The sequence below is a fragment of the Thermodesulfomicrobium thermophilum DSM 16697 genome (assembly GCF_059568695.1).
Genome location: NZ_JCANTW010000014.1, coordinates 110,872 through 165,966 on the forward strand (window position 1 = coordinate 110,872; position 55,095 = coordinate 165,966).

The following is a 55,095-nucleotide window of genomic DNA, read 5'->3' on the forward strand; positions in this document are numbered from 1 at the left end:
GGTATGGCGGACATTGCCTGGTGCCAACGTGATGGGGTTTCCAGCACCAAGACTGCGGGGACTGGTTTGGGGGCTATTTGGCGTTTGTCCCATGTGGCGGATGTGGTTTCCTGGCCTGACCGGGGCACGGCGATCATGGCCCGGCTGTGGGCCAAGTCCTGCCCTGCGTGTCCGGATCAGCGTCCGTACACCGTGGGGGCGGTATGTCGGGCGCTCCACGCCGAAGAGCCTTGTGGCGACGCCTGGGCCGTGGAGCAGGACGGGGACCGGGCCGTGGTTTTGGTGGTGGACGGGCTAGGGCATGGCCTGGATGCCGCTATTGCTGCCCAGCGGGCGCTGGAGGTGTTTGCTGTCCATTGGGCGCTTTCGCCCCAGGAACTCATGGAGCGCCTCCACGCCGCCTTGCGTGGGACCCGTGGCGCGGCGGCGCTGGCGGTGACGCTTGATCGCGTCCGTGGGGAGGCCCGGGTCTGCGGGGTCGGCAACGTGATGGGGCGTGTGGTGCGCGGGGATGCGGACCTTTCGATGGTGTCCTGGCCGGGTATTGTCGGGTATCAGGCGTCCCGGGTGCGGGAAGAGATCCTTCCTTTGGGGCCTGAGGATTGGGTGATCCTGGCCACCGATGGACTGCGCACCGAGTGGGATTGGCGGCGGTATCCGGGCATTATGGGCCATCATCCGAGTTTGATGGCAGGGGTGCTCTTTCGGGATTTCTTCCGGCAGCGGGACGATGCCACGGTGGTCGTGCTTCGCCCTGTGCTCGGGTCAGGTTGGGTGCTATGACGGTATTGCTGCGCATTGTCCTTCAGCATGAGCACGACGTGGTGCAGGCGCGCCAGCGGGCGCGGGGCCTGGCTGCGGCCCTAGGTTTGGATGGCGGCGACCAGACTCGCTTGGGTACTGCCGTGTCGGAGATTGCGCGCAATGCCATCGTCTACGCCGGCCATGGGAGCGTGGAGCTTTTCTTGGAAGAGAGCGCAGGGGTCCAATATCTCATGGTGTGCGTTCGCGACCAAGGGCCTGGGATCCAGGAACTTCCCACTATTCTGGAAGGCCGGTACCGGTCTTCCACGGGCATGGGTCTTGGGCTTTTGGGGGTGTCGCGCATCATGGAGCGCTTTGCCGTACGTACCGCCCCTGGTCAGGGGACGGAGGTCTGTTTCGGCAAGCGTCTTCCCCGGGTATTTTCTCCGCAGGAAGCCAGCCAGTGCCTCCAGGACTTGGCGCGTCAGGCATCGCCGTCTCCCCTGGATGAAATCCAGCGCCAAAACCAGGAGCTACTCCTGGCATTGGAAGAGCTGGAGCAACAGCAGCACGCCTTGGAGGCCGCAAACCGCGAACTTGAAGAAACCAACCGCGGAGTGATGGCGCTGTATGCCGAGATCGAGGAAAAAGCGCGCCGCCTTGAGCAAACCAGCACAGTGTTGCGGCGATTTCTTTCCCATTTGAGCCATGAGTTCCGTACCCCACTCAACTCCATCATCGGGCTTGCGGGGTTGCTGGAGCGCCGAGAAGACGGCCCCCTCACCCCAGAGCAGGAAAAACAGGTGGGCTTCATCATGGCTTCGGCCCGGAGTCTCCTCGAGATGGTCAATGAGCTCCTGGATTTTGCTCGTTTGGAGGCCGGCAAGGAGGCCGTGCGGGTGGCGCCGTTCTCCGTGGGCGAGTTTTTGAGCACATTGCGTGGCATGTTTCGGCCGCTGGTGGATGCTTCCCAAGTGGAATTGGTGGTAGAGCCGCCAGAGCCCGACATCGTCATGGAGAGTGACGAGGCCAAGGTGGCCCAGATCGTGCGCAACTTTCTCTCCAACGCCGTCAAGTTCACCAAGCACGGAAGTATTCGGGTGGGTGTGCGGCCAATGGGCGGCCGGGTGCGTTTCTTCGTGGCCGACACCGGCATCGGCATCCCACCCGAAGAACAGGACCGCATCTTCGAAGAATATGCCCAGATATCCGGAGAACACCAACGCTACCACAAGGGTACAGGTTTGGGCCTGCCAGTGGCCAAGCGTCTGGCGGGCCTCTTGGGTGGCCGGGTATGGGTGGAAAGCACGGTGGGAGAAGGGTCTACCTTTTGGGTGGAACTCCCGGTAGTGCCCGAGGGGCATGGCACGGAGCCGCTCCCGGTGATCTTGGTGGTGGAAGATGAAGATTCGGTGTTTTATCTCTATGCCAAGCAGAACCCAGACCTTTCCGTGCGCTGGCAGCGCGCCCGCGGGGTGCGTGATGCTCGGCGTTTTCTGGAGCAGCAGGCCCCCCGTGCCATGGTTGTAGACCTGCTGCTGGAAGACGGCCATGGCCTGGAGCTCATCCGCTGGTGTCGCGAGCAGCCGCACCTGCAGGATGTCCCCATCTTTGTGGCCACAATTCTTTCCCAGGAGTTGGACCGCGCCAAGGAGGCCGGCGCCACGGATGCTGTGGCGAAGCCTGTGCCTCCTGGGTGGATCGGGCAGCGTCTTGAAGGCCAAGGAAAGGTGCGGGGATGCACCGACCGGCCTGTGGTGGTCTCCATCGACGACGAGCCTTCGGCCCGGTACTTGGTGCGCCGCCTGCTTCAGGATACGGGGTACGCTCTCCTCGAAGCCTCTAGCGGTGAGGAAGGGCTGCTGCTGGTGCGTCAGGTGCACCCGCAATTTGTGTTTTTGGATCTCAATATGCCCGGCATGTCCGGTCGTGATGTGCTTGCCCAAATCAAGGCCGATCCATCGACGGCCACGGCAGTGGTCATCATCCTGACCAGCCAGGCCCTCAGCGCGGAGGAGTTAGCCTCCCTGCAGCAGGCGGCGGCGGTGCTTTCCAAAGATGTGGTCTTTCGCGCCCAGGATGCGGCGCAAGGCATAGCAGGCTTTCTTCGAAATTTGATTCCAGGAGCGAAGTGATGCGTCCCCAACATACCTCCTCGGTCATCGCTGTTGTCGACGACAATGAGATAGGACGGTACACTACGGTCCGCGTGCTCACGCAGGCTGGCTACCTGGTATGGGAAGGGGCCTCTGGGGCCGAGGCCTTGGAGCTGGCCCGCCGCCGCCCGGACTTGATGGTCCTCGATGTGCGCCTTCCGGATATCGACGGCTTCGAGGTGTGCCGGCGTATCAAGGCCGATCCCGAAACGCGTTCGGTGCCTGTGCTGCACCTCTCCGCCCTCATGCGCGATACGCGGGACAAGATCGCCGGGTTGGTGAGCGGAGCCGACGCCTATCTCACTCAGCCGGTGGAGCCGGAGGAGTTGCTCGCCACCATCCGTGCTCTGCTGCGCCTGGCTCAGGCCGAGAGCGAGCGGGAGTTGGAGGTGCGGCAATGGCATGCCACCTTCAACAGTCTGCGCAATCCCATTTGTCTGATGGACGAGAATGGTCGGGTGCTGCGGGCCAACCAGGCCCTGCTGGAGATGTGTGGCCGTCCCCTGGACGCGGTTTTGGGGTGGCAATGTTACGAGATCATTCATGGGGAGGCGGATTTTGTCGCCAATTGCCCTTTGCGCCGGCTGCGGGAAGGGCAGCAGAACGGGGTTGCGGAAATCACCGCGTGGGGACGGGTGTTTCAGGTCACGGTGAGCGTGGTGCCTGGGCTCAATGGAGACGGGACACGCTACGTGCACGTCATGGCCGATATCACTGACCAGAAGCGGCACATGGAGGAGATGGACCGTGCCCGCCGTGCGGCTGAGGCCGCAAGCCAAGCAAAGAATCAGTTTCTTGCCAATATGAGCCATGAGATCCGCACCCCCCTCAATGGCATCATGGGGCTGCTCCAGCTCTTGGAAACCTCTTCTTTGGATGGCGAACAGCAGGAGTGGGTTCGCCTGGCCCTAGAATCAGCGGGCCGGCTTGCCCGGCTGCTCTCGGATATCCTCGATTTGGCGCGCATCAAGGCCGGCCACCTGGCGCTGCAGGAGGCACCGCTTCCGCTGGATGCCGTGGAGCGGGATTTGCGGGCCCTGTACCATGCGTCTCTTGCGGCCAAGGGCATGACACTGGTGTGGTCGCAAGCCCCTGAGCTGGGAGGCGTTGTTAGAACCGACCCCCTGCGGGTGCGCCAGATCGTGTTCAATCTCGTGGGCAATGCCATCAAGTATTCCGATTCAGGTACGGTACGGGTGCGTTGGGACGTGATTTCGCGCCGCCCGGACGGTCGTTCCAACGTGCTGCTTCAGGTGGCCGACTCGGGCATAGGCATTGCCGAGGAGCATATTGCGGAAATTTTCCTTCCCTTTTCTCAGGTGGATGGATCCTATACCCGCAAGCAGCAAGGGGCGGGCCTGGGGCTCGCTGTGGTCCAGCGTCTGGTGGCGGCCATGGGAGGAACCATCGCTGTGGACAGTGTCTTGGGACAGGGATCGGTGTTCGAGGTGGTCCTTCCCATGGGGCTCGGCGGGGACGTTGCTCTGGGGGCCGAACCTGCGAAGCGGGGTGCTGCTTGTGCACTCCCACACACAGTGCTTGTGGTCGAGGACGACCCAGTGAGCCAGATGGCGTTGCGGGCCTTGCTTGAGCGGGCGGGGCATCGGGTGCTGGTGGCGGGTGATGGTGCGCAGGCCCTGGATGTTGTAGCGCGCACCCCGGTGGATGTGGTGTTGCTGGACGTACAGATGCCCGGTATGGACGGCATGGAGGTCGCTCGACGTATCCGCGCCTGGGAGACGGCGCGGCGCCTGGGAGAAAGCGTCCCCCTGCACGCGGACCAACCCTCTCCGCTGCCGCTCGTGGCGCTTACCGCCCATGCCATGGCGGGCGATGCGGAGCGCATCCTCCAAGCGGGTATGGACGCGTACCTTGCCAAGCCGGTTGCGTGGGACGCCGTGGTTGAGGTCGTGGCGTGCTTTGGCTGCCGGCACAGGAAAACCGAACCTCAATAGGGCCATATGGAAAATATCTGTTCTGCGCCGCAGCAGGGTGCCGATGAGGCGGCCTCCGGGGCCTATACGCTGGAGCAGCTCTCCCAGTACTGCACTGCCTCGGACCTGGGGTTGGAGTGCGCCTGCTCCAAACGCCAGGAAATCAAGATTGGCACGGGCACGACGACCCGCAAAGAAGAAAGCACCGTGTACTACTATGCCCGGCAGGTGGATGACGACCTGTTGGCGCTGCAGACCCTCAACGAGCACTGGCTGCCAGTGGGCGAGGCGCGGGAGATCACCCTCGCCGAATTGGTGACGCAGTACCAGCCAGAAGTGGATGTCTTCTTGAAGAAGATCCGGCCAGCCATGGTGGAGCTGCGCAAGACCATCGCCCGTGGCGATCGGCACCGCAGAAACGGCCAGCCGTATTCTGCGGAGTTGGAATATAACCGCGCCCTGGCCATGGACGAGGACAACGTGCGCGCCCTCTTTGGCTTGGGTCTTACCTATCTGCAGTACGGGCAGCCCGAAAAGGCCCAGACCGTGTTCGAGCACCTGGTGACCTTGGATGGGTTCATGGACCCGGCCCACAAGCATCTGTTCAACGAGTTTGGCATCGCGCTGCGCAAGCAAAAGCTCTACGAGGAAGCGGAGCGCTACTATACGCGGGCCTTAGAGATTTGCCCTGACGACGAAAACCTGTACTTCAACCTGGGCCGGGCCTTGTACGAAGCAGGAAAGCTGGAGCACGCGGCCAACGCCGCCCGCATCTGTCTCTCCCTCAATCCCGCGCACGGGGAGGCCGCCAAGCTGGCCCGCGCTGTGGCCCGGGCGCAGAGGGCACACGGCACGGAAACGTCCGAAGGATAAACGGTGGAGAAAAAGGATGATGACGGAGGGGGCGGTGGAAGAACGAAGGGGCGTACGCATTGTGCAGACCGTTTGCGTCGCGTTGCTTTTCGGTGTCCTTGTTGCCGCCTGTGATTCCCCTCCGGTGCGCATTGGCTTCGTGGGGGAACTGACGGGCCCGTATGCGGAGCTCGGGGAAGACGGCCGGGACGCGGTGCTCCTGGCCGTGGCCGAGGCCAACGCCAAGGGGGGAATCCAGGGCCGTCCCGTGGAGGTGGTGGTGCGCGATGCCGGCGCCACCGAAGCGGCGTGTGCCGCGGCTGTGGACGATGTCGTCTCCCAAGGGGCGGTGGCGGTGGTGGGCCCCATGCTGAGCCGTCACGCCCAGGTGGTGCTGGCGGCCATGGAGCGCCACCCGGAGGTGCTCTTCTTTTCCCCCACCATGTCCACGAGCCTGCTTTCCGGCCGTGACGATATGCTTGTGCGCTCCATCGCCAAGGCCGAGGACGAAGGGGCGCTCATGGCCTCCTATGCCGCCCGGCAGGGATGGCTGCGGCTCGTGGCCATTCAGGACACGGACAATGCGGCCTATACTGGAGACGTGCTGCTGGGCTTGCGCTCTGCCGGGGGGCGTTTTGGTGTCCGGGTGGTGCAAACCCTCCGCTATGCAGGCGCGGATGGATGCCCGGCGGAGACCTTGGCCGCGAAGGCCCTGGCTGCAAGCCCCCGGGCCGTGGTGATCGCGGCACGGGCTCCCCACACCATGGCCTTGGTGCGCGCCCTTCGTGCCCGCAAGCCGGATGTCCCGGTGCTGTCTTCCAAATGGGCCCAGACCCCGGACGTGGCCGCAGCGCCGGACATGCGCGGCCTTGTCGTGGTGGGCAACACCTGGCACGCGGCTCCCCACCTTGCGCCCTTCAAGGAAAGTTTTCAGCGGCGCTATGGCCGGCAGCCCTCATACGGGGCGGTGTGGACCTATGACTGTATCTCCATTTTGCTCGATGCCATGGCCCGCGCCAAGAGCCTGGAAGGAGCTGCCATCAAGGAGGCCATTTTGGCCGTACCGGTGTATCAGGGGCTGGAGCGGGAGATCCGCTTCGATGCCTTTGGCGATACCCTCTATGATTATCAGCTTCTGCAGGTGGTGGACGGGTTCTTTCGTCCTGTGGAGGGCCTATGAGACGCGCGGCATGGTGGTTGCTCGTGATGCTGCTCATGGCGTCCTGCGACGCCCCTCCGGTGCGCATTGGCTTCGTGGCCGGGCTCACCGGGCCGTATGCGGAACTCGGGGTGGAGGGCCGGGACGCGGTGCTCTTGGCTGCGGCGGAGGTGGCGGCCAAGGGCGGCATCCACGGCCGGCCGGTGGAGGTGGTGGTCCGCGACGCCGGCACCGATGAGGTGGATTGCGCCGCAGCCCTGGAAGAGGTCGCTTCCCAAGGGGTGGTGGCGATCCTCGGGCCCATGGTGAGCCGGCACGCCCGGGTGACCTTGGCGGCCATGGAGCGCCACCCGGAGATCCTCTTCTTTTCGCCCACCATGTCCACGGAACTGCTTTCCGGCCGTGACGATATGTTGGTGCGCTCCATCTCCAAGGCCGCAGACCAGGGGGTGGTGCTGGCGCGCCATCTCCACGCCCAGGGGGCCGCCCAGGTCGTCCTGGTGCAGGATGCGGACAACGCCGAGTACACCAACGACGTGGCGGCGGCCTTTTGGCACACCGCTCGGCCGCTGGGGATTTCCGGCCAGACGTTGACCTACGGACAAGGAGACCCCTTCGAGGCCCCAAGTCTGGCAGCGCGTATCCGTGCCTTGGCCCCGGAGGCGGTCGTTCTGGTCTCCAATTCCCTGCACGCTGCGGCCATGGCCCAGGAGTTGCGGAAGGCCGGGGTGGAGGCACGGCTGGTGGCTGCCAAATGGGCCCAGACCACGGACCTGATTCCCCTGGGCGGCAGGGCCGTGGAGGGCATGGTGCTCGTGGGCAATGATATGCGGCCTTCCGCGGAGATGTCCCGGTTCTATGAGGCTTTTCGGCAGCGCTATGGTCGGCAGCCTTCCTTCGTCGCTGTCTGGAGTTATGACGCGGCCCGGATCCTGCTGGACGCCATGGGCCGCGCTCATGGATTGACCGGCGCGGCCATCAAGGAGGCCGTCTTGGCAGTGCCCGTGTACCAAGGGCTGGAGCGGGAGATCCGCTTTGATGCCACCGGCGATGTGATCCACGACTATCGCTTGGTGGTGGTGCGCGATGGTCGCTACGAGCCCCTTGAGGAGACGCCGTGAAGCAGAGCTTCTTCCAGTTTGTGCTGCGGCGGGTGGTCGCGCTTCTTACTGTCGGCGCCGTGGTGCTCGTCCTGATGGGCTCTGCCTTGTGGTGGCTGCATGTGCGCGCCATGGCCGAAGACCATTGCCAAGACATCGTCCGGGTGGCGGTGCAGGCCAGCCAGGATGCGTTGCATCTCGCTCAGGCGACGCTGCATACCTGCCTGCAGGACTTGGAGCGGATCCCTGCGGTGCGTCTGCAGGAAGAAGTCGTGCGTTTGGAGCACCTCTATCCCCAGTTCTCCCGCCTGCTGGTGGTCGGCCGGGATGGGATCGTGCGGGCGAGTTCGGATCCCGGGCTTGTGGGCTGGGACTTTTCCCGATCCCCTGGGGTGATGGGGACGTGGCAGCACGGGGCCTATATTTCCGACGTCCTTGTGGACCCCCGCACGGCGGCCCCCAGCGTGGAGTTGGGGGTGCGCGGCCACGACGTCATGCTGCTGGCCCCTTTGGATTTGAAGGACCTCCAGCGCTTGGTGGCCAGCTTTTCCTCGCCGCAGGTGGAGGTGAGCATCGCGGATCACCGCGGTCGCCTCATTGCCCATCCCGACATGCGCCGCGTGCAGGAACGCCAGGTGGACACATGGATTTCTTCGCATGCCGACCTTGAAGATTGGGGTATCCGCGAGGTGGATGACGCACGGTTTCTTGGGGCCGCGGGGCGCATTCAGCCGGTGGGCTGGGTGGCGGTGGTTCGCCTTTCCAAAGGAAGTTTGCGCCGTCCGGTGGTGTGGGGGGCGCTCTTCTTTGTGGTATTGGGGTCGGTCGGCGTGATGGTGGGACTGTTGGTGGCTCGGCGTCTTGCCCGCCGGGTGACGCAGTCTCTTGATGGCATGGCGCGGCAGGCTTCGGCCGTGGCCGCTGGTGAGTACGACGCCCGGGTGATCCCTCCCGGCATGCTGGAATTGGACGCCCTTGCCGAGAGCCTGAACCATATGGCGCAGGAGGTGCGCCAGCGGGAATCGGACAACGTTCAACTCAATCTGGACTTGGAAGATCAACTGGCCCACGTCCAGGCATTGGCCTCCCTCAACCGTTCGCTTCTGGAGAGCGTGGCCGAGGGGATCCTGGGGCTGGACGTCTTGGGGCGGCCGGTCTTGGTCAACGAGGCCGCGCGGGTGCTCTTGGATGACGGGTGCGGGAAGCCGTTGTGGCAGGACGCATCCTGGACTTGGCCTTTTGGAGCGGCGGTGCTGGCCGGCCGCTCCCAGCGCGGGATCATGGAGCTTCCTTCGGGCCGGATCCTGGAATACGCCTTTGTGCCCTTGCGGCAGCAGGGGCGCCTCTACGGCGTGGTGTCGCTGGTGGACATCACCGAACGGGAAAATCTCCTGCGCGCCCAGGAGGAGGCCCGCCGCCAGGCCGAAGAGGCCAGCCGCATGAAGGATGAGTTTCTTGCCAACATGAGCCATGAGCTGCGCACTCCCTTGAACGGCATCATGGGGGTGCTCCAGCTCTTGCGTCTGGAAACCCTCCCCCCGCAGCAGGCGGAGCAGGTGGCCGTGGCCCTGGATTCTGCCCGCAATCTCCTGCGGGTGCTCACGGATATCTTGGAGCTCAGTCGCGCTGCCGCCGGATTTGCTGTGCACACGGCGCCTGTGGACGTGGTGGACGTGGCAAACCACGCCCTGTCCCTGGTGCGCACCCAGGCGCAGCGAAGCGGCGTCGCCCTCCGTCTGGAGGCGGAAGCGCAGTTGTGGGTGGAGAGCGATGCGGCGCGGCTGCGGCAGATCCTCATGAACCTGGTGGGCAATGCCGCCAAGTTCACCCATCATGGCGAGATCGTGGTGCGTGTGGACGCGCTCACCAGCGCCGATGGCCGGGAGCGCCTGCTGTTGCAGGTGGAAGACACGGGCATCGGCATGATTGCCGCCCATGTGCCCCATGCCTTCGAGCGGTTTCGCCAGGAAGACGCCTCCCTGACCCGCAAGTATCAAGGCGCGGGGCTGGGGCTTGCCGTGGTCAAGCGCCTGGTGGAGCTCATGGGCGGGACCATCGTCGTGGATACGGCCCCGGGGGAGGGGTTTTGGATCGCGGTGTGTGTGCCTGCCCGTCGGGCCCCGGAGCCTGCCGAAGAGGCTGCCGTTTCGACGCGTGAAGGACTGCCCCAATACGGGCTCAAGGTGCTCGTGGTGGAAGACGACGACGTCAACCGCTTCATGGCCCGGGCATTGCTGCAAAAATTGGGCTGCCACGTGGACGAGGCGGTCAATGGCTTGGAGGCATTGGCGCGGCTGCGCGCAGACCATTACGATGTGGCCTTCTTGGACATCCAGATGCCGGAAATGGACGGTTTGCAGACCGCCCGCGCCATCCGCAGTTATCCAGAGTTTGCCGGGACGGCCGCCATGCCTTTGGTGGCGCTCACCGCCCACGCCCTTCCTGAAGATGAGACTCGGGCCCGGGAGGCGGGTATGGAATACTTTTTGACCAAGCCCCTGGATATGCGCCAGCTCCTGGTCGTTTTGGACCGCGTTGTGATGGCCCTTGCCTTGTAGTCGTGGTGAGAACTGGCCGTATCCGACAGGTTGCGAAGTGGACGGCAGGCTGGGCGTCGAAAATCATGCAGAAAACTGCTTGACGAGCAGGGGCGTCTTCGGCCAAAGAGAGCGCCTCGACGGCGGACGCCGCGAGAATGTGGTGGATGTAGCTCAGTTGGTGGAGCTCCTGGTTGTGGCCCAGGCGGTCGCGCGTTCAAGTCGCGTCATCCACCCCAAAACAAGACGCACGGCAGAACCTGGGGTTCTGCCTTTTTTTGTCCTCCAAGGAGGTTGGGATGCGCTACACCGGCATCAACCACCTGGCCCTGGTGACAGCGGATATGGATGCGACCATCCGCTTCTGGCGGGATCTTTTGGGGATGCCCATGGTGGTGAGCCTTGGGCACCCGGGATATCGTCACTATTTTTTCCAGATTTCCGAGTACGACATGATCGCCTTTTTCGAGTGGCCCGGGGTGGAGCCGGTGCCGGAAAAGGACCATGGCGTGCCGGTGCGTGGGCCGGTGGCCTTTGACCACGTCTCCATCGGCGTGGCCGAGAAGGATGATCTGTGGACCCTCAAGGCTCGGTTGGAGGCCGCGGGCTTTTGGGCCTCGGAAGTCATCGACCACGGGTTCATCCTTTCGGTGTACGCCTTCGACCCCAACAACATCCCCATCGAGTTCAGCTGGCCGGTGCCGGAATGCGATGTGCGCCGCCATCCTGCCTTGACTGATACCCATCCCCCGGCAGCGGCCCAGGAAGGCAGCGCTCCGAGGCCAGAGGCATGGCCCCGCGGGGAAGCTGATGCCGACCGTACCGTGTACCCTGGAGAAGGGGAGATGATTCGCCGTTGGCGTGCAACCAAGTGAGTGTGTTATGGATCGATTTGTCATCGAAGGCGGCCGTCCGCTGTATGGCCGCATTGCAGTAAGCGGCTCCAAGAACGCCGCCCTGCCTATCCTTTTGGCCGCTACCTTAGCGGATGGTCCGGTACGGCTCGGCAATGTGCCGTGCCTGCGCGATATCGACACCACTCTCCAGCTCCTCGGCCTTTTGGGGTGCCGGGCGGAGCGTGAGGCGGGCGGGGAGGTCGTGATCCACGCCTGTGATCTGCGGCCCGAGGCCCCGTATGATCTGGTGCGCACCATGCGCGCCTCGGTCTTGTGTTTGGGCCCCCTGCTGGCCCGTTTGGGCACGGCGCGGGTGGCCCTGCCCGGGGGGTGCGCCATCGGCGCCCGGCCGGTGGATATGCATCTCAAGGGGCTGGAAAAGATGGGTGCCCGGTTCTCCCTGGAGCACGGCGATATCGTCGGCACCTGCGCGGATGGCTTGCACGGCGCCCATATCATTTTGGATTTTCCCACCGTGGGCGGTACCGAAAACCTCATCATGGCCGCGGTCTTGGCCGACGGAGAGACCATCATCGAAAACGCCGCCCGGGAGCCGGAGATCGTGGACCTGGCGGAATTCTTGCGCGCCTGTGGGGCGCGCATCAGCGGCCATGGCACCAGCGTGGTGCGCATCGAAGGAGTGCCCCGCCTGGCGGGGTGCTGCTACCAGGTCATGCCGGACCGCATCGAGGCCGGCACCTACTTGGTGGCCGCCGGCATCACCCAGGGACGCCTGGAGTTGGAGCGTTGCCCGCTGGCGGCCTTGGACGCCGTTACCGCCAAGCTGCGGGAAATGGGGATGAGCATCGAGACGCGCGGAGACGTGGTGGTGGCGGAAGCCACCGGACCGCTGGTGTGCCAGGATGTCACCACCCAGCCCTATCCGGGGTTCCCCACGGACATGCAGGCCCAGATCATGGCGCTCATGACCGTCTCCCAGGGCGCAGGCACCATTACGGAAGGGATTTTTGAAAACCGGTTCATGCACGTGCCGGAGCTCTGCCGCCTGGGAGCGCACATCATCTTGTCGGGCCAGACTGCCGTGGTGCGCGGGGTGCAGGGCCTCACCGGCGCGCTGGTCATGGCATCGGATCTTCGGGCGAGCGCCTGTTTGGTGCTTGCCGGACTTGCTGCTCAGGGCACCACGGTGGTGCGGCGTATTTACCATTTGGACCGCGGCTATGAGGCCATGGAACGCAAGCTCGCTGCCGTAGGTGCCCGCATCCGCCGGGAGAAGGAATAAGGAGCGGTTTTTGCGTGTCCCCCTTGCCTGAGGGGTGGTTGGAGCGCTACGGAGGGTCTACAGCCCTCGCATCCAGGAGGTGGGGTATGTTGCAAGTGGACGCGCAGCGGCAGGAGGTGACCGGGCTGGACCGCCAGACCGTAGGGGCCATGGTGGTGACCAATACCTTGAACACTATGAATCAATGGCAGCGGCAGCATCAGGGGGCAGGCTCGCTCTTCGATTTGCAGCAGGACGTGCTGTTGCCTGCGTACACGGGGCGAGGCACGATTGTGGATTCGTGGGGCTAGCGGCGTCTTGAGGGCTGCGTCATCATCAAAACCCGGGGCTCCCCGGGTTTTTGGCGGAGTGTGTGCTCGCGTTATGCCAGCGGCGAGCGGTCGGAGAGGTTTCGACTTCCGCCTGGAGCTGGACGAAAGTCCCGAGCGCGATGGCGGCGTGCACGCCCCATGACTTCAGAAAATAGGCTGGGTTTGCGAGGGGAGGGCATTTGCCTTTGCGGGGACGCTCCGAGCGCGTGGTGTTTGACGCCCCTATGCTGATTCATTATGTGGTGTTCAAAGTCGGTACAGCAGCGGCGAATGTTGCTGCGAAAAAATCCCCAAGGAGCATGGCCCATGACCGAAGAACGGCCCAATTCCGCGCCCCCTCACGAGTTGACGCTCGACCCTAAAACCATTGATGTCTTGATTGCGAATATCATCCCCACCTCGAAATATTTCGAGAGCCGGTTCGACAATCTGCAATACCAGGTCAATGAGATCAAAGAAGATATCAAAAACCTGGAAACCCGCATAGACAAGCGCTTCGAGCAGGTGGATGCGCAGTTTGTCGCCGTGCGCGCGGAAATCAAGGATCTTGAAGACCGCATGAACAAGCGCTTCGAGCAGGTGGATAAGCGCTTCGAGCAGGTGGATGCGCAGTTTGTCGCCGTGCGTGCGGAAATCAAGGATCTTGAAGACCGCATGAACAAGCGCTTCGAGCAGGTGGATAAGCGCTTCGAACAGGTGGACAAGCGTTTCGAGCAGGTGGATGCGCAGTTTGACGCTGTACGGGAGGAGATCAAACGTCTTGAAGACCGCATGGGCAAACGCTTCGAACAGATGGACAGTAAATTGGATAAGCTCATCGAACGCATTGACCGTCGTATCGACGAAGGGTTGCGGGAGAACCGGAGTCAAATGATGCGCATGTTCACTTTTGCCATGACCTTTTCTGCCATCTCCATGATTGGGCTCATCGGTAAAATGCTTCAACTTTTCTAGTAAATAAAGATTATAGCTTCCCCACGCCACTCCATCGGCAAAAGGATTTTCGCCTGATGCTGTTGGCAATCGCGCAACGCTGCAGGCAAAGAGCCTGGCAGCGCAGCACGCTGTGATTAGCGGTCGTAGAGGGCTTCGATTTCCGCTTGGAGCTGGGCGAAGGTCCCGGTTTCGATGGCGGTGCGCACCCGTTCCATGAGTCCCAGAAAATAGGCCAGGTTGTGGATGGTGTTGAGCCGGTAGGCGAGCAACTCCTGGGTGACGTAGAGGTGCCGCAGGTAGGCCCGGCTGAAGGTGCGGCAGGTGAAGCACGAGCAGGCGGGGTCCAGGGGCGAGTCGTCCTCGGCGTACTCGGCGCGCTTGATGGTGATGCGGCCAAGGCTCGTAAAGAGGGTGCCGTTGCGGGCGTTGCGGGTGGGGAGCACGCAGTCGAACATGTCGATGCCCGACGCCACGCCGCGCACCAAGTCCAGGGGCGTGCCCACGCCCATGAGGTAGCGTGGTTTGTCTGCGGGAAGCTCCGGGCCTATGGCCTCGAGGATTTCGAGCATCTCTTCTTTGGACTCCCCGACGCTGAGCCCCCCCAGGGCGTAGCCGTCGAAGGGGATGTCTGTGATCTGCATGAGGCTTTCTCGGCGCAGATCGAGAAAGAACCCGCCTTGCACGATGCCAAAGAGGAGCTGGGGGCTCTCTGCGGGGTGTGCTTCCCGGCAGCGCTTGGCCCAGCGGGTGGTGAGGGCCAGGGAGCGTTGGGTGTATTCGCGGTCCGCGCCGTAGGGCACACACTCGTCGAGGACCATCATGATGTCCGAGCCCAGGTTGGTCTGAATTTCGATGACCTTTTCCGGGGTGAAGAGGTGGCGTGAGCCATCGATGTGCGAGGCAAAAAGCACCCCTTCTTCGCTGATGCGCCTAAGCCCCGCCAGGCTGAAGACCTGGAACCCACCGGAATCGGTGAGGATGGGGCGCTCCCAGCTCATGAAGCGGTGCAGCCCGCCACGGCGGGCGATCAGGGCGTCGCCAGGGCGCAGGTAGAGGTGGTAGGTGTTGCCGAGAATGATCTGCGCGCCCACGTCACGCAGGTCTTGGGGGCAGACGGCCTTGACCGTGCCGCGGGTCCCCACGGGCATGAAGATGGGCGTTTGGATTTGGCCGTGGGCCGTGGTCAGTGTTCCTCGGCGGGCCTGGCCGTCGGTGGTGATGAGGGAAAAACAGGTCACTGGGCAACTCCGTTGCGCGGGCAGATGTCGGCAAGCGGGCAGGAGGTGCAGCGGGGCGAGCGCGCCGAGCAGACCTCGCGGCCGAAAAGCACGAGATAGTGGTTGAGATCGCCCCATGCGTGGCGGGGAAAGAGCTCCATGAGGTCGCGTTCGATGCGGTTCGGTTGGGTGGCCGTGGTGAGGCCTAGGCGGAAGCTCACGCGCTTGACATGGGTGTCCACGGCGATACCCTCGTGAATTCCGAAGGCGTTGGAGAGAACGATATTGGCGGTCTTGCGGGCCACTCCTGGTAGAGTGAGCAGCTCGGCCATGGTTTTGGGGACCTCGCCGCCAAAGCGTTCCTGGAGGACGCGCGCCGTGGCCTGCAGGTGTTTGGCCTTGGCGCGGAAAAATCCGGTGGAATGGATGACCTCTTCGATGTCCGCGAGCTCGGCCTGGGCAAGGTGCTCGGGTGAGGGCCAGCGGGCGAAGAGTTTTGGGGTAACCTGGTTCACTTGGGCATCGGTGGTCTGGGCAGAAAGCATGGTGGCCACCAGGAGTTCCCAAGGGGTGGACCAGGTGAGTTGGGTGCGCGGCGCCGGGTAGCGGGCGCACAAACGTTCGAGCACAGGGGAGGCGTAGTGGCTGCGCATGTGATGCTCTATGTCACGGTTCCGGATGAGAATACGGCCAAGGCCGTGGGCCAGGTACTCTTGGAAAACAGGGAGGCGGCGTGTGTCAATATCCTGCCGGGTATGCGCTCCATGTACTGGTGGGAGGGAGCCATTGAAGAGGCTCAGGAGGTGGTCCTGCTGGTCAAGACCTGCCGCCACGTGGTGGAAGCTGCCCGCCAGCGCATCGCGGCCATGCACCCGTATGCCGTGCCGTGCATCGTGGGCTGGGATATGCACTATGGCCATCCCCCGTTTTGGGACTGGCTGGAAGACCAGTGCGCTTCAGCACATCAGAGGTAAAGGGTGCGTTTCCATATCATCGTTATGGGTTGCCAGATGAACGAGGCCGACGCCTCGTGGCTTTCCCACGCCTTGACCGCCCGCGGGTGGGAGGAGGCGCCGGAGGACGATGCCCAGGTGTTCGTGGTATTGACCTGCAGTGTGCGGGAAAAGCCGGAGCACAAGGTCTTCTCCGTGCTGGGACGCCTTGCCCCGCGCCTGGGAGAAGACGGGTTTGTGGCCGTGGGCGGGTGCGTGGCCCAGCAATTGGGCGAGGGGCTGTGGCAGCGTTTTCCTGGCGTGCGCCTCGTGTTTGGTACCGACGGCACGAGCATGGTGCCGGACGCCATGCTTCGGGTGGCCCGGAATCCAGGGCAGCGCCTGAGCTTGCTCGATTTCGCCGATACCTACCCGGAGCGGGAACACAATCTGCCGGACACCGTTCCTGCTCAGGCGTATGTCTCCATCATGCAGGGGTGCGACAATTTTTGCGCGTACTGCATCGTCCCCTATACCCGCGGACGGCAGAAGTCGCGCCGGGCCGCCGCAGTGGTGGCCGAGTGTCAGGACCTGGTGGCCCGAGGGGCGCGGGAGATCACCTTGCTTGGCCAGAACGTCAATAGCTTCGGCCAGGACCCCAGCGGCGACGGCACGAGCTTTGCGGAGCTCCTCCGGCAGGTGGCGGCCATCCCTGGCCTTATGCGCCTGCGTTTCACCACCTCGCATCCCAAGGACCTCGCCCCAGAAGTGGTGGCTGCCTTTGCGGATCTGCCGAGTCTGTGTCCGCACGTGCATCTGCCGGTGCAGTCCGGGTCCAATGCGGTGCTGGCGGCCATGGGACGGCGCTATACTCGGGAGAAATACCTGGAAATCGTGGCCGCATTGCGGGCAGCGCGACCGGAGATCGCCTTGACTACGGACCTCATCGTGGGCTTTCCAGGGGAAAGCGCTGCGGACTTCGCCGACACCATGCGCTTGGTGGAGGAGGTGGGCTTTGCCTCGGGGTTTTCCTTCAAGTATTCGGACCGGCCAGGCACCCGGGCGGAAAAGCTTCCTTTCAAGGTCCCGGAAGAGGAAAAGGCCCGCCGTCTTGCCCTGCTGCAGGATGTCTTGGCCCAGGGCACGGCGCGTGACCTCGCGGCCCAAGTGGGTCGGGAGGTGGAAGTGCTGGTGGAAGGCCCGAGCCGCTCCCAGAGCGGACCGGTGCCGTGGTGGATGGGCCGGGAGGGAGGAAATCGTATCGTGCATTTTCCTTCGGCGGTTGCGGATTTGGTGGGCCGCTTGGTACGGGTGCGGGTACAGGAGTCCACGAAACATGCCCTGCGCGGGGAGGTGGTGGGGGAGCCATGGTAGCCATGCAGGTGTTTGGGTTGGCCTTGGATGAAGATTCCCAGGTGCCCATCTTGATTCTCAAAAGTGAAGAGGACGCGATCTTCCCCATTTGGATCGGGGCCATGGAGGCCATGGCCATTTCCATGGCCTTGAACAACCTGACGCCGCCTAGGCCCATGACCCACGATCTGCTGCTCTCCGTGGTGGAGAAACTGGGGTGTTCCTTGGTGGCGGTGGAGATCGTCTCTGTGGTGGAAGGGACGTACTACGCAGAGCTGGTGCTTGCCCGCGGCGAGGAGCGGATGCGTATCGACTGCCGGCCTTCGGACGGCGTCGCCTTGGCCCTGCGTGCCAAGGCCAAGATATTCGTCGCGCCTGAAGTGCTTGCCGCGGGTGCGGCTCGCGCCTCCCAGGATTTTCAGGAGGTCCTGACCGACGAGTCCAGCGAAAAGTGGACTGAGATCCTGGCCAAATATTCCCTCGACGACATCAAGTACAAGATGTGATTGCCGACCTCTGTGTGCATTCGTCCCTTTCCGATGGGAGCGCTTCCCCTGCGGCGATGCTTGCCCGCGCCCGCATGCTTGGGCTTCGGGCCGTTGCATTGGCAGAGCATGCCGATTGTGCCACCATGGCGCGGGTTCTGGAACACCTGCGTATGCTCAACGCCGCATATTCCGCCCTGTGGGACCTCGTGGTGGTGCCTGCAGTGGAGCTAACGGGCATTCCGCCTGCGGCCCTGGCCGAGGAGGTGGCCATGGCCCGAAGCATGGGCGCCCTGGTCGTGGTCCATGGGGAAGGGATGGGCGGGGCTGCCATGCCGGGCACCAATCTCGCGGCCATCGAGGCTGGAGCCGATGTGCTTGCGCATCCAGGATTGATCTCTGAGACCGAGGCCGCCCGGGCGGCGCAGACCGGTACTACGCTGATGATTACCGCCTGCCCGGGGCATTGCTTGGCCAATGGACATGTGTGGCGCCTCGCCAAGCAGTTTGGTGCGCCGGTGGTGGTGACCAGCGGCGCGCACCGGGAGGGAGAGCTTTTGGGGGCTCTCGGTCTTCGGGCCGTGGCTTTGGGGGCAGGCATGGAAGAAAAGGAGTGGCGGATATGCCAAACCCATGCCTGGACTCTTGCTTGTCGGGTGGGGCAGGTATAAGAGCGCGCAGCGTTGCCTGGGAGCTCCTTTCGAGGCAAAAAATCAGCAAAACGAGGCACGATGATGCAAGGTGCAGTGCAGGTGCAAACAGGAGTAGGTCCTGTGGTCAATGGTACTGGTGTGGCGGGGCAATCCCTGGACATGGCCCAAAACTTGGGAGGGCTTCCCGTCTCCACCGCGGTTCCGGAATTTGATTTCTGGCACATGGTAGCCAACGCCACGTGGGTGGTACAAGGCGTACTCCTGCTCTTGGTGCTCATGTCTCTGATAAGCTGGTCCATCATCTTTTTCAAAGTGATCCAGCTCAATCTCTACCGTCTGCGCACCATGCGGGAGCGGGAACTTTTCTTGGGCGCGGCCAATCTGGCCGATGGGGTGCAGCTTCTTCGCGAGCAGTCGGGGTCATGTCTCTATCCCTTGGCCAAGCTGGGGGTTGCCGAGCTCAAACGCCTGGAGAAATCCACCATCCATCCCAACCTCAAGTTCCGGGTGTCAGGTGAGAACCTGGAACGTGCCCTCCAGCAAGGGGTGCACGGGGTGATCACCGAGCTCTCGCGCACCATGACGTTTTTGGCCACCTGCGCCAACGCCTCTCCGTTTATCGGGCTTTTTGGCACCGTATGGGGGATCCTCAACTCTTTCCATGCCATCGGACAAATGAAGACAGCAGCCTTGGCCGCCGTGGCGCCGGGCATCTCCGAGGCTTTGGTGGCCACGGCCATCGGCCTGGGCGTGGCGATCCCGGCCTCTTTGGCCTACAACACTTTTACCGGTATGTTGGGCACCATTCAGTCGCACATGGAGCACTTCAGTGTGGACTTCTTGAACCGTGCCCAGCTCGAGCTCCCCTGGCTCGGGAAACGGGAGTAGGGTATGCACACCCATCGTGGCGGCCTTATCGCCGAGATCAACGTGACCCCGTTTGTGGATGTCATGTTGGTCCTTTTGATCATCTTTATGGTGACGGCCCCCATGCTCACCCAGGGGGTGGAGGTCGATCTTCCTGAGACCAAGACCGTAGAAACCTTGCCCGAGGACAGTGAGGCCGTGGTGCTTCATGTCCATAAAGATGGGACGGTGAAGCTGGACAAGTATGCCGTGGAGCTCTCCAATTTAGCTGGTCAGCTCAAGCGCATGGGGATTGCCAAGGATCGGATGCTGTATCTGCAGGCGGACAAAGAAGTGGCCTACGGTGTGGTGGTCAAGGTCATGGCAGAGATCCGTTCCGCCGGCATTCAGAAGCTCGGTGTCGTGGCAGAGCCGGAAGAGACCCCATAGGCGTATGGTGCCGAAACGATGTTGCGTCCCATCAGCGCCCTTCTGTCCGTAGGGCTCCATCTTGCGGTGCTTCTGCTCGCCTTGTGGGCGCCTTCGGAGCGGCATATCCGCATTGATTTGGACCAGCCGGTCTACGAAGTGAGCTTGCTTGGGGCTCCAGCCAAGGCGGGTGCGGGAAGTAAACCGAAGCCGTCTCCTGCCCCGGCCCCTGCCTCTGATGTTGCGGCCAAACCTGCACCGAAGCCGACCACAGTGGAAGAACCGCCGGCGCCGCCCAAGGCGGTGAAAAAGGAGTTGCCCAAAGAGGCAGCCCCCATTCCTGCGGAAAATGCCACCAAGACCGCGCAGAAAGAGGAAAAGCCCAAGGAAGCACCGAAGACTGAGCCGCCGAAGGAAGAGCCCAAAAAGGAAACGGCCAAAAAAGAAGAAGCGAAGAAAGAAGAGGCCAAGAAAAAAGACGAGCTTGCGAAGAACGCCACGGCCAAGACGGAAGTCAAGAACGCTACCGCCGCCAGCGCCAATGCCACCAAGAGCGCCAAGGATGTTGTCGCCGAGGCCTTGCAAAGTGTTCGTAAGGAAGCAGGCGGGAAAGGGAGCACGGGAGGCGGCGCTGCTTCTGACGCCCTGCAGGCGGCTTTGGCTGAGGTGCGAGGTGCTGTGGGCTCGGGTGCAGGAATGGGAACGGGCTCGGGCACCGGCGATGGCCGCGGCGAGGCGGAAGTCGGCGGTGGATTGGGAGGCGGCTATGCCCAGCAGGCCGTGGCGTTGATTCGTCCCAATTGGCGTTTTCCCCGCATCGGCTCCATCGATATGGTGGCTACTGTGGAGTTGACGGTCGCTCCCAATGGGCAGATTCTGGCAGCGCGTTTGTTGCAGAGCTCTGGCCGGGCGGACTATGATGCCTCGGTGCTCCGGGCCATTCAGGATACCGAGGCGTTGCCGCCCTTGCCCTCCGGTATTGGCCCGAAGATCGTGATCACCTTTCATAGCCTCGAGTAGAGGAGATATGTCTGTGCGCTTTGCCCTTTTTTTTGTACTGATTCAGGTTTTGTTGCTGCCCATGCCGGCGCGCGCGGGTGACGTCCTTACCGTGGACATCTACGGCCCGGGACAGACCAAGATCAACGTCCTGATCGCCGATCCCCTGCCTCGCGAAGCGGGCGCCTCGCTTGCGGCCGTGCCGGAAAATGCTCCGGCCACCTTGCAGCAATACATTCAGAGCAATTGTGCGTTCTTGCCGTTTTTCTCCATGGTGTCGGGTCGGGACGTGGTGGGCGGACCCCTGCCCGGCGGGTATGCGGCACCCAACATCGATTTCCAGCGCTTCAAGCTTTCCCGGGTAGACGTCCTGGTGACCGCAGCGTGGCAGCCCCGCTCGGGAGGGCTGGGGGATGTCGAGTTGCGCGCCTATGAAGTGTTCAGCGGCAGATTGATCGTGGGGCGCGGCTATACGGTACAAAATCGTCAGCAATTGCCGGAGGTGGCGGCGCGTTTTTGTGCGGACCTCATGGAGGCGCTCACCGGCCGCGGAGATTTTTTCCGCTCCAATTTGGCGTTCGTGAAGCGGGATGGGCAGCGCAAGCAGATTTTCATGTCCACGGCCCAGGGGGTTGGGGTGCAGCAGCTCACCAATCTCAATGGGGTGTGCATGAGCCCATCCTGGTCCCATGATGGACAGAAGTTGGTCTTTGCCTTCCTGGACCAGAAGGGGCACTCCATCTGCGAATGGAACCGCCAGACTCGTGAGTTGCGGCGCCTCAAGATGCCGGGAGCCACGGTGATTTCACCGACCTTTACCGCCCGGGGCACCATTGCCGTTACCTTGGACATGGGTGGGAGTCCGGACATCTATGAGCTGAATCCGGATTTTTCCATTGCCCGGGTGCTGGAGCAGAACTGGGGTATTGATGTGTCGCCTGATTTCGATCAGACTGGGACGAAGATGGTGTTCGTCTCCAATCGCCTCGGGAATCCGCAGGTTTTCGTGAAGGATCTTGTCTCGGGCGCGGTGTCCCGAGTGTCCTTTGATGGCAAATACAACACTGCTCCTTCCATCAGTCCGGACGGCAAACTCGTGGTGTATTCGCATCTCATCAATGGGTATCACAAATTGTTTTTGGCGGATTTGACTTCAGGGGTGGAGCGGCAATTGACTTTTGGGCCAGGGAGTGATGAAGATCCTTCGTGGTCCCCGGATGGGTACTTTATCGCCTTTGCCTCGAGCCGTGCTGGCGGGTATCAGATCTATGTGACCACCAAGCACGGCGATGAACCCATTTTGATCCCAACCGGACCTGGAGAGAGCTTCTCTCCGGCCTGGGGGAAGTTATAAGGCGTATTTTGTTCATTCTTAAATTGTCTTAGGAGGAAGTTGCTATGAAACGTTTTGGACTGTTGGGTGTGGCGTTGTTGGCCATGGGTTTGATGGTGGCTGGCGGTTGTGCCAAGAAAGTGAGCTCCACCCCCGCGGGTGCCTCGGCCTCGGTTTCCACCGACGCCGGCAATCAGGGTGGTCTGACGGAAGCGGAGCGTCAGAAGATGATGGCCATTGAGAAAATCCAGGCCAATCGGATTTACTTTGCCTTCGACTCCAACGAGCTGTCGCAGGAATCCCGGCAGATTCTTACGGAGAAGGCCGAGCTGATGAAGGCTAATCCTTCTCTGATTTTGGTCATCGAGGGGCATTGTGACGAGCGCGGCACCAACGAGTACAATATGGCCCTGGGTGAGCGTCGTGCCCGCGCTGCCAAGGATTTTCTGGCCCTCTCCGGTGTGGACGCAAGCCGCATCCAGACCATCAGCTACGGCGAAGAGCGGCCCATGTGCACCGAGCACAACGAGGCCTGCTGGTCCAAGAACCGTCGTGACGAGTTTCGCGCGCAGTAGCCTTGCAGTAGAATGACGTGTCTGAGGGCCAGCGGGGAAAAGACCTGCTGGCCCTCGGTATTTTTGTGCTGTTTTTTGGACGCTGGACTTTCCCGGGAGCCTCGTCTAACGGCCCTTTGCCTTCTGGGCGTGTTTTGAGACATTTAGCTCGCAAGGATTGCCTTATGCTCCGTATTGAAAACCTCCACGTGCGTGTGGGCGGCAAGGAAGTCCTCAAGGGGATCAATCTTGTCATCGAAGAAGGAGAGACGTTTATCCTCTTTGGCCCCAACGGCTCGGGAAAGACCACGCTGCTCATGACCCTGATGGGCTTTTCCGGCTATGAGGTCACCGAGGGGCGTATCCTGTTCAAGGGAGAGGACATCACCCATCTGCCCGTCTACGAGCGGGCGCGTCGGGGAATCGGGATGTCCTTCCAGCGTCCGCCCACCATCCATGGCCTCAAGACCCGGGATTTGGTGCGGCTTTGTGCCCGGGGCCGGGAGGTGGACGTAGAGACTTTGGCGCGCCGGGTGCATTTCGAGACCTTCTTGGACCGCGATATCAACGCCGGTTTTTCCGGAGGCGAGATCAAACGTTCGGAGCTCTTGCAGCTCATGGCCCAGGACCCGAGTCTGGTGCTCTTCGACGAACCGGAGTCGGGGGTGGATTTGGAAAATATGGCGCTCATCGGGCGCACCGTACGCGCTCTGCTCGACAAGACCGCGGATCCCTCCCCGGAGGTGAGCATGCGGGATCTGCGGCGCCGCAATACGACGTCGGGCCTCATCATCACGCACACCGGATATATCTTGGACTATGTCAACGCCGATCGCGGTCAGGTGATGTATCAGGGCGTCCTGTGCTGTGACACCCGTCCCACGCGGCCGCGGGATATTTTGGACCACATCTCCAAGTACGGCTACAAGGAGTGCATCCGATGCCTGAACTAAAGAGCCCTCAGGTGGATTTGAACGCCTTTCTTTTTCAGGGGAAAAATCCATCAACGGTGGATGATCCAAAGAACCTCGACGCCACGGAAAAGCATGAGCTGCGCATGGTTGGGGTGGATGTGGACTCCCCGCGGGCTGGGACGTTCTTGCAGTTTGACCATGCCCCGGTGCATTGTTCCTCTGCCCGTCCTGGAGTGGAGGTCTTGCCCATCCAAAAAGCCCTGGATCGCTACAACGGTTTGCCGGAATATTTCTGGCGCGCCGTGGACCCGGACAAGGATGATTTTACCCGTGCTGCGCGCCAGGAGCCACTGCATGGTGGATATTTCATCCGCGTGCAGCCTGGCGTCCATGTGGAAGAACCAGTGCAGACGTGTCTTTTCATCAAGGGCGATGCGGTTGGGCAGAACGTCCACAATATCGTGGTGGTGGAAGAAGGCGCCGAGGTGCACATCATCACCGGGTGCGCCACTTCGCATGGGGTGTCTTCCGCGCTGCACCTCGGTATTTCGGAATTTTACATCAAGCGCGGCGGCAAACTCACCTTCACCATGGTGCACAATTGGGGCAAAGAAGTCGCAGTGCGGCCGCGTACCGTGGGGATTGTGGAAGAAGACGGCGTCTTTTTGAGCAACTACGTGCTGCTCAAGGAGGTGCGTTCCGTGCAGTCGTATCCCACCATTCATCTCAATGGCCCAGGAGCGGTGGCGCGGTTCAATTCGGTGATCGTGGCGCCTTCGGGATCCCATGTGGATACAGGCAACCGCATCGTCCTCAATGCCCCAGGCACTCGGGGCGAGATCGTCTCCCGCACCATCACCACCGGCGGCACCATCATCGCCCGGGGCGAGATCATCGGCAATGCCGTGCCCGCACGGGGGCATCTCGAATGCAAGGGGCTCATCTTGGGGGACGGTGGCATCATCCACGCCATCCCGGAGCTGCGAGGCACCCGCGCGGGCGTGGAGCTTTCGCACGAAGCTGCGGTGGGGAAGATCGCCCAGGAAGAGATCGAATATCTCATGGCGCGTGGATTGGATGAAGACGAGGCCACCGCCACCATCGTGCGCGGTTTTCTCAACGTGGAGATCATGGGGCTGCCGCAGGAGCTGCGGGATTCCATCGACGCCACCATCGCCGAACTGGACGCCCACGACGCCATGTAATGCCGGGTACCCGCACGCATCTGGTTTGCGGTATAAGTCTTGGAGCGGCGGCGTGGTACGCGTTGCGTGCCGCGCACCGCTTCGATCCCTCGCCGACATCGTTGGCGGCCCTTGCCGCCTGTGTGGCCTTGGGGTCGGTGTTTCCGGATGTGGATACCGATTCCAAGGCCCGGCGTTTTTTTTACGCCGCCTTGTTTGTGCTGGACGCCGCCTTGCTGCTCTCCGGACAGGTGCGTTGGGCGGCGGTCTTGGGGCTGGTGGCTATGCTGCCCGCCATGGGCGCGCATCGGGGATGGACGCATCGTTGGTGGGCGGCGCTGGTGGTGCCGCTTGCGGTGCTGGGGGTGGCCGCCTGGCTTTTTTCCTGGCCACCTCCATCCTTGGGTCCGTACTACGCCGCCACGGTGCTTGGATATGCGAGCCACCTGGTGGTGGACCGCTTGTTCTAACGGACCTCTAGGGCCGGAGCTTGGCATAGAGCCGTAAGTACAGGTCTCCCTGCCACGGTCCAAGCCGACGGCCCAGACCTTTGAGGCGAATGGGCTTTCCCAGGCGAAAATCCCAGGGAAGGGTGAGCTCGACGGTGCGCGTCTGCCACGAGAGCGGCAGGCGCAGCGACAGGCGTAGCCGGGACCCAGGGGTGAGGTTGCGGGCCGGGACCTCCATGCTGTGGTGCACATCCAGTTGCGAGCGCGCCCAGTTTTGGAGGCGCGCCTTGAGCGAGGTCGGGGCAGGACTTTGGGGCCGTGCGCCCATCTCGGCGTTGCCCTCTTCCACCACGCTGGCGCCGGTACGCAGTTTCCGGAAGATATCTTCAAAGACCTGTTTGGCGAAGGGGTCATTCAAGATATCGCGCAGGATCTCTTCGTGGCGGGCGGAGAAGAACTCCGGGCTGGCGGCGCCTTTCGTGGACTGTGCCTTGGCGGCCTCTTCTTCGAAGATGGTTTCTGCGGAGTATTGCCGCTGGCCTTGCGTGGACGAGGGCCGCTCCAGATGGCGCTTGAGGGTGACGTAGGCCTCGTTGATGCGGGTGAAGCGTTCTGCGGCGACGCGGTCTCCTGGGTGAAGATCCGGGTGGTAGCGGAAGGCCAGGCGCCGGTACGCGGCCTTGACCGCGTCGAGATCCGCGTTGGGAGGCACTTCGAGCAGCCGGTAGCACTGGGAAAGGGTGGGGCGGCTCATGCCTCGTCCTCCGGAGGCAGTACCAGGGCGGCGGCTTCATCGGCGCGTCCGCTTTTGAGCAGTCCATGTTTCCGGAGGTAGCTGCGGCCTTCTTCGGCAAAGCGGGCGTGGCCGGCAGCCGGATTGATTCCCGGACAGGCGTCTTGGGCCAGTTCCCAACTGACGGCATCGAGGATATTGCCCCGGAAAAACGGCCAGGCGCGGCAGATGTCCGGCTTGGCGACGTGGACCCCACAGCCCACTCCGTTGACGAAAAAGACACAAAATCCATCCTCCCGGCAGCGTAGTACCCACTTGCGGCCTTGGGGTTGGGCGTATTGGGCGGTGAAGGCGCTTTCCTCCATGCCGAGATGGGCTGCCAGGCGCTGGCGTTCCGGGGCGGAGACGACGATGCCGCCTTGCCCTTGGCAGCACTGCCCACAGCGCTGGCACGTAAAAACGTCCATGCATCCTCCTTGTGTCTGCTGGCGGTGCCTTGGGCTTCAAGCACAGGCCATGGGCTTTGGCAAGCTGGGCTTGACCGTCCCCGACGCCCCCCGGTAGCGATACCTTCACGAGGTGCTTATGGAACGACTGACGCCTGCGCGTGCTTTGTATCTTTGGGATATGCACGATGTGTTCAGCCTGGGGCGCTTGGCGCACCAGCGCCGCATGGAGCTGCATCCAGACCCTGTGGTGACGTACATCGTGGATCGCAACATCAATTACACGAATGTCTGCTCCTGTGGATGTCGTTTTTGTGCCTTTTATCGTCCACCAGGAGACCCGGAAGGCTACGTGCTTTCCACAGAGGATTTGCTCGCCAAAATTCAGGAAACCGTGGATCTCGGCGGGTATCAGATTCTGCTGCAAGGCGGGATGCACCCCGACCTTCCCCTGTCGTGGTACGAAGAGATGCTGCGCGCCATCAAAAGGGTATATCCCGAGGTGGCGGTCCACGGCTTTTCCCCGCCGGAAATCTGGTTTTTGAGTCAGCAGGAAGGGCTTCCCGTGACCGAGGTGTTGGGTCGGCTGCGGCAGGCAGGGCTCGATTCCATGCCTGGCGGCGGGGCGGAGATCTTGGTGGACGCGGTGCGGGCGCGGGTATCTCCGCGTAAATGCACGGCGGCCCAGTGGTTGGCAGTCATGGAAGCGGCCCATGCCTTGGGCATGCGGACCACGGCCACCATGATGTTCGGCGCGGGAGAGACCATGGCCCAGCGGTTGGAGCACCTGGAGCGGCTGCGCGCCCTCCAAGACAAGACCGGCGGGTTCACGGCCTTCATCCCCTGGACGTTTCAGCCGAAAAACACCCAGATCGCCGCCACCGAGACCTCCTCCCACGAGTATCTTCGATTTTTGGCCTTGAGCCGCTTGTATTTGGATAATTTTATGAACATCCAGGCGTCCTGGGTGACGCAAGGCCCGCATGTGGGCCAGCTGGCCCTGTGGTGGGGAGCCAATGATTTCGGCTCCACCATGATCGAAGAAAACGTCGTGGCCGCAGCAGGAGTGCATTTTCGCCTCCCGGAGCCGGAACTGCGCATGCTCGTGGAGCGCGCTGGCTTTACTCCCAAACGCCGCACCATGGATTACACTATTATCGAGGACTGATATGCATTTCGAAGCATTGGAACGCCTCCCCGAGGAAGAGAGCGCCCAGCGCCTTGCGCGGTTGCGTTTTTTTCTGGAGCGAGATTATTCCCACCTGGATGGACTGCTCGTCTTTTCGCGAGTGAATCTCTACTATCTTACCGGATCCTTGGCCCAGGGTGTGGCCTGGGTGCCGCGGGAAGGGGCTGCGGTGCTGCTCTGCCGCCGCGGCGTGGAGCGGGCCTGGTTGGAATCTCCGTGGAGTGTGATACTGGAGTTCAAGTCCTTTTCCCAACTGGAGGGAATCTTGCGCGAGGCGGGCTCTCCCTTGGGGAAACGGGTAGGGGCCGAGATGCAGGGACTTTCGTGGGCCATGGGCGAGGTGCTCTCCCGCAAGCTCCCCCAGGTGCAGTTGGAGGCCGCCGACGGGGCCTTGGCCCGGACACGGGCAGTGAAGACCCCTTGGGAGCTTGCCAAGATGCGCCTTGCGGGCACCCGCCATCATCGTGCGCTCACGGAAGCGTTGCCCGAGCACATCCGGCCTGGCATGAGTGAGTGGCAAATCGCCCAGGCCGTATGGCAGTGCTTTTTCGCCCACGGCCACCATGGGCATATGCGTATGCAGGGCCAGGGGGAGGAGATCTTTTTGGGCCATGTGAGCGCTGGAGATTCGGGAAACTATCCCAGCGCCTTCAATGGGCCGCTTGGGGTGCGCGGCGTGCACCCTGCTTTGCCGCTGGTCGGATACGCCGGCGCGGTGTGGCAGGAGGATCAGCCCTTGGCCGTGGACTGCGGCTTTTGTGTGGAAGGGTATCATACCGACAAGACCCAGGTGTATTGGGCTTCGCAGGCCGTGGTGCCGGAGGCCGCCCGCCGTGCCCAGGAACTCTGCGAGGAAGTCCAGATGGAGATTGCCGCCCGCTTGGTGCCGGGGGCGATCCCCGCGGATTTGTACCGCATGGCGGTGCAAAAGGTGCTGCGTGCCGGCCTGGGTGAGGGGTTCATGGGCCTGGGCCGCAACAAGGTGGGCTTCGTCGGCCATGGTATTGGCCTGGCGGTGGACGAGTGGCCGGTCATTGCCCCAGGTTTTGACGAACCCTTGGAAGCGGGGATGACGCTGGCTTTGGAACCCAAGTTGGGCATCCCCGGGCTCGGCATGGTCGGGGTGGAAGACACCTTTGTGGTGACGCAATCCGGCGGTGCGCGTCTTACGGGTGAAGCCATCGGCCCGGTGTTTCTTGCCTGACGCGGGCAGGGAAGAAACACCGGAGGCGAGGAGGAATCGTGTCTCGACTGTGGCTCATTGATGCTGGGTATTTGTTCAACGCCCGCCATAGCGTGCGTCCTGGATATGAATTCAGTTATTTGAAGTTGCGGCATTACTTGGAATGCCAAGGACCCATTTGGAGAGCCTATTATTTCAACGCCAGTCCCAACCCTCCCAGCGATGCGCAGGACAATTTCCACCGCTGGTTGCGCAGCGGCCCGCCTTACGGTCCGAAGATCATCACCCAGATCTATCCCCTTCGGCAGCAACGGGCAGACAAGGCGTATTGCGAAGAGTGTGGCCAGAAGGTCGGCCTGCGCTGTCAGCATCAAGAAGAAAATGGTGCTCCCCACCGCGTGTACAACGAGATCCAAAAAGGTGTGGACGTGGGCATGGCCTTTCGTGCCCTCAGTCTTGCTGCGTATTATGAGACGCTCGTGCTCTCTTCCGGGGATGCGGACCTTGCCGATGTGGTGGATTATTTGGGGAGCAACGGCAAACGCATCGAGCTTGCGGTGTTTCGCGACGGCGTGTCCTCCGCGCTGCAGTGCCGTGCGGATCATATCTACTGGCTCAACGATGTGGCCGATACGCTGGAAAACATTCGGGAGGACGAGCGCGTCTCCAGTTTCGAGGAGGGGTGATGGCATCCGTTTCGCTCAAACACTATAGCCTGGGAGAGGAAATCGCCCATGCGACCATCCACGGTCTGGCAGCCCTGGGCGCGCTCGTGGGATTGGGGATCCTCGTTGCCCGGGCCGCGTCAGTGGGAGACCCCTGGCATGCCACCGCAGGGGTGGTCTTTGGTTTGACCATGACCGTGCTCTATACGGCGTCCACGCTCTATCACGCTATTGCGTCTCCGCAGGTCAAGCGTGTGCTGCGGGTGATCGATCATTGCGCCATCTTTGGGCTCATCGCCGGCACCTACACCCCGTTCATGGTAGGGGTCTTGCGTTCCGCCCTGGGGTTTACCTTGTGCGCCGCCATCTGGGGGTTGGCCATAGCGGGTATGGCGGCCAAGTGCTTGTGTTTTGAGCGCTTTCGCCGACTTTCCATCGTCATGTACGTGGGCATGGGCTGGTTGTGCCTGGTGGCGGGGCGCGCCTTGTTCGCCGCCCTTTCCCCGGAGAGCCGGTGGTGCCTGCTTGCCGGTGGGGTGGCCTACACGGCGGGGGTGCCGTTTTATGTGTGGAAAAGGCTGCCATACCACCACGCCGTGTGGCATGGTTTTGTGGTGGCAGGCAGTGTCTTCCACTACCTGGCGGTGCTGTGGGCCGTGGGGTGAGGCGGTGCGGCAGGGTGGCGCTGTCGCCGTACCCACGTGAGTCTCGGGCCTACTGATTTGGAGGGAGCCCCTCCCATTCCTGCTCCAGGGCCCGCTCCAGGGTGGCTTGGGAAAAGAGGTCCCGCAGGATGAGCGGGCTATTGGGCCGCGTGGGAGAAAAGATGGCGAGGAGCGGGATGGAGCGCGAGCCCAGGGCCGCAAGGAGCGCCATGTTCTGGGGGTCTTCGCGAGTCAGGTCCACGCGCATGAGGACCGCGCCGTATCGTTGGGCGATGGTGCTGCTCGTCTCGGCGGTGAGCACGGTTTTTTCCAAGAATTTGCAGTTGGGGCACCAATCCGCGGTGAAGTCGAGCAGCAGCGGGGTGGTGTGTCGCAGGGCTTCGAAGCGCTGGCGGTCAAAAGGCTGCCATGGGGTGGTGGTCGTTGTGGGGACCAAGAAGATCCACGCGCATAGGGCGGCCACCCCCAGAGCGGTGCTCCGCCAGAAGAGGCGCACATACGGAGATTGCTGCAAGCCCCCCCAGCGTCCCCACATCCAAGCGCAGATCGCGCATATCCATAAGAAGGCGAGTGTCGGCACGACGCGCTCTTGAGGAAGGAGCCCCAAGAGGTAGATGGTGGTGCCCAGAAGAAAGAAGCCCAGGCCGGTTTCCAGGTATTCCATCCAGGCCCCAGGACGGGGAAAGATGCGCATGAGTCCCGGGACGGCGGCGAGCACCAGATAGGGGCTCGCCATGCCTATCCCTGCGCACGCCAAGACCGTGACAATGACCAGCGGCGGTTGGATGAGGGTCCAGGCCAACACTCCGCCGAGAAAAGGGCCGCTGCACGGGGTTGCCAGTACGGTGGCAAGGAGTCCGGTGGTGAAGGAGTCAAGGGCCCCAGGGGCGCCTTCTGGCCGGGGTTTGGATTTGAGGTTGAGCAGGGGAAGATTGAGGAGCCCGAAAAGGCTCATGGCCAGGAGGAAGACGAGGATGGCGAGGGCGGTGATGGCGTTGGGGTTTTGGAAGATCTGTCCCCATGCCATGCCTGTGGCGCCGATGGCGAGGGCCAGGATACAAAAAAAGGAGATGATCCCTGCGGCAAAGGCCAGGTTGTGGACCCGGAAGGCGCGGGACGGGGAGGTTTCGTGGGCCGTGGGCATGAGCCCGCGCAATTTGAGCCCGATGACCGGCAGCACGCAGGGCATGAGGTTGAGAAGAAGCCCGGCGACCAGGGCAAGGGGAACGGCTGTGGCAAGGCTGTGGACCTCCAGTCCGGGATCGAAGACCCGCACCACAAAGGCGGACTCCAGAGGGCCGGGTTGGGGAGTCGTCTGTGCTTGGGGCGGTGTGGGCGCAGCTTGCTCGGCCTCAGGAAGGGAGCGGGCATAGAGGTCCCACCACGGCGTGTCTTGGGGCGTGCGCGCTGCAGCCAGGGCCGCCTCGGTGATGCGGGTTTGGAGCTTTCGGCGTACCGGCTGACAGGTGGTGTCTGAGCAGAGCAGTGTACGCACCGCTACCTGGAGCTCTCCGTGCACTTGGGGGAGGGGAAGGAAGATGGGCGTGGTGCCGGTATAGAGGAGCGCCGTGGCTCCAGGGGAGAGAGGATCCGGTGTGGGGATGCCCGGAGGATAGAGGGGCGCAAGGAGCGTGCCGTCCAAACGGGCGTCCACGCGCGTGGGAAATCCACTGGACCCTGGCGTGTTGGCATAGGCGTGCCAGCCGGGATGGGGGGTGAGCTCCAGCACGGCGAAGTTGCCTTCGGGGGCGCGCACGAGCACCAGGTCCATGTCCACAGGCTCCTCGGTCGCCATGGCTGCAGAACTCATGAGAAGCAGCAGGCCAAGGATGATGATTCGTGTCCAGTACCGCACGATGACCTCCAACCCTGTTCGTAGAGGCAAAGGCCGTTTTCCGGCAAGGGGGGAGATGCCCGGGAAACGAGGCGCCGGTACCACAGGCCAGAAAACACAGGCCAGAAAAACAGTTGACAGCGGCAGAGCCCTTGCCTATGGGATGCCTCCGTTCGCACGGGCCACTAGCTCAATTGGTAGAGCATCTGACTCTTAATCAGCAGGTTCAAGGTTCGATTCCTTGGTGGCCCACCAGCGATACTCCCCACCCTTGGGGCCACTAGCTCAATTGGTAGAGCATCTGACTCTTAATCAGCAGGTTCAAGGTTCGATTCCTTGGTGGCCCACCAGAAAAATTAAGGGGTTAGGTCAACCGGCCTAACCCCTTCGTGTTTTCGTGTCTCGCCTGGGTCTCAGTCAAGAAGGAAAAACCATCGTAGTGGGGCGGGCGTTTCACCCCTTGGGCCACAAGCCCACCAGAAAGAAAACTTCCAGCACTACCAAACCGCATCTTTCGCACATACCGGATGGAAAAGCCGCTTGCAATCTGGACTTCGCCCTTCGCCACCAGGGGCGCTCGAAGCGCCATTGAGAAATTTTCGCAAGGGAAATTGACCCCCAGTGGGCGGCCAGGTCATTATTTTTGGGGAATCTCCATTGAGGGAGGAGATCCCGGAATGTCGGGCCGTCGGATTGGCCGGCGGATCCAAACTTTTTTGTGGGTGGATCCCAACAGACTAATTGACTTTTCCACACCCTCCATCCTTCCCATAAGCAACCTCAGTGATCCCCAACCAGGTACTTTGAGTTTTCCAACAACGTCCCCATCAGAGCCTGAAGGGCAGAGCACCGGTTTACCAGGGGAAAACCCCACAGCAATGCCGCATAAATGGAGTCTTTCAAGCTCTCCGAGAGGCTTATCCCCGTAGACGTTACGGATTCAGGAGCCATTTATCATTTTTTGACGCGCGACGCTCTGCATAACCGGCTAACAATAGAGCGCAGCGGAATTGCCAGCCCGAGTTGATGCGGTTGTGCTGTCATTATTGTGCGTCTTCAACGATAAACACGCTCATATATTTATTTCATGGGTAGTGATTCCATAGAAATTCAAATATCAGCAAACATCTTGAGAATCGTCGCTGACGGATAACTGGAAAGGGAAGCCACGCCGTTTGCAAGCACGATTGGTACAAGGGCGCCTTCATAGCAATAGCTAACCAGACCCGGAAGGGTGGTGAGGATCTTGTTAAGGCCAATGAACGATTCAGGCCCCTGGCTGTCGGTATATTCTCCGGTAGGCACCGAAAGCACCATAGTCTGGAATTGATCCAGCTTCACGAACACCTTGTTGCCCCAATTGACCCGCTTGCCATAGGGTTCCGAGCGTTCCGGCCGGTGCTGAATTTGTGTGCGGATGTACTCGTTGTTGGGGATAAACACCGAGTTTGCAGGGGCATTATTGCCGATGATCTGGAGGAAATCGACAAGTGCCCCTGATTTTTCCTGACCTGCGACGTGGATCGCAATTTGCTTTTGCTTGCAATACTCGAAGAACTTGCGAATTGGAATGACAAGCTTGGAATATTGGCCGCGCAACGTCAGAGGACCGTCCTTGAAGAACAATGTCCTGGACAAGGTGTTGAATTTCTTCTTTTCCCAGAAATAGCGGATGCCGGTAAAAAGCATCAGCGTTTCGTGAATGAGCATGTAGGCTGTGGCAAGAGATTCCGGTGCGGCGTCTTCATCCATCTCAAGATGGAAACCGATCATGTCGGTCAAGAAAATCTCCCCCTTACAGTGGGGACAATTGTCGGTATCAGCCATGTAGGGCAAGCCGTCGATGGCCTCGAAACAGTGGGGGCATTCGAAGCCCGGCGACCTGACCTCGTTGCCTGTCCACCCTTCATAAGCCAACCATTTCAGAGTGTTGTATGGTTCTGCGTTGAGGGATGCGTCTTGAAACGAATCAAAAATGATTTTCCGGACCGCATGATAGTTGTTTACATCTTTTATACGGATCCCTTTCAGAGGTAGCACCGTGGCATGGTACAGGGCTGAGTCTTTCAGGATGTCTCTCAAGGCCATGGGATGGGGATCTCGCTTGTCCAGTCGTTTTACGGCTGCTTGGTCCAAGCGAAGAAGCGCTGTTTTGATAAAAGACAATTCACGGTAAGGCTTGGTGTCGGAACGAATGGTCTGTATCGAGCCGTCCACGGCGAAAATTAGTCGCAAGGGATTGTCGTCGAACTTGATGGGCAGCCATTGGATTTCTTGTCTATCGTCATCCTGATCTGGCATCTCGAATTGTTCGATGAGCTTGTTGACCAGGTCGCTTTTGATCACCTCAAGGTGGCCGAGTTTGCTGGCTTTTTCCATTCCAAGGCGATTGCCGGCTCGGTATGGCATGGGATCAATCCCCTTTTTCCTGTTTTTCGACTACGACCTCGAATTTGTTGATTTGGACCGGAATCACGAAGCGATGGGAGAAGGTCATCATTCTCATGTACCCTGGGGTGCGGGTGGAAAGGATGTCGCGTTGAAGGCCGTCGAATTGAAACTGGAGCTTGGCCAGGGCGTCGACCTCGCTTTGAGCCGAGATGTGGGCGACAAAGAAGTTTTCGGTCTGGACCAGCAGTTCTCGATTGATGGTTGATGGCGACTGGGTCGAATATACGATGCCTATGTGGAACTTGGCGCCTTCCTTAGCAAAGCGAGTATAGACGCCAGTGAAATCCCGGTCGTCCTTTGGAAACAGGTTATGGGCCTCTTCGAAATAGAGCTGGATGAAATGGTTACCCAGCTGATTGCTTGTGAACTTCTTTTCCTGGTGATTGAAGACAGCCCGCGAAAGAAGGTCAGAGAAGTAGGTCCTAATTTCATCGGCTGCGTTGCCCAGGTCGAGGATAACGGTCTTTCCCTCATCCAAAGAGGAAAGAATTTCATTCACGAAATCGGCGGCGCGCGGATCGTGATACCGGCGATAGGGCTGAAGAATCCGCGGCCCCCCGCTCCTTTGCCCTGGCTGCAAAAACCCCAACAGTGCCAAGTCGTCTGAATCAAACAGGGGTTTTCCGCTGGAAGATTGGAATTCCTGGCCGTTGGGGTTATTCTTTCTGTAATTTTCAATCGCTTCGAGAAGCTGGACGAGCTCGTCGAGGTTGGTTGGTGAGGCAAACGAACAGTTCTGGCCGCAGGCTGCTTCGATTAGTTCCCTTCGAAAACCTGGGTTGAAGTGGCTGGGGCCGCCGCTGCTTCCAGAACGGAGTCCAAGGTCCTTTAGCGCTTTTTGATCGCACTCAAACCCTGCTTTATGCAAGATGGCCCAATAGATTTGGATTTTCCTTATTGCGCGAACTCTTTCATTTACCGTCTGGATCTGTTGAATATCTTTGATGCTCGGTAATTCAACGCTGGAAAAACTTCTGATATAAATTGATGTTCGACCTTCCTCTTCAAGAAGTGACCGGATGATGCGCATGCAGGAGTCGGGCTGCTCGTAGAAATTCAGCTTGAGGGGTTTGGAAGGGGTTTCCGGTCTTGGGTTCAAGGCGTACACTTCGCAACGATCCTCGTAGACGCTACGCAGCGACCTGCTGCCGTCTTGCGGGTTGTCGTTGGCATACTCGCCGTTGATGTCGAAAATCAGTTGGCCCACGGAGTGGTCTTTTTTCGTTGCCTCGATGATGCTCTGGGCGATGATCTTTACAACGTTGCTTTTGCCCAACCTGGTTTTACCGAACATCGCCGTTCGGAACCCTTTGAAGTCGTCAATGGACACGCGCACATCGATCTGGGGCTGCTCGATGTCTGCAAAAGGCAGGGTGCATTCCGTAAAGCGAAGCCTGCCAATGGGAAATTGGTTTGTTGGGCGAACGGTTCCGTTGATGATCAAATCCAGAAGCCCTTTTGTTGGCGCATAGACTTTGTATCGGTGAGCACTGACGACATTATTCACGTCTCCAGAAAACGCCGGTCTGTCGGGTTGGTTGATATCGGGAAAATACATTCCAAGGACATGGGTATCCAGCGCGCCCCATTGAAGCTCGCTTCGTGTCCATACATCGAGCTCAGGCATTGATTTTTTGTGCAGCTCGAAGTAGGTCTGTTGCACTTCCTTAGAAAGCGGAGTGGGAGCTGTTGCGGTCACCCGAAGAAGCGAAAAATGTGGAGGCATTCCTTCAAGGTCGTCAGGGGCCATAATGAGAAAAGAGCCGCGAGGAATACCGCCGACGGCCTTCTTGAATGGATCCGATGTGATGATGGTGGCTTTCTCAAAGCCAAGTTCCAACACGTAGCCGACAAACCGCATTTGCTCGTAGGTGCCTGCATCCTCCAGCCTCTTTTCTTTTTCCAGAAATTCAATGAGGGCGCCCATAGGGCCGTTGCGGTATTCGGCCTCTTCGAAAAACACAGTCGTAGGATTCGGCATGTTCCAAATTCCCCATAATTAAAAGTTCTTCATATTTTCCCCGAAACTTCTTGTCCGCTGAAATCATGCTTTTGCGGTATATCGGCTGTAGTTGGAAATAATTTCGGTACAGCTCAACCACGCTTTGATGGTAGGCATTGGTCGCAATAATTAAAGCGCCTCTTTGGGCCGCCCTTTTCAGGCAGCTTGCCAAACGGATCTGGTCGTCCCAGGAAAACAAATCTTCGTTGTACTTGATGAATGCATTGTTGTTATGGCGAATAGTATAGGGGGGGTCTGCAAATACCAGGTCGCCAGCCGAGGCACCGTCGATAACTTCTTCAAAGTCGCAAGCCTTAAGTTCGGCGTTCTTCAATAGCTTGGACACTCCCTCAAAATCGTCCGTTTTAAAGATAACGCTGTTTCTCGTGCCACGTGGCACATTGAATTGCCCATTACGGTTGACTCGATATATACCGTTGAAACAAGTCCGATTCAGGTAAATGAAGCGGGCGGCTTTTTCCGCAAGAGATTCAGGCCGAAAAGACCGGACGGTGTAATAGTAGGAATCGCTATGCTCCATTGCGTGATGTCGCAGTATGTCAAGGACATTTTCCCAGTCATCCCTGATAGCAATGTATGTGTCGATTAGCTCTGCATTGGTATCGCTTAGAACGGCACGGTCAGGAGTAAGATGGAAAAATACAGAACCTCCACCCAGAAAAGGTTCTATATATTTGCCGGAGAAAGCCGGGAAAATGCTAGGATGCCGCTCTACAAGCCACCGCTTTCCACCGGCCCATTTAAGAAATGGAATGTGTTTAGCATTTCGCTTTATCATAAAGATTTCTTCAATTAAGACATAACGTTAAAGCTCAGCGGCTGCCAAACCCAGAGCGAAGCGGCGGGTTTTGCAGTCCACTGGAGTGCCTTGTTAGGCTTTTGATTGATGTGGTTAGCAGAATCATGTCGATGAGCAACAAACCTTACTTTTTCAGGCTTGTATTGCCATCAGGGTAAATTTTGATCTGCTGGTTGCCAATATCAAAAGTGGTATGTGACTTTGTAATGTCACCATTTGAATTGACATTGATGGTCTCGTGATACGACAGACCATCACCCAAATCAATCTGGTCAGTCATGAACCCGTTTGGGTTCCTAGTAAGAGGATTCCAGCCTTTGTCGTTTGTAGCCATGGCATTTCTCCTTTCGGTTTACCGCCTTTGATATTTATCAGGCCCCCACAGTGCGACTTTCTATGAAGCCTAACTACTTATTCTACACAATCTCCCTTTGGCCGCGATCCTTCTTGATTAGCTGATGTCTAGCAGAACCGACCACCGCCGGGCTGTTCGTACTGCCGGTATTGAGGAGATGAGTGCTCAGGACGTCAGGTCTCGAAATCTTCACAATTACCCTTGGCTACCTATTCCCCCTGTTCTGGAGATTGGAGATAATCAGCGGTTCGATTAGTCGGAATGTCGTTGGCCGTCTGCTTGTAACAACCAGCGCAATGTCTCTTATTTGAGAGAGTTTATGTCAAATTTCACAGACTGGTGCAAGTAGTGTATGGTATGTCTAGATCAACGAAGGGCAGACACGTGGCTCGGCTGCTTCCGTAGGGCAGGTGATGTAATCTCCGGGGCCCCACGCCTCAATGAAGGATGATTATCCGTCGGCGTCGGGGTCGTCGCCAACGGGTGTCAGGAAAGAAAGTTGTTGAGCCTTGGTGTCCTGTGGTGAGACAGCACCGATGGTGCAGACTCAAGGAATCGAGAAAGGCTTTAACGGCCTGATAGACGGCCTTGCCACCATCACCGGCGGGCCGATGTCGATTCCACATGCCGATGTGGCGGCCCAGAAGTTCTATCGTCCTAACTGCGGCGGCCTATTGCCCTGAGGCCATTGCCTCGTCGGCGATCTGTCTCAGTCGGTTCAGGACGGATTGGATATTCAGCCACGTCCTCTGGCTGATCTCGGCCTGCTTTTGCCTTATGGCACTACGAACCCAAGTTTTTCCAAGGAATTCAGGCCCGATCCTGCTTGCCGTCTTCTCGGAATAGCCGGCCCGGATCGCCGCTCGGATTGCGTTCAGCTCCACCATGTATTCCTCGACGAATCTCTTTTGGCGGTCCGTAAGGGGGTTCTTCTTCATGTTGTACCTCCCAGCTGTTTACCTCATCAGCAGGTTCAAGGTTCGATTCCTTGGTGGCCCACCACGAATGGAAGGCCCTTCTCGAAGATTTCCGAGAAGGGCCTTTTTGCGTATTCGTCTTGCGGTGAAGGGGCGCGCACAGGGGTGGTGTGCCTGTTCGGGGGCGCCCCGCTCCTCTTGCGGTGGTGGGTAGAGAGCTGATGCTTGTCGTCTGTGGCGCTCAGGAGTGCCCCCGGCGGCGAGGCTGGAGGTGCTGGGTATCGGAAGACAGCCAGTACTCTTTCCACGAATCCAAGGTGTATTCCCGCTTGACGAGCACGGACTCGCCTTCGAGCAATTGCTCGCGCTGCATGGGAGTCAGCAGCCGAGAGAGCTGCATGGTTTCCGAAGGGCGAAGATCTGTCATATGTCCATGCTTGGTAATGAGTTTACCGCGCATACAAACCTCCTTGGTTGCGTATTCAACAAAATTTTTTTAAGCAAAAAACGTTCCTGTCAAGGTTGGATTTGTCCAAAAGCACAGGGACGATTTTTTTCTTGTTTTTTTATGGTATTACCTTGGAGGCCGTGAAGTGGTTTCGATGGATTTCTGTGGCCGAGGTCGGTTTTTGAGTCATGGAGACTCAGGGGCCCGTGTGAGGTGCGGGACGGAAGGGCGCAGTTGTCCGGAAAATCAGACGGTGGGTGGCGCCGGCGAACCCACCGCTTTGTGCGAACCGCTTACCGCTTCACGATTGCAAAAACCGGTCGTTGTGGCACATTCCAAGTCATCGAAGTGCTGATGCTTGTCTTTTTTTTCAGAAGGTCGCGCGAGGATGCCGCCAAGGGGGTGATTGTGTATTTTTCTGTATTTTGAATAAGTTATCACATGCACGCCACATGGCACGTTCGTTGATTAGTGGCAGGGAGGCCGGTTTTCGGCCCACGGAAGCAACCCTTTCCGCAAAGGAGTTTGATACATGTCTATGATGAAGACTATGGATGGCAATACCGCCACTGCCCATATCGCCTACGCCTTGAGCGACACGGCGGCTATTTATCCCATCACCCCCTCGTCCACCATGGGCGAGCTGGCGGACGACTGGGCCGCTGCCGGCCGGAAGAACATCTTCGGCCAGACGGTGCTGGTGCGCCAGCTGCAGTCCGAGGCCGGTGCTGCGGGCGCGGTGCATGGTTCTTTGGCCGGCGGGGCGCTGACGAGCACCTTCACCGCCTCTCAGGGGCTTTTGCTCATGATCCCCAATATGTACAAGATTGCAGGTGAGCTTTTGCCGGGCGTATTCCATGTGAGCGCCCGCGCCATTGCGGCCCATGCCTTGTCCATTTTTGGGGACCATCAGGACGTCATGGCCTGCCGCCAGACGGGTTTCGCCATGCTGGCGTCGAGCTCCGTGCAGGAGGCCATGGACCTGGCTTTGGTGGCGCATTTGTCCGCCATCGAGTCCAGCGTGCCGTTCCTCCATTTCTTCGATGGGTTCCGGACCTCGCACGAGGTGCAGAAGATCCACGTCATCGACTACGAAGACATCAAGAAAGTGGTGAACTGGGAGGCCATCGAGAGCTTCCGCGAGCGGGCCATGAGTCCTTCCAACCCCACCATCCGGGGCACGGCTCAGAATCCGGACATCTACTTCCAGGGGCGGGAAGCGGCCAATGTGTTCTACAATGAAGTGCCGGGCATCGTGGTGGAGCAGATGAAGAAAGTGGCCTCCATCACCGGCCGCGCCTACAAACCCTTTGACTACGTGGGCCACCCGGAGGCCAGCCGCGTCATCGTGGCCATGGGTTCGGGCTGCGAGACCATCGAGGAAGTGGTGGAGCACTTGAACGCCCGTGGCGAGCGCGTGGGTCTGGTGAAGGTGCGTCTGTACCGTCCCTTTGTGCCGGAGTTCTTGTTGCGCGCCATCCCGGCATCGGCGGAAGTGGTGACCGTGCTGGACCGCACCAAGGAGCCCGGCGCTCAGGGCGAGCCCCTCTACAAGGACGTGTGTTCCGCCTATCTGGAGCATGGTCAGGCGCCGGAGATCGTGGCCGGCCGTTATGGTTTGGGCTCCAAGGAGTTCACTCCGGCCATGGTCAAGGCGGTGTTCGACAACATGCGCGCCACTGCCCCCAAGCACCACTTCACCGTGGGCATTGAGGACGACGTCACCCATACCTCCTTGGAAATCCCGCCCTTTGCCGACACTACGCCCGAGGGCACCATTCAGTGCAAGTTCTGGGGCTTGGGCTCTGACGGCACGGTGGGCGCCAACAAGGAGGCCATCAAGATCATCGGCGACAACACCGATCTCTATGCCCAGGGCTATTTCGCCTATGACTCCAAGAAATCCGGCGGCATCACCGTATCGCACCTGCGTTTCGGCAAGTCGCCCATCAAGTCCACGTATCTCGTCACTTCTGCGGACTACATCGCCTGCCACAAGGCCAATTACGTGCGTCTCTATGACGTGCTCGAAGGCATCAAGGACGGCGGCATCTTCGTGCTCAATTCCAATTGGACCCTGGAAGACATGGAGCGGGAGATCCCGGCCTCGGTGCGGCGCACCATCGCCCAAAAGAAGCTGCGCTTCTACAACATCGACGCCGTGAAGATCGCCCAGGAAGTGGGGCTCGGCAACCGCATCAACATGGTCATGCAGACCGCCTTCTTCAAGCTGGCCAACGTGCTTCCCTTTGAAACCGCCGTGGAACTGCTCAAAAAGTCCATCCACAAGGCATACGGCAAGAAGGGTGACAAGATCGTGGCCATGAACATTGCCGCCGTGGATCGCGCCATCGATGCCCTGGAAGAGGTGCAGTATCCGGCCTCCTGGGCGGACCTTGCCCCCGAGGCGCCGGTGGAGCGGGACGAGCCGGATTTCGTGAAGCACGTCATGCGGCCCATGCTCGCCCAGAAGGGCGACAACCTGCCGGTGTCGGCCTTCGAGCCGGACGGCATTTTCCCGGTGGGCACCTCGCAATATGAAAAGCGTGGGGTGGCCATCAACGTGCCGCAGTGGATCCCGGCCAACTGCATCCAGTGTAACCAGTGCTCCTTTGTCTGTCCGCACGCGGCCATCCTGCCGGTGCTGGCCACGCCCGAGGAGCTGGAAGGAGCGCCGGCCACCTTCGAGACCATCGATGCCAACGGCAAGGAGCTCAAGGGCCTCAAGTTCCGCATCCAGGTGAACACCTTGGACTGCATGGGCTGCGGTAATTGCGCCGACATCTGTCCGGCCAAGACCAAAGCCCTGGTGATGCAGCCCTTGGAGACGCAGACCGCGGCGGAAGTCCCCAATTACGAGTTCTCCACCACCATCTCCTGGAAGGACCATTTGGTGCGCCGGGATACGGTCAAGGGCAGCCAGTTCCAGAAGCCGCTCTTGGAGTTCTCGGGGGCATGCGCCGGCTGCGGTGAGACCCCCTACGTCAAGGTGCTCACTCAGCTCTTCGGCGAGCGCATGATCATCGCCAATGCCACCGGGTGCTCCTCCATTTGGGGCGCGTCCGCGCCCAGCGCGCCGTACACGGTGAACGCCGAAGGCCACGGCCCGGCCTGGGGCAACTCCCTGTTCGAGGACGCGGCCGAGTTCGGCTACGGCATTCAGATGGCCTACGCCCAGCGTCAGGCCAAGCTGGTGGCCCTCATGGAGGAGGCCATTGCGCAGGGTGTGTCGGAAGAGCTGGCCACGGCCTTCAAGAACTGGATGGCGGTGCGCCATGACGGCGAGAAGTCCGTGGAGGCGGCGGAGGCCGTGCGCGAGGCCCTGTGGAACAGCGAGCGCACCGAGATCCTCGACGCCATCCTCGCCATGGATGACCTGTTGGTGAAGAAGTCCTTCTGGATCTTTGGCGGTGACGGCTGGGCCTACGACATCGGCTATGGCGGTTTGGACCACGTGTTGGCCTCGGGCGAGGATATCAATGTCCTGGTCATGGACACCGAGGTGTATTCCAACACGGGTGGGCAGTCCTCCAAGGCCACGCCCTTGGGTTCCATCGCCAAGTTCGCGGCCGCGGGCAAACGCGTGCGCAAGAAAGACTTGGGCCTCATGGCCATGAGCTATGGCTACGTATACGTGGCTTCCGTGGCCATGGGCGCGGACAAGGCCCAGCTCATGAAGGCCTTCAAGGAGGCCGAGGCCTATCCTGGGCCGTCGCTCATCATTGCCTACGCCCCGTGCATCAACCAGGGCATCCGCAAGGGCATGGGCAAGACCCAGGAAGAGGCCAAGCGGGCGGTGCAGTGCGGTTACTGGCCGCTATACCGCTTCAATCCGCTCCTTGCCCAGGAAGGCAAGAACCCCTTCATCTTGGATTCCAAGGCCCCCGATGGAACCATTCAGGAGTTCTTGCTGGGTGAAAACCGTTTCGCCATGCTCGAGAAGATTGCTCCGGAAGACGCCAAGCGGCTGCGCACGCGGCTGGAACAGGAGTATCTGGAGCGCTTCCACATGTACGAGTACTTGGCGAGCCGAAAACTGGAATCGGTCGCAGTTCAGGGATCTGGCGATGCACCGCAGACCCCGGAGGGCGAGGCGTGTGTGGTGACGGCCACGGCCGAGCATTCGGGTGCCGGGCGGCCTGCCGAGCCCTGCGATGACGGCCGAGCCGGAAAATAGGTAGAGGTCTGCCCCTGCTCGGGCTTGGGGGAGTCCGGGCAGGGGCCTTTGGTGTGACATCTGTGGAGGGAAACATGTCTATTCCTGCGTTGGCTTTGGTGGCATTCTTGCCCATCCTCGTGGCGTTGGTCCTCATGGTCGGCATGCGCTGGCCATCGACCAAGGCTATGCCCCTTGCCTGGCTCGTGTGTGCGCTGAGCGCCCTTTTGGTATGGCAATTGCCGGTGGGCTACATCGCCGCCCTGTCGCTGCAGGGCATTGTGGTGGCCATCGGCGTGCTCATCATCGTCTTTGGCGCCATCCTCATTCTGTATACCCTCAAGTATTCGGGTGGCATGGAAACCATCCAGTATGGCATGCAGAATATCAGTCGCGACAAACGCATCCAGGCCATTATCATCGGCTATATGTTTGCCGCCTTTATCGAAGGCGCCGCGGGCTTTGGAACGCCGGCAGCCCTGGCTGCGCCGCTGCTTTTGGCATTAGGATTCCCGCCTCTCGCCGCTGCCGTCATCTGTTTGGTGTTCAACTCGTTCCCGGTGTCTTTTGGGGCCGTGGGCACCCCCATTCTCATCGGCCTCAAGTTCTTGGGCCCGTTGGTCACGGGTGCGGTGGACGCCGGCACTCCTGGACTCAATTTTACGGATTTCGCCTCCTTTGCCAAAGTCATCGGACAGTGGGCTTCCGTTTTGCATCTGGGTATGGTTTTTATTCTGCCCATCTTCATGCTGGGATTTCTCACCCGTTTCTTCGGCCACAACAAGTCCTGGTCCGAAGGCTTTGCCGCCTGGAAGTTCTGTGTGTTCGCCGCGGTGGCCTTTGCCGTGCCCTATGTGGGACTGGCCTGGCTCATCGGTCCGGAGTTTCCCTCCCTCATTGGTGGTCTGGTGGGCTTGGGCATCATCGTGGCTGGCGCCAAAGCGGGATTTTGTGTGCCGACAACGGTGTGGGACTTTGGCCCACAGGATCGCTGGGATCCCGAGTGGACCGGCTCCATTGCGTGTGATACCTCCTGCCAGTTTAAGGAGCACATGAGCCAGTTCAAGGCATGGCTGCCGTATGTCATCATCGGCCTGATCTTGGTGATCACTCGGGTACCGGCCTTGGGACTCAAGGCTTGGCTTTCGGCCCAGAAGATCGGCTTCACGGACCTTCTCGGGTACAAGGGTGTGTCTGCATCCATCGACTATCTCTACCTGCCGGGGACTATTCCCTTCACTCTCGTGGCGATCTTGACCATCTTCCTCCACGGCATGAGTGGTGATGCCGTGAAAAAGGCGTGGACCGAGTCTTTTGCCAAGATGAAGGCCCCGACCATCGCGCTCTTTGCTGCGGTGGCGTTGGTGTCCATCTTCCGCGGCTCCGGTGTGGCGGACGCGGCCCTCAACCCTAACAGCTATCCCTCCATGCCGCTGGCCATGGCCAAGGCTGTGGCGGAGATCGCCGGCAATGCCTGGCCGCTTTTTGCCTCCTATGTTGGCGGGTTGGGTGCCTTCATCACGGGCTCCAATACGGTTTCGGATTTGCTGTTCGCCGAGTTCCAATGGGGCGTCGCCCAGCAGCTGGAGCTGCCGCGGCAGATTATCGTCGCCGCCCAGGTGGTTGGCGGCGCCATGGGCAACATGGTGTGCATCCACAACATCGTGGCCGTGTGCGCGGTGACCGGCCTGGTTGGCCGGGAGGGTATGATCCTCAAGCGCACGTTCTGGCCGTTCCTGCTCTACGGCGTGGTGGTGGGCATCGTCGCCTCGCTGATGAGTTTTGTATTCCTGCCGCACCTCTTCTAACACTGATGGTTTGGGCCCCAGGCATGGTCCTGGGGCCTTTCTTCCCCTGTTTTTTTCAAGGAGATGTTCATGATTTCCACGAGTCTGCTCTCGGCCTTCCAGACCTTGCTCGGCAAGGAGAACGTCCTTGACAGTGAAGCGGACCGCCATTCCTATGCGTATGACGCCGCAGTACTGGAGCCCGTGGTGCCGGAATTGGTGCTGCGGCCGACGACCAGCGAACAGTTGGGCAAAACCGTGGCCCTGTGCTTCGAGAACGACCTCCCCATGACGGTGCGCGGCGCGGGGACCAACTTGAGTGGCGGCACCATCCCCACCAAGGAAAAGGGCGTGGTCATCCTCACCAACGGTCTCAACAAGATTCTCGAGATCAACGAGCAGGACCTCTACGCGGTGGTGGAACCTGGCGTGGTCACGGCCAAGTTCGCCGCGGAGGTGGCCAAGCGCGGACTCTTCTATCCTCCGGACCCAGGGTCCCAGGCCGTGTCCACCCTGGGCGGCAATGTGAGTGAAAACGCCGGCGGTCTGCGCGGCCTCAAATACGGGGTCACCAAAGACTATGTCATGGGGGTCAATTTCTGGAACGCCCAGGGCGAGTACGTCAAATCCGGCGGCAGGACCGTCAAGTGCGTCACCGGCCTCAACATCAGCCAGCTCATGGTGGGCTCTGAGGGGACCTTGGGGGTCTTCGACCAGATCATTTTGAAGCTGGTGCCGCCGCCGGTGGCCTCCAAGGCCATGCTGGCGGAGTTCGACGACATCGACAAAGCTTCGCAGACCGTGGCTGCCATCATCGCCGCCAAGATCGTGCCCTGCACTTTGGAGCTTCTGGATAATGCCACCATCAACTACGTGGAAGCCTTCACCAAGGCAGGACTGCCCACCGACGCCGCGGCCATCCTGCTTATCGAAGTGGACGGCGGCCATGAGGCCCTGGTGGAAGACGACGCCGCCAAGGTGCTCGATATCTGCAAGAAAGAAGGCGCCCGCCGGGTGGTGCTGGCCAAGGACGCCGCGGAAAAGAACAAGCTGTGGGAGGCCCGGCGCAACGCCCTGCCGGCCTTGGCCCGCGCTCGTCCCACCACGGTGCTCGAAGACGCCACCGTGCCTCGCAGCCAAATTCCGGCCATGATCCGGGCCATCAACAAAATCGCGGAGAAGTACCGTCTGCAGATCGGCACGTTCGGCCATGCGGGCGACGGCAACCTCCATCCCACCATCCTCACCGACCGGCGGGACAAGGAAGAATTCCACCGCGTGGAGCTGGCCGTGGACGAGATCTTCGATGTGGCCCTGTCCTTGGGCGGCACCTTGTCCGGGGAGCACGGCATCGGTCTGGCCAAGGCCAAGTGGCTCGAAAAGGAGACCACCCGCGCCACCATCATCTACTCGCGTACCATCAAGAAGGCCGTGGATCCCAAGTATCTCCTCAACCCTGGCAAGGTCATCGGAGGCTAGCATGACGCAGGATCTCCATTCCTTGGCCCGCATGCTCATGGAATTGGACGACCAGATGGTCGCCTGCATGAAGTGTGGCATGTGCCAGGCGGTCTGTCCGGTGTTTGCCGAGACCATGCGCGAAGGTGACGTGGCCCGGGGAAAGATCGCCCTCCTGGAAGACCTGGCCCACGAGATGATCCGCGACGCCGAAGGCGTGCAGCAGAAGCTCAATATGTGCCTCTTGTGCGGCTCCTGCGCGGCCAATTGTCCCAGCGGAGTGAAGGTGCTCGACATCTTCCTCAAGGCCCGGGTCATCGTGAACACCTACATGGGACTTTCACCCACCAAGAAGGCCATCTTCAAGGGGCTGCTCACCAAGCCAGCCCTGTTCAACAGCCTCTTGGACGTGGCTTCCAAGTTCCAGGGGCTGTTCACCAAGCCGGCCAGCGACGTCATCGGCTCGTCGTGCGCCCGCATTCAGGCCCCGGTCATCGGGGGGCGTCACTTCATGCCGCTTGCCAAGAAGCCGCTGCGCAAGTTGGTGCCGTCCATGAGTACCCGCCCGGGCAAAAGCGGCTACCGTGTGGCCTTTTTCCCAGGCTGCGTGGTGGACAAGATCTATCCTCATGTGGGGCAGGCGACCCTCAAGGTGCTGGAGCACCACGAGGTGGGCGTGTACCTGCCCGCAGGCCAGGCCTGCTGCGGCATTCCGGCCTTGTCCTCGGGCGACAAGGAGTCCTTCGACCAATTGGTGCTCCACAACCTCGAGCTCTTCGAGAAGGAGCACTTCGATTACCTGCTCACCCCCTGCGCCACCTGTTCGGCGACCATCCATGAGATCTGGCCGCTCATGAGCGGCGACAAGAAGGAGTCCCTGCGCGACCGCATCCAGGCCATGGCCGAGCGCACCATGGACATCGGGCAGTTTCTCGTGGACGTGCTCCACGTGGAGGTCCCGACGCAGGGCAGCGGCACGCGGGTGACCTACCACGACCCGTGCCACTTGAAGAAATCTCTCAAGGTGAGCGAGCAGCCGCGGGCTTTGCTGCGCTCCAACCCCACGGTGCAGTTCGTGGAAATGGCCGAGGCCGACCGCTGCTGCGGGTGCGGCGGCAGCTTCAATCTCCAGCATTACGACCTCTCCAAGGATATCGGTGCGCAAAAACGCAACAATATCGTGGCGTCCGGAGCCGAGGTGGTGGCCACGGGGTGTCCTGCCTGCATGCTGCAGATCTCGGATATGCTCTCGCAACACGGAGACCGTGTGGCGGTGAAACATTTTATTGAAGTGTACGCGGAATCGCTGTAATCCTATGGGGGACCAGGACGACTTGGTCCCCCTATTTTTCGGGCGTTGTTTGGTTTGTTTGTGCAAACAATGGCGAGTCAGGACATACTTATGAGGGCGTTATGGCAAAGAACCTCTATATAACGGCCACGGAAGCACGAAGTGGAAAGTCCGCAATTGTGCTTGGCGTCATGCAAATGCTCCTTCGCGACATCCGTCGCGTTGGTTTTTTTCGTCCGATCATCAACGATGACTCTGGAAAGAAAGACCATGATATCGATTTGGTGTTGTCCCAATTCTATCTTGGTCTGCAATATGAAGAAACGTACGCCCTGACCATGCGGCAGGCCAAAGAGATGGTGAATTCCGGACAGCATGCCCTGCTCATGGAGCGCATCATCAATAAATACAAAGAGTTGGAATCCAAATGCGATTTTGTGCTCCTCGAAGGGACGGATTTTGAAGGCGGCTCTCCGGCTTTCGAGTTCGACATCAACGCCGATATCGCCGCCAACTTGGGAAGCCCCCTGCTCGTAGTGGTCAATGCCTGCCAGAAGACCGAGCACGAGATCATCACCTCCACCAAGTTGTCGTTGGAGTCTTTCTCGGAAAAGGCGGTGGATATCCTCGGCATCATCGTCAACCGGGTGGCGGTTGCCGACCGGGAGGCCCTGCGCATCGCTCTGCGCCAAAGCCTCGCTCGGATGGACGTGCTGCTCTATCTCATCCCTGAGGTGGCGGTGCTCGGCAAGCCTACTATGGCTGACGTGATGAAATGGGTGGGCGCTGAGGTGCTCTACGGTCGCGACAACCTGGAGGCCCAGGTGGAAGACATCGTGGTGGCGGCCATGCAGATCGGCAATTTCCTCGACTACATCGAAAAGGGGAGTCTGGTGGTCACCCCGGGCGATCGCTCGGACATCATCGTGAGCGCCTTGGCCTCGCGGCTGTCCGCAGCCTATCCCGACATCGCCGGAATCCTGCTCACCGGCGGCATCCGGCCGGATCGCAACGTAGCGCGTCTGGTAGAAGGCTGGACCGGCGTGCCCGTACCGGTGCTTTTGGGCAAAGAGGCCACGTTCCAGACCGCCCGGCGCCTCTACAACATGTACGGGAAGATCGAGCCCGACAACCAGAAGAAGATCGCTTCGGCGCTCGGTGTCTTTGAGGAGAATGTGGATACGGTGGAGATGCGCTCGCGCCTCAATACCCGAAAATCCACCAAGGTGACGCCGCAGATGTTCGAATACAGCCTCATCGAGAAAGCCAAGGCGCATCGTCAGCACATCGTCCTTCCGGAAGGATCCGACGAGCGTATTTTGCGGGCTGCGGATATCTTGGTGCGGCGTGGTGTCGTGGACCTGACTATTTTGGGTGATATTCCTACCATTCAGTCCAAGATCTCCCAGATGGGGCTCAATCTGGAATCCGTACAGCTCATCGATCCATCCAAGAGTCCGGATCTGGAAGAATACATCGAAACATTCCATGAACTCCGCAAAAGTAAAGGAGTATCACGGGAACTTGCTTGTGATTGCATGATGGATCCCACCTATTTTGGGACCATGATGGTGTATTTGGGCAAGGCCGATGGTATGGTCTCAGGCGCCATCAATACCACGGCGCACACCATTCGGCCGGCGTTGCAGATCATCAAGACCAAGCCCGGTATTTCCATTGTATCCAGTGTGTTTTTCATGTGTCTCAAGGACCGGGTATTGGTATTCGGCGACTGCGCCGTGAACCCCAATCCCAATCCGCAGCAATTGGCGGAGATCGCCATCAACTCCGCCGAGACTGCCCGGGTGTTCGGCATCGAGCCGCGGGTGGCCATGCTGTCGTATTCCACCGGAGACTCAGGGGCGGGCAGCGACGTGGACCTGGTCATCGAGGCCACGCGCATCGCTCGCGAGCGGGCGCCGGAGCTGCTCATCGAAGGCCCCATCCAGTACGATGCGGCCATCGATCCGGAAGTGGCGCAAAAGAAGCTCCCCGACAGTCCGGTGGCTGGACGGGCCACGGTGTTCATCTTCCCGGACCTCAATACCGGCAATAATACGTACAAGGCCGTGCAGCGAGCGGCCAACGCCGTGGCCATCGGCCCGGTGCTTCAGGGCCTCAAAAAGCCGGTCAATGATCTCTCCCGCGGCTGTCTGGTGCCGGATATCGTCAATACCGTGGCCATTACCGCCATTCAGGCCCAGGCGGAAAAGGGAATCATTGCGCAGCAGTGATCGTGGATTTTTGCGTATATCCAAGCGGCATGATTTTTTTCGTGCCGCTTGAATTTTGCCATCGCATGTGAAGGAGATTGGTTATGTATGTGTTTGTGATCAATTCGGGAAGTTCTTCCCTCAAATATCAGCTGCTCGATATGGATAAACGCCAGGCAGTTGCCTCCGGTGTTGTGGAACGCATTGGCGAATCCATGGGCCGTATCACCCACAAAAAGTATCCTGGCGAGTCACGCGAGGCCAAAACGTCCATGGATATGCCTTTTCCTGATCACCGTGTTGCCATGGATCAGGCGGTCGCTTTGCTCGTGCATCCTGAGCATGGGGTCATTGCTTCCAGAGACGCCATCCAGGCCATTGGTCACCGCGTGGTGCAGGGCGGCGAGACTTTGGTGCAGAGCACCCGCATCACCCCGGAGGTCATTGCCCAGATTCGCGCCAACTTCCAGCTGAGCCCCTTGCACAATCCCGCCAATCTGGTGGGTATCGAGGCCGCGCTGGAGCTCTTTCCCCACGCCCCGCAGGTGGCGGTGTTCGACACCGAATTCCACCAGACCATGCCGCCGGCCGCCTATCTGTACCCGATTCCGTATCATTTCTACGAGGAAATGCGCGTGCGGCGCTACGGTTTTCATGGTACCTCGCACCGCTATGTGACCCGTGAGGCCGCCCGCCTCATGGGCAAACCCATGGAAGCCGTGAACCTGGTGACCCTGCATCTCGGCAATGGGTGCAGTATGGCCGCCGTCCGTCAGGGCCGGTGCGTGGACACCACCATGGGCATGACCCCGCTCTCGGGCCTCATGATGGGCACCCGCAGCGGCGACATCGATCCGGCCATCGTCTTCTTTCTCATGAAGGAAAAAGGCTACAGCGCGGATGCGATGGACGCCATTCTCAACAAAGAGAGCGGACTCAAGGGGATTTGTGGCAAAAACGATATGCGCGACATCCATGAGGCGGCAGCCGCGGGTGACGAGCGCGCACGTTTGGCCCTGGAGATGTTCGTGGGCCGGATCCGCAAGTTTTTGGGTGCCTATCTGACGGTCGCCGGGCCCTTGGATGCCATCGTCTTCACCGCCGGCATCGGCGAGAACGACGACATCGTCCGCCGCATGGTGTGCCAGGATTTGGAGCATCTGGGCATCGTCCTGGACGAGGCGGCCAACGCCGGCCGCAAGGGCGCGGCCACGGCGGTACACGCCCCAACGAGCCGGGTGCAAATCTGGGTCATCCCCACCAACGAGGAACTGGAGATCGCCCAGGCCACGGTGGCGGTCCTGGAAAACTGAGGCTGTCCCGATTCGGGCCTGGTGGATGCTTCCCCCAGGCCCAGACGTATGGGCGTCGCCCCCGCCGTACTGGCGGGGGTGCGTCCGTCCTCGCAGCAATACTGGCCAAATCCCGAGCGCTTTTCGGGACGGCACATACCGCGCTATGAAAACAGCGCAGGGACTCCAAAATTGGTGTGAAGGAATTTTAGAAATGCAGGGGGCGGGGAAAAAATGGCGGAGAGGGTGGGATTTGAACCCACGTACGGAGTATGAGTCCGTAACTCGATTTCGAGTCGAGCGCGTTACGACCGGGCTTCGCTACCTCTCCGCATGGATCGGCGGGATTCAAAGAACGCAGTGATCAGTGCACTGCAGGGTTGGGCGAGCACGCCTTCGCGCACCCAAAAGTGGTGGTTGCTCCACGAGACATCGGCGCTGTGCATGCGGCTTCCCAGGCAGCCTGCCTTGGGGTCTCGGGCGGCGAACACCACTCCGGCCAGCCGGGCGTGAATGATGGCGCCCAGGCACATCAAACACGGCTCCAAAGTGACGACGAGCACACATCCCGGAAGGCGGAAATTGCCTTCCCGCGCCGCGGCCTGGCGCAGGGCCAGGATCTCCGCGTGGGCCGTGGGATCGTTCTGGGCGATGACCCGGTTGCCCGCGCGGGCAAGGATCTCGCCTTCGCGCACCACCACCGCGCCCACCGGCACTTCTCCAATTCGTTCGGCCTCTTGAGCTTCCTTGAGGGCTTCTGCCATGAAGGGGACCCAAGGGTCGGTGCCGTGCAACGGGAAGGAGTCCATACGGGGGCGGGCTCTGGTTGTCAACGTGTACGCAGATACTCGATGCCCCGGGCGAAGATTTCCAGTCCCAAAAGGGGACGTTCGCCCCGAGTCCAGCGCGGGTGGTTGGTGAAGTGGTTGAAGGCCTCGGGGTGGGGCATGAGGCCGAAGATGCGGCCGGTGGGGTCCGTGAGGCCGGCAATGCCCATGGGCGAGCCGTTGGGATTGGCCGGGTAGTCTTGGGTGGGCAGGCCGGTGGAGGGGTCGCAGTAGGCCACCGGGGCGAGGTGGTCCGCTTGGATGCGGGAGAGGATTTCCGGGCTGGCGGTGATGAGCTTGCCCTCGCCGTGGCGCACGGGCATCTCCAGGACGCCGTCGAGCCCTCGGGTGAAGACGCACGGCGAGGCCGGATCGATCCGCAGGCTGACCCAACGGTCCTCGAAGCGGGCGGAATCGTTGTGCCCCAGGGAGACCTGGCGCACGAAGCGCTGACCGTCCAGGCCTGGCAAAAGCCCGAGCTTCACCAGCAGTTGGAAGCCGTTGCAGATGCCGAGGATGATGCCGCCGGCGTCCAGGAAAGCGGCGAGGTCGTCCACCAGGCTCTGGCCGCTCTGGGTGCGGGCATGGCGCCAGCGCACGGCCGCGGCTTGGGCCGCGCCCAGATCGTCGCCGTCGAGAAATCCACCCGGCAGGATGAGGAATTGAAAGTCCGTCAGCCGCACCCGTTCGGCCAAGAGGTCGAAGAAAAAGGCGATGGTGACCGCATCGGCGCCGGCCTTTTGGGCGGCATAGGCGCATTCTTGCTCGCAATTGGTCCCGTATCCCGTGACCACAAGGGCGTGTACCCGCATATCGTTCTCCCTGAAGTTTGGCGCTTCCTAGTCGGTGGACGCCGTGGAGGCAAGGGGCGGCTCCTGGGCGCAGGTCAAGGGCTGCAGCGCCGGGTCGAAAGGTCCGAAGCTTCCGTGTTCGGCCACCAGGGTGAAAAAGGTCACCCGGTCGTAGCGCCAGATGCGCGACTCCTGAACGCCGAAGCGGGCGTAGTAGTCCGCCTTGGCAAAGGGGTGGTTGGATTCGGTGAGGTCGTACACCGCGTCATCCACTTCCGCCCAGGCGTGGACCACGTATCCCGGGCCGCCGGGGATCCAGGCGTGGACCACGCTGGCGGTCTCGCATTCACTGGCCACTTCCAGGGCCGCGGCGAAGCTTTGCTCGCGAAATTCCATGGTCACTTTTCTCCTTGGTGCTGGCGCAGGGCCACCAGGGCCGCGCCGATGGCGTTTCCCGAGGCCGCATGCGCGGGGATGATGAGTTCCGTGCCCAGGGCCTTGGCCACGGGAGGTAAAAGATAGGGGGCCGCCGCACCCATGCCCACCAGAGGAAGACGCAGACGCACGTTGAGCTCCAGGTAGGGTCCGGCATGGGTGTTCAGGGCCGCGGCCAGGGCCGGACCGCCGTGGCGCATGCCCAGCGCGTGGACGATGGCCTGCGTGATGCGTGACGCGGCGGCGTCGAGGACGCGCTGCGAAAGCTCGGACGCTCGTAGGCCATGGGCCTGGGCCAGGATGTCTACCCCGGCTTCAGCGAGTCCGCGGTCCCAGAGGTCCAGGATGCCCTGGGCGTGGAGGCAGTCCGTGGGGGTAAGTCCGGTGGTGACCACCAGCCCTTGGGCCTCCAGCCAGGCGAGGGCGGCCTCCAGTCGTGCCTCCGGTACATCGAGTCCGCGGCGAAGTTCCCCCCAGGTGGCTGGCCCTCGCTCCAAAAGCCAACGCCAGACGGCCGCCCCGGTGGCCGCCTTGCCGGTGCTCGGGACTTGAGACAGTTGGCCCCCGGTATGGGGCAGGACGAGCAGCCGGCCGGCGCCGCCGCCCAGCCAGGTGCGCGGATGCGGCAGAGAAAGATTCAGGGCAGGTACGCGGCACAAGGGGGTCACTCGCTGGGGGCCGATGGCGAGGGTCTTTCCGCATACTTCCACCAGGCTGTCGCCGCCCACGCCGACGGTGTCGGTGTCCACTGCCGGTACATGGGTGGAGAGTCCGGCCATGGTGAGCCCCTGGGGGGCGATGACCGGGCGGCCTTCGGTGACGAGGGCGATGTCCGTGGTGGTGCCCCCCACGTCCACGACCAGGGCGTTGCTGTGCATTGCCGCTCCCCACAAGGCCGTGGCCGCCGGCCCGCTGGCCGCGGTGTGGGCCGCGTGGCGCCTCGCCTCGGCAAGGTCCATGGCCGTGGCGTCACCGCGCACCAAAAAGACCCGGCCGCCTTGGTGGGGAAGCACGCGCTCCATGCGCGCCACAAAACCTTCCATGATGGGCAGAAGCTGGGCATTGGCCAGGGCGGTGGCGGCGCGTTCCTTGAGCCCCGGCCGGCCGCTTGCCTGGTGGGAGCAGAACACCGGCTTGGGGTCCACCAGGGCGATGGCCCGGGCCGCCACTTCCTCGTGACTGGGGTCGGCAAAGGAGAGCAGGGCCGCCACCGCGTAGGCGTCCACATGGCCGCGCATGGCCGTGACGCCTTCGAGCAGCGCCTCAAGGCCCAAGGGTTCGTGCTCGATGCCGCGGGCCTTGTGGCCGCCGGGCACGTGGCAGACCAAGGCTGCAGGGAGCCGCAGGGCCTTGGGCGCGCCGATGACGATCAGCCCTACCTCCGCGCCGCGGCCTTCCACCAAGGCGTTGGTGGCCAAGGTGGTGGACAGGGCGATGGTAAGACTCGCTTGGGGGTCCGGCAGCGCGGCCCGCACCGTCTCGAGGGCCGCGAGGATGGAGGTCTCCACCGCTGCGTGCCGGGTGGGCACCTTGGCGGTGGCGCACACACGGCCGCTTGCATCCACAAGGGCGGCGTCGGTGGAGGTGCCGCCGGTATCGATGCCGATGATGTGTGTCATGGGCGGCCTCTCTACGGCGCAAGCCCATGGCCGTAAAGGGGCGGCGGCAGCCGCTCACGGATCTCTGGACGCATCGGCTGAAATCATCGAACCCTATGAAAAGACAGGCAGAAGAAAAAATCGGTCCGTGAGTGACTGACCCCTTGAAAACAAAAATGTTTTCTGTCAAAAATCCTTCCAAGACATTTCCCGAGAGCGAAAAAATCGGGGGAACCGTGAGTACGGCGCCGCCAGTCCGCGCTACTCCTGGACCCCCGAACCCCGCTCTCTGAATGCATGACCCGATTCGAGGGGATTAAGAC

General features: G+C 60.9%; 49 protein-coding genes and 4 tRNA genes (1 of these 53 only partly in view). 37 read left to right on the plus strand and 16 right to left on the minus strand.

The annotated features are described in order from the left end of the window. The 12 genes from BR00_RS07865 to BR00_RS07920 form a co-directional block, all read left to right on the plus strand. A protein-coding gene (locus BR00_RS07865; protein WP_496477042.1) for a SpoIIE family protein phosphatase crosses the window boundary here: on the plus strand, positions 1-783 show its 3' portion. Its footprint begins 243 nt before the window's first position; only the last 783 of its 1,026 coding nucleotides appear in the window; its start codon lies beyond the left edge, outside the window; its stop codon occupies positions 781-783. Continuing rightward, complete coding sequence (locus BR00_RS07870) at positions 780-2,879, plus strand: ATP-binding protein (protein ID WP_496477043.1); 2,100 nt, start codon at positions 780-782, stop codon at positions 2,877-2,879. Before BR00_RS07865 ends, BR00_RS07870 begins: the two co-directional genes overlap by 4 nt. Further along, positions 2,879-4,855, plus strand: a complete 1,977-nt coding sequence (locus BR00_RS07875) for a hybrid sensor histidine kinase/response regulator (protein WP_496477044.1) — start codon at positions 2,879-2,881, stop codon at positions 4,853-4,855. Before BR00_RS07870 ends, BR00_RS07875 begins: the two co-directional genes overlap by 1 nt. A 6-nt stretch (positions 4,856-4,861) precedes the next feature. Further along, the gene (locus tag BR00_RS07880; RefSeq protein ID WP_496477045.1) at positions 4,862-5,707 is read left to right on the plus strand and encodes a tetratricopeptide repeat protein; all 846 of its coding nucleotides are present in this window, start codon (positions 4,862-4,864) and stop codon (positions 5,705-5,707) included. A 16-nt stretch (positions 5,708-5,723) separates the two neighbouring features. Then, positions 5,724-6,866 (plus strand): ABC transporter substrate-binding protein, encoded by a 1,143-nt coding sequence (locus BR00_RS07885; RefSeq protein ID WP_496477046.1) that lies wholly within the window; start codon positions 5,724-5,726, stop codon positions 6,864-6,866. Further along, complete coding sequence (locus BR00_RS07890; protein ID WP_496477047.1) at positions 6,863-7,966, plus strand: ABC transporter substrate-binding protein; 1,104 nt, start codon at positions 6,863-6,865, stop codon at positions 7,964-7,966. The genes BR00_RS07885 and BR00_RS07890 overlap by 4 nt, the downstream gene beginning before the upstream one ends. Continuing rightward, positions 7,963-10,503 carry a hybrid sensor histidine kinase/response regulator gene (locus BR00_RS07895; RefSeq protein ID WP_496477048.1) on the plus strand — a complete coding sequence of 847 codons (2,541 nt, stop codon included), beginning with the start codon at positions 7,963-7,965 and terminating at the stop codon, positions 10,501-10,503. Before BR00_RS07890 ends, BR00_RS07895 begins: the two co-directional genes overlap by 4 nt. A 142-nt stretch (positions 10,504-10,645) precedes the next feature. Then, a tRNA-His gene (locus BR00_RS07900) sits at positions 10,646-10,721 on the plus strand. Between the two features lie 60 nt (positions 10,722-10,781). Beyond that, positions 10,782-11,357 carry a VOC family protein gene (locus BR00_RS07905; RefSeq protein WP_496477049.1) on the plus strand — a complete coding sequence of 192 codons (576 nt, stop codon included), beginning with the start codon at positions 10,782-10,784 and terminating at the stop codon, positions 11,355-11,357. 7 nt (positions 11,358-11,364) lie between these two features. Continuing rightward, entirely contained in the window at positions 11,365-12,621 is a 1,257-nt protein-coding gene (murA, locus tag BR00_RS07910) for a UDP-N-acetylglucosamine 1-carboxyvinyltransferase (RefSeq protein WP_496477050.1), read from the plus strand. A gap of 86 nt (positions 12,622-12,707) precedes the next feature. Further along, the gene (locus tag BR00_RS07915; protein ID WP_496477051.1) at positions 12,708-12,911 is read left to right on the plus strand and encodes a hypothetical protein; all 204 of its coding nucleotides are present in this window, start codon (positions 12,708-12,710) and stop codon (positions 12,909-12,911) included. Positions 12,912-13,238: 327 nt separating this feature from the next. Continuing rightward, positions 13,239-13,886, plus strand: coding sequence for a hypothetical protein (locus BR00_RS07920; protein WP_496477052.1), 648 nt, complete (start codon positions 13,239-13,241; stop codon positions 13,884-13,886). Between the two features lie 116 nt (positions 13,887-14,002). Here the strand turns inward: BR00_RS07920 and tgt are convergent, their stop codons facing one another. Both tgt and nth read right to left on the minus strand, forming a co-directional pair. Continuing rightward, the gene (gene tgt, locus BR00_RS07925; protein ID WP_496477053.1) at positions 14,003-15,106 is read right to left on the minus strand and encodes a tRNA guanosine(34) transglycosylase Tgt; all 1,104 of its coding nucleotides are present in this window, start codon (positions 15,104-15,106) and stop codon (positions 14,003-14,005) included. Then, on the minus strand, positions 15,103-15,738 hold the full coding sequence (nth, locus tag BR00_RS07930; protein ID WP_496477054.1) for an endonuclease III: 636 nt from the start codon (positions 15,736-15,738) through the stop codon (positions 15,103-15,105). The genes tgt and nth overlap by 4 nt, the downstream gene beginning before the upstream one ends. Here nth and cutA point away from each other — a divergent pair. The 12 genes from cutA to BR00_RS07990 all read left to right on the plus strand — a co-directional run bounded on the left by cutA (position 15,727) and on the right by BR00_RS07990 (position 25,237). Next, complete coding sequence (gene cutA / locus BR00_RS07935) at positions 15,727-16,059, plus strand: divalent-cation tolerance protein CutA (protein WP_496477055.1); 333 nt, start codon at positions 15,727-15,729, stop codon at positions 16,057-16,059. The two genes, nth and cutA, sit on opposite strands and share 12 nt — an antisense overlap. 3 nt (positions 16,060-16,062) lie before the next feature. Beyond that, a complete protein-coding gene (gene miaB / locus BR00_RS07940) occupies positions 16,063-17,391 on the plus strand; it encodes a tRNA (N6-isopentenyl adenosine(37)-C2)-methylthiotransferase MiaB (RefSeq protein ID WP_496477056.1) in 1,329 nt (442 codons plus the stop codon). Beyond that, the gene (locus BR00_RS07945; RefSeq protein ID WP_496477057.1) at positions 17,385-17,876 is read left to right on the plus strand and encodes a bifunctional nuclease family protein; all 492 of its coding nucleotides are present in this window, start codon (positions 17,385-17,387) and stop codon (positions 17,874-17,876) included. The genes miaB and BR00_RS07945 overlap by 7 nt, the downstream gene beginning before the upstream one ends. Next, positions 17,873-18,526, plus strand: a complete 654-nt coding sequence (locus tag BR00_RS07950) for a histidinol phosphate phosphatase domain-containing protein (protein ID WP_496477058.1) — start codon at positions 17,873-17,875, stop codon at positions 18,524-18,526. Before BR00_RS07945 ends, BR00_RS07950 begins: the two co-directional genes overlap by 4 nt. Positions 18,527-18,586: 60 nt before the next feature. Continuing rightward, positions 18,587-19,396: a MotA/TolQ/ExbB proton channel family protein gene (locus BR00_RS07955; RefSeq protein WP_496477059.1), complete on the plus strand. Its 810-nt coding sequence runs from the start codon at positions 18,587-18,589 to the stop codon at positions 19,394-19,396. A 3-nt stretch (positions 19,397-19,399) separates the two neighbouring features. Next, positions 19,400-19,804: an ExbD/TolR family protein gene (locus tag BR00_RS07960; protein ID WP_496477060.1), complete on the plus strand. Its 405-nt coding sequence runs from the start codon at positions 19,400-19,402 to the stop codon at positions 19,802-19,804. A gap of 18 nt (positions 19,805-19,822) precedes the next feature. Next, the gene (locus BR00_RS07965; RefSeq protein ID WP_496477061.1) at positions 19,823-20,803 is read left to right on the plus strand and encodes an energy transducer TonB; all 981 of its coding nucleotides are present in this window, start codon (positions 19,823-19,825) and stop codon (positions 20,801-20,803) included. 13 nt (positions 20,804-20,816) lie between these two features. Beyond that, on the plus strand, positions 20,817-22,136 hold the full coding sequence (locus tag BR00_RS07970; RefSeq protein WP_496477062.1) for a hypothetical protein: 1,320 nt from the start codon (positions 20,817-20,819) through the stop codon (positions 22,134-22,136). A 44-nt stretch (positions 22,137-22,180) separates the two neighbouring features. Further along, entirely contained in the window at positions 22,181-22,690 is a 510-nt protein-coding gene (pal, locus tag BR00_RS07975) for a peptidoglycan-associated lipoprotein Pal (protein ID WP_496477063.1), read from the plus strand. A gap of 164 nt (positions 22,691-22,854) precedes the next feature. Beyond that, the gene (locus BR00_RS07980) at positions 22,855-23,622 is read left to right on the plus strand and encodes an ABC transporter ATP-binding protein (protein WP_496477064.1); all 768 of its coding nucleotides are present in this window, start codon (positions 22,855-22,857) and stop codon (positions 23,620-23,622) included. Beyond that, positions 23,610-24,788: a SufB/SufD family protein gene (locus BR00_RS07985; RefSeq protein ID WP_496477065.1), complete on the plus strand. Its 1,179-nt coding sequence runs from the start codon at positions 23,610-23,612 to the stop codon at positions 24,786-24,788. Before BR00_RS07980 ends, BR00_RS07985 begins: the two co-directional genes overlap by 13 nt. Continuing rightward, positions 24,788-25,237: a metal-dependent hydrolase gene (locus BR00_RS07990; protein ID WP_496477066.1), complete on the plus strand. Its 450-nt coding sequence runs from the start codon at positions 24,788-24,790 to the stop codon at positions 25,235-25,237. The genes BR00_RS07985 and BR00_RS07990 overlap by 1 nt, the downstream gene beginning before the upstream one ends. Before the next feature lie 7 nt (positions 25,238-25,244). Here the strand turns inward: BR00_RS07990 and BR00_RS07995 are convergent, their stop codons facing one another. Together BR00_RS07995 and BR00_RS08000 are read right to left on the minus strand one after the other, a co-directional pair. After that, entirely contained in the window at positions 25,245-25,970 is a 726-nt protein-coding gene (locus tag BR00_RS07995) for a J domain-containing protein (protein WP_496477067.1), read from the minus strand. After that, positions 25,967-26,416 carry a YkgJ family cysteine cluster protein gene (locus tag BR00_RS08000; protein ID WP_496477068.1) on the minus strand — a complete coding sequence of 150 codons (450 nt, stop codon included), beginning with the start codon at positions 26,414-26,416 and terminating at the stop codon, positions 25,967-25,969. The genes BR00_RS07995 and BR00_RS08000 overlap by 4 nt, the downstream gene beginning before the upstream one ends. Before the next feature lie 118 nt (positions 26,417-26,534). Here BR00_RS08000 and mqnC point away from each other — a divergent pair, with 118 nt between their 5' ends. Genes mqnC through trhA form a run of 4 tightly spaced genes read left to right on the plus strand, consistent with a single transcriptional unit; the run spans position 26,535 to position 30,097 of the window. Beyond that, a complete protein-coding gene (gene mqnC, locus BR00_RS08005) occupies positions 26,535-27,563 on the plus strand; it encodes a cyclic dehypoxanthinyl futalosine synthase (protein WP_496477069.1) in 1,029 nt (342 codons plus the stop codon). Between the two features lies 1 nt (position 27,564). Continuing rightward, positions 27,565-28,788 (plus strand): M24 family metallopeptidase, encoded by a 1,224-nt coding sequence (locus BR00_RS08010; RefSeq protein WP_496477070.1) that lies wholly within the window; start codon positions 27,565-27,567, stop codon positions 28,786-28,788. 38 nt (positions 28,789-28,826) lie between these two features. Next, positions 28,827-29,453: an NYN domain-containing protein gene (locus tag BR00_RS08015; RefSeq protein ID WP_496477071.1), complete on the plus strand. Its 627-nt coding sequence runs from the start codon at positions 28,827-28,829 to the stop codon at positions 29,451-29,453. Then, positions 29,453-30,097 carry a PAQR family membrane homeostasis protein TrhA gene (gene trhA / locus BR00_RS08020; protein WP_496477072.1) on the plus strand — a complete coding sequence of 215 codons (645 nt, stop codon included), beginning with the start codon at positions 29,453-29,455 and terminating at the stop codon, positions 30,095-30,097. The genes BR00_RS08015 and trhA overlap by 1 nt, the downstream gene beginning before the upstream one ends. A gap of 49 nt (positions 30,098-30,146) precedes the next feature. Here trhA and BR00_RS08025 read toward each other — a convergent pair whose 3' ends face one another. After that, the gene (locus BR00_RS08025) at positions 30,147-31,952 is read right to left on the minus strand and encodes a protein-disulfide reductase DsbD family protein (RefSeq protein WP_496477073.1); all 1,806 of its coding nucleotides are present in this window, start codon (positions 31,950-31,952) and stop codon (positions 30,147-30,149) included. A 158-nt stretch (positions 31,953-32,110) separates the two neighbouring features. Here BR00_RS08025 and BR00_RS08030 point away from each other — a divergent pair. Both BR00_RS08030 and BR00_RS08035 read left to right on the plus strand, forming a co-directional pair. Further along, positions 32,111-32,186 (plus strand) — tRNA-Lys (locus tag BR00_RS08030). A gap of 19 nt (positions 32,187-32,205) precedes the next feature. Continuing rightward, positions 32,206-32,281: transfer RNA gene (locus BR00_RS08035), tRNA-Lys, on the plus strand. A gap of 760 nt (positions 32,282-33,041) precedes the next feature. Here the strand turns inward: BR00_RS08035 and BR00_RS08040 are convergent. From BR00_RS08040 to BR00_RS08055, 4 genes are all read right to left on the minus strand, one after another. Then, on the minus strand, positions 33,042-34,340 hold the full coding sequence (locus BR00_RS08040; protein WP_496477074.1) for a hypothetical protein: 1,299 nt from the start codon (positions 34,338-34,340) through the stop codon (positions 33,042-33,044). Positions 34,341-34,344: 4 nt separating this feature from the next. Continuing rightward, positions 34,345-36,363, minus strand: a complete 2,019-nt coding sequence (locus BR00_RS08045; RefSeq protein WP_496477075.1) for an ATP-binding protein — start codon at positions 36,361-36,363, stop codon at positions 34,345-34,347. Beyond that, on the minus strand, positions 36,293-37,183 hold the full coding sequence (locus BR00_RS08050) for a DNA adenine methylase (protein ID WP_496477076.1): 891 nt from the start codon (positions 37,181-37,183) through the stop codon (positions 36,293-36,295). The genes BR00_RS08045 and BR00_RS08050 overlap by 71 nt, the downstream gene beginning before the upstream one ends. Positions 37,184-37,328: 145 nt before the next feature. After that, a complete protein-coding gene (locus tag BR00_RS08055) occupies positions 37,329-37,538 on the minus strand; it encodes a hypothetical protein (protein WP_496477077.1) in 210 nt (69 codons plus the stop codon). A 557-nt stretch (positions 37,539-38,095) separates the two neighbouring features. Here BR00_RS08055 and BR00_RS08060 point away from each other — a divergent pair. Further along, the gene (locus BR00_RS08060; protein ID WP_496477078.1) at positions 38,096-38,242 is read left to right on the plus strand and encodes a hypothetical protein; all 147 of its coding nucleotides are present in this window, start codon (positions 38,096-38,098) and stop codon (positions 38,240-38,242) included. Here the strand turns inward: BR00_RS08060 and BR00_RS08065 are convergent. Beyond that, positions 38,231-38,497 (minus strand): terminase small subunit, encoded by a 267-nt coding sequence (locus BR00_RS08065; protein WP_496477079.1) that lies wholly within the window; start codon positions 38,495-38,497, stop codon positions 38,231-38,233. The two genes, BR00_RS08060 and BR00_RS08065, sit on opposite strands and share 12 nt — an antisense overlap. Before the next feature lie 220 nt (positions 38,498-38,717). Continuing rightward, positions 38,718-38,936 carry a hypothetical protein gene (locus BR00_RS08070; protein ID WP_496477080.1) on the minus strand — a complete coding sequence of 73 codons (219 nt, stop codon included), beginning with the start codon at positions 38,934-38,936 and terminating at the stop codon, positions 38,718-38,720. Positions 38,937-39,456: 520 nt separating this feature from the next. On the opposite strand from BR00_RS08070, the gene nifJ reads away from it, so the two are divergent. From nifJ to BR00_RS08100, 6 genes are all read left to right on the plus strand, one after another. After that, entirely contained in the window at positions 39,457-43,101 is a 3,645-nt protein-coding gene (gene nifJ / locus BR00_RS08075) for a pyruvate:ferredoxin (flavodoxin) oxidoreductase (protein WP_496477081.1), read from the plus strand. A gap of 74 nt (positions 43,102-43,175) precedes the next feature. After that, positions 43,176-44,888 (plus strand): L-lactate permease, encoded by a 1,713-nt coding sequence (locus tag BR00_RS08080; protein WP_496477082.1) that lies wholly within the window; start codon positions 43,176-43,178, stop codon positions 44,886-44,888. Between the two features lie 69 nt (positions 44,889-44,957). Next, positions 44,958-46,346, plus strand: coding sequence for an FAD-binding oxidoreductase (locus tag BR00_RS08085; RefSeq protein ID WP_496477083.1), 1,389 nt, complete (start codon positions 44,958-44,960; stop codon positions 46,344-46,346). A 1-nt stretch (position 46,347) separates the two neighbouring features. Continuing rightward, positions 46,348-47,637 (plus strand): (Fe-S)-binding protein, encoded by a 1,290-nt coding sequence (locus tag BR00_RS08090; RefSeq protein ID WP_496477084.1) that lies wholly within the window; start codon positions 46,348-46,350, stop codon positions 47,635-47,637. A 101-nt stretch (positions 47,638-47,738) separates the two neighbouring features. Continuing rightward, on the plus strand, positions 47,739-49,850 hold the full coding sequence (gene pta / locus BR00_RS08095; RefSeq protein WP_496477085.1) for a phosphate acetyltransferase: 2,112 nt from the start codon (positions 47,739-47,741) through the stop codon (positions 49,848-49,850). Between the two features lie 83 nt (positions 49,851-49,933). Next, on the plus strand, positions 49,934-51,142 hold the full coding sequence (locus BR00_RS08100) for an acetate/propionate family kinase (protein WP_496477086.1): 1,209 nt from the start codon (positions 49,934-49,936) through the stop codon (positions 51,140-51,142). A 214-nt stretch (positions 51,143-51,356) separates the two neighbouring features. On the opposite strand, the gene BR00_RS08105 is transcribed toward BR00_RS08100, so the two are convergent. From BR00_RS08105 to BR00_RS08125, 5 genes are all read right to left on the minus strand, one after another. Next, positions 51,357-51,452 (minus strand) — tRNA-Ser (locus BR00_RS08105). After that, positions 51,427-51,930, minus strand: a complete 504-nt coding sequence (gene tadA, locus BR00_RS08110) for a tRNA adenosine(34) deaminase TadA (protein WP_496477087.1) — start codon at positions 51,928-51,930, stop codon at positions 51,427-51,429. The genes BR00_RS08105 and tadA overlap by 26 nt, the downstream gene beginning before the upstream one ends. Before the next feature lie 20 nt (positions 51,931-51,950). Further along, the gene (locus BR00_RS08115; RefSeq protein WP_496477088.1) at positions 51,951-52,760 is read right to left on the minus strand and encodes a phosphoribosylformylglycinamidine synthase subunit PurQ; all 810 of its coding nucleotides are present in this window, start codon (positions 52,758-52,760) and stop codon (positions 51,951-51,953) included. Positions 52,761-52,787: 27 nt separating this feature from the next. Continuing rightward, positions 52,788-53,135 carry a hypothetical protein gene (locus BR00_RS08120; protein WP_496477089.1) on the minus strand — a complete coding sequence of 116 codons (348 nt, stop codon included), beginning with the start codon at positions 53,133-53,135 and terminating at the stop codon, positions 52,788-52,790. A 2-nt stretch (positions 53,136-53,137) separates the two neighbouring features. Further along, positions 53,138-54,793: a hydantoinase/oxoprolinase N-terminal domain-containing protein gene (locus BR00_RS08125; protein WP_496477090.1), complete on the minus strand. Its 1,656-nt coding sequence runs from the start codon at positions 54,791-54,793 to the stop codon at positions 53,138-53,140. Positions 54,794-55,095: the final 302 nt, after the last annotated feature.

Bases quoted from the DNA above. Each gene is read 5' to 3' on its own strand.
- mqnC (WP_496477069.1), top strand. From the start codon at position 26,535: ATGGAACGACTGACGCCTGCGCGTGCTTTGTATCTTTGGGATATGCAC.
- BR00_RS08010 (WP_496477070.1), top strand. From the start codon at position 27,565: ATGCATTTCGAAGCATTGGAACGCCTCCCCGAGGAAGAGAGCGCCCAG.
- BR00_RS08090 (WP_496477084.1), top strand. From the start codon at position 46,348: ATGACGCAGGATCTCCATTCCTTGGCCCGCATGCTCATGGAATTGGAC.
- BR00_RS08120 (WP_496477089.1), bottom strand. From the start codon at position 53,135: ATGGAATTTCGCGAGCAAAGCTTCGCCGCGGCCCTGGAAGTGGCCAGT.
- BR00_RS07875 (WP_496477044.1), top strand. From the start codon at position 2,879: ATGCGTCCCCAACATACCTCCTCGGTCATCGCTGTTGTCGACGACAAT.
- BR00_RS08080 (WP_496477082.1), top strand. From the start codon at position 43,176: ATGTCTATTCCTGCGTTGGCTTTGGTGGCATTCTTGCCCATCCTCGTG.
- BR00_RS07915 (WP_496477051.1), top strand. From the start codon at position 12,708: ATGTTGCAAGTGGACGCGCAGCGGCAGGAGGTGACCGGGCTGGACCGC.
- pta (WP_496477085.1), top strand. From the start codon at position 47,739: ATGGCAAAGAACCTCTATATAACGGCCACGGAAGCACGAAGTGGAAAG.
- BR00_RS07960 (WP_496477060.1), top strand. From the start codon at position 19,400: ATGCACACCCATCGTGGCGGCCTTATCGCCGAGATCAACGTGACCCCG.
- BR00_RS08115 (WP_496477088.1), bottom strand. From the start codon at position 52,760: ATGCGGGTACACGCCCTTGTGGTCACGGGATACGGGACCAATTGCGAG.
- BR00_RS07920 (WP_496477052.1), top strand. From the start codon at position 13,239: ATGACCGAAGAACGGCCCAATTCCGCGCCCCCTCACGAGTTGACGCTC.
- nifJ (WP_496477081.1), top strand. From the start codon at position 39,457: ATGTCTATGATGAAGACTATGGATGGCAATACCGCCACTGCCCATATC.
- BR00_RS08045 (WP_496477075.1), bottom strand. From the start codon at position 36,363: ATGCCGAATCCTACGACTGTGTTTTTCGAAGAGGCCGAATACCGCAAC.
- BR00_RS07945 (WP_496477057.1), top strand. From the start codon at position 17,385: ATGGTAGCCATGCAGGTGTTTGGGTTGGCCTTGGATGAAGATTCCCAG.
- BR00_RS08065 (WP_496477079.1), bottom strand. From the start codon at position 38,497: ATGAAGAAGAACCCCCTTACGGACCGCCAAAAGAGATTCGTCGAGGAA.
- BR00_RS07980 (WP_496477064.1), top strand. From the start codon at position 22,855: ATGCTCCGTATTGAAAACCTCCACGTGCGTGTGGGCGGCAAGGAAGTC.
- BR00_RS07880 (WP_496477045.1), top strand. From the start codon at position 4,862: ATGGAAAATATCTGTTCTGCGCCGCAGCAGGGTGCCGATGAGGCGGCC.
- BR00_RS08125 (WP_496477090.1), bottom strand. From the start codon at position 54,793: ATGACACACATCATCGGCATCGATACCGGCGGCACCTCCACCGACGCC.
- BR00_RS07965 (WP_496477061.1), top strand. From the start codon at position 19,823: ATGTTGCGTCCCATCAGCGCCCTTCTGTCCGTAGGGCTCCATCTTGCG.
- BR00_RS07890 (WP_496477047.1), top strand. From the start codon at position 6,863: ATGAGACGCGCGGCATGGTGGTTGCTCGTGATGCTGCTCATGGCGTCC.
- pal (WP_496477063.1), top strand. From the start codon at position 22,181: ATGAAACGTTTTGGACTGTTGGGTGTGGCGTTGTTGGCCATGGGTTTG.
- BR00_RS07905 (WP_496477049.1), top strand. From the start codon at position 10,782: ATGCGCTACACCGGCATCAACCACCTGGCCCTGGTGACAGCGGATATG.
- nth (WP_496477054.1), bottom strand. From the start codon at position 15,738: ATGCGCAGCCACTACGCCTCCCCTGTGCTCGAACGTTTGTGCGCCCGC.
- BR00_RS07870 (WP_496477043.1), top strand. From the start codon at position 780: ATGACGGTATTGCTGCGCATTGTCCTTCAGCATGAGCACGACGTGGTG.
- BR00_RS07885 (WP_496477046.1), top strand. From the start codon at position 5,724: ATGATGACGGAGGGGGCGGTGGAAGAACGAAGGGGCGTACGCATTGTG.
- tadA (WP_496477087.1), bottom strand. From the start codon at position 51,930: ATGGACTCCTTCCCGTTGCACGGCACCGACCCTTGGGTCCCCTTCATG.
- BR00_RS07955 (WP_496477059.1), top strand. From the start codon at position 18,587: ATGATGCAAGGTGCAGTGCAGGTGCAAACAGGAGTAGGTCCTGTGGTC.
- BR00_RS08070 (WP_496477080.1), bottom strand. From the start codon at position 38,936: ATGCGCGGTAAACTCATTACCAAGCATGGACATATGACAGATCTTCGC.
- BR00_RS08050 (WP_496477076.1), bottom strand. From the start codon at position 37,183: ATGATAAAGCGAAATGCTAAACACATTCCATTTCTTAAATGGGCCGGT.
- BR00_RS08100 (WP_496477086.1), top strand. From the start codon at position 49,934: ATGTATGTGTTTGTGATCAATTCGGGAAGTTCTTCCCTCAAATATCAG.
- BR00_RS07995 (WP_496477067.1), bottom strand. From the start codon at position 25,970: ATGAGCCGCCCCACCCTTTCCCAGTGCTACCGGCTGCTCGAAGTGCCT.
- BR00_RS08060 (WP_496477078.1), top strand. From the start codon at position 38,096: ATGGTGCAGACTCAAGGAATCGAGAAAGGCTTTAACGGCCTGATAGAC.
- BR00_RS08000 (WP_496477068.1), bottom strand. From the start codon at position 26,416: ATGGACGTTTTTACGTGCCAGCGCTGTGGGCAGTGCTGCCAAGGGCAA.
- murA (WP_496477050.1), top strand. From the start codon at position 11,365: ATGGATCGATTTGTCATCGAAGGCGGCCGTCCGCTGTATGGCCGCATT.
- BR00_RS07990 (WP_496477066.1), top strand. From the start codon at position 24,788: ATGCCGGGTACCCGCACGCATCTGGTTTGCGGTATAAGTCTTGGAGCG.
- BR00_RS08085 (WP_496477083.1), top strand. From the start codon at position 44,958: ATGATTTCCACGAGTCTGCTCTCGGCCTTCCAGACCTTGCTCGGCAAG.
- BR00_RS07985 (WP_496477065.1), top strand. From the start codon at position 23,610: ATGCCTGAACTAAAGAGCCCTCAGGTGGATTTGAACGCCTTTCTTTTT.
- trhA (WP_496477072.1), top strand. From the start codon at position 29,453: ATGGCATCCGTTTCGCTCAAACACTATAGCCTGGGAGAGGAAATCGCC.
- BR00_RS08055 (WP_496477077.1), bottom strand. From the start codon at position 37,538: ATGGCTACAAACGACAAAGGCTGGAATCCTCTTACTAGGAACCCAAAC.
- BR00_RS08040 (WP_496477074.1), bottom strand. From the start codon at position 34,340: ATGCCATACCGAGCCGGCAATCGCCTTGGAATGGAAAAAGCCAGCAAA.